General features: G+C 66.8%; 41 protein-coding genes and 1 tRNA gene. 7 read left to right on the plus strand and 35 right to left on the minus strand.

Going from position 1 to position 41,794, the window contains the following annotated elements; translation table 11 throughout:
* Positions 1-422: 422 nt before the first annotated feature.
* The 7 genes from NX782_RS24590 to NX782_RS24620 all read right to left on the minus strand — a co-directional run bounded on the left by NX782_RS24590 (position 423) and on the right by NX782_RS24620 (position 7,267).
* Positions 423-1,526: a site-specific integrase gene (locus NX782_RS24590; protein ID WP_258848134.1), complete on the minus strand. Its 1,104-nt coding sequence runs from the start codon at positions 1,524-1,526 to the stop codon at positions 423-425.
* A 177-nt stretch (positions 1,527-1,703) separates the two neighbouring features.
* Positions 1,704-1,777 (minus strand) — tRNA-Cys (locus NX782_RS24595).
* 45 nt (positions 1,778-1,822) lie between these two features.
* Positions 1,823-2,074 (minus strand): hypothetical protein, encoded by a 252-nt coding sequence (locus NX782_RS24600; protein WP_258848135.1) that lies wholly within the window; start codon positions 2,072-2,074, stop codon positions 1,823-1,825.
* Between the two features lie 93 nt (positions 2,075-2,167).
* Positions 2,168-3,724 (minus strand): hybrid sensor histidine kinase/response regulator, encoded by a 1,557-nt coding sequence (locus tag NX782_RS24605; protein WP_258848136.1) that lies wholly within the window; start codon positions 3,722-3,724, stop codon positions 2,168-2,170.
* Positions 3,725-3,730: 6 nt separating this feature from the next.
* Positions 3,731-4,480 carry an alpha/beta fold hydrolase gene (locus tag NX782_RS24610; RefSeq protein ID WP_258848137.1) on the minus strand — a complete coding sequence of 250 codons (750 nt, stop codon included), beginning with the start codon at positions 4,478-4,480 and terminating at the stop codon, positions 3,731-3,733.
* A 128-nt stretch (positions 4,481-4,608) separates the two neighbouring features.
* Positions 4,609-4,977 carry a response regulator gene (locus tag NX782_RS24615; RefSeq protein WP_258848138.1) on the minus strand — a complete coding sequence of 123 codons (369 nt, stop codon included), beginning with the start codon at positions 4,975-4,977 and terminating at the stop codon, positions 4,609-4,611.
* Between the two features lie 172 nt (positions 4,978-5,149).
* Complete coding sequence (locus NX782_RS24620) at positions 5,150-7,267, minus strand: putative bifunctional diguanylate cyclase/phosphodiesterase (RefSeq protein ID WP_258848139.1); 2,118 nt, start codon at positions 7,265-7,267, stop codon at positions 5,150-5,152.
* Positions 7,268-7,399: 132 nt separating this feature from the next.
* Between NX782_RS24620 and NX782_RS24625 the strand changes: the two genes are divergently transcribed.
* A complete protein-coding gene (locus tag NX782_RS24625; protein ID WP_258848140.1) occupies positions 7,400-7,819 on the plus strand; it encodes a type II secretion system protein in 420 nt (139 codons plus the stop codon).
* A 9-nt stretch (positions 7,820-7,828) separates the two neighbouring features.
* Here NX782_RS24625 and NX782_RS24630 read toward each other — a convergent pair whose 3' ends face one another.
* The 3 genes from NX782_RS24630 to NX782_RS24640 all read right to left on the minus strand — a co-directional run bounded on the left by NX782_RS24630 (position 7,829) and on the right by NX782_RS24640 (position 9,715).
* Complete coding sequence (locus NX782_RS24630; RefSeq protein ID WP_258848141.1) at positions 7,829-8,206, minus strand: response regulator; 378 nt, start codon at positions 8,204-8,206, stop codon at positions 7,829-7,831.
* Positions 8,207-8,330: 124 nt separating this feature from the next.
* Positions 8,331-8,777, minus strand: coding sequence for a DUF2798 domain-containing protein (locus NX782_RS24635; protein WP_258848142.1), 447 nt, complete (start codon positions 8,775-8,777; stop codon positions 8,331-8,333).
* A gap of 134 nt (positions 8,778-8,911) precedes the next feature.
* Positions 8,912-9,715 carry a TOBE domain-containing protein gene (locus tag NX782_RS24640; protein WP_258848143.1) on the minus strand — a complete coding sequence of 268 codons (804 nt, stop codon included), beginning with the start codon at positions 9,713-9,715 and terminating at the stop codon, positions 8,912-8,914.
* A 61-nt stretch (positions 9,716-9,776) separates the two neighbouring features.
* Here NX782_RS24640 and modA point away from each other — a divergent pair, with 61 nt between their 5' ends.
* Genes modA through modC form a run of 3 tightly spaced genes read left to right on the plus strand, consistent with a single transcriptional unit; the run spans position 9,777 to position 12,296 of the window.
* Positions 9,777-10,526, plus strand: coding sequence for a molybdate ABC transporter substrate-binding protein (gene modA / locus NX782_RS24645; RefSeq protein WP_258848144.1), 750 nt, complete (start codon positions 9,777-9,779; stop codon positions 10,524-10,526).
* A gap of 4 nt (positions 10,527-10,530) precedes the next feature.
* Positions 10,531-11,208, plus strand: coding sequence for a molybdate ABC transporter permease subunit (gene modB / locus NX782_RS24650; protein WP_258848145.1), 678 nt, complete (start codon positions 10,531-10,533; stop codon positions 11,206-11,208).
* On the plus strand, positions 11,208-12,296 hold the full coding sequence (modC, locus tag NX782_RS24655) for a molybdenum ABC transporter ATP-binding protein (RefSeq protein WP_258848146.1): 1,089 nt from the start codon (positions 11,208-11,210) through the stop codon (positions 12,294-12,296). Before modB ends, modC begins: the two co-directional genes overlap by 1 nt.
* Before the next feature lie 47 nt (positions 12,297-12,343).
* Here modC and NX782_RS24660 read toward each other — a convergent pair whose 3' ends face one another.
* Positions 12,344-12,976, minus strand: a complete 633-nt coding sequence (locus NX782_RS24660) for an SEN1982 family lipoprotein (protein ID WP_258848147.1) — start codon at positions 12,974-12,976, stop codon at positions 12,344-12,346.
* 180 nt (positions 12,977-13,156) lie between these two features.
* On the opposite strand from NX782_RS24660, the gene NX782_RS24665 reads away from it, so the two are divergent.
* Complete coding sequence (locus NX782_RS24665) at positions 13,157-14,143, plus strand: LysR family transcriptional regulator (protein ID WP_258848148.1); 987 nt, start codon at positions 13,157-13,159, stop codon at positions 14,141-14,143.
* Between the two features lie 12 nt (positions 14,144-14,155).
* Here the strand turns inward: NX782_RS24665 and NX782_RS24670 are convergent, their stop codons facing one another.
* The 6 genes from NX782_RS24670 to NX782_RS24695 are packed head-to-tail and all read right to left on the minus strand — an operon-like array spanning position 14,156 to position 19,617.
* Positions 14,156-15,154: a fumarylacetoacetate hydrolase family protein gene (locus NX782_RS24670; RefSeq protein ID WP_258848149.1), complete on the minus strand. Its 999-nt coding sequence runs from the start codon at positions 15,152-15,154 to the stop codon at positions 14,156-14,158.
* Between the two features lie 10 nt (positions 15,155-15,164).
* Positions 15,165-15,977: a cyclase family protein gene (locus tag NX782_RS24675; protein ID WP_308633116.1), complete on the minus strand. Its 813-nt coding sequence runs from the start codon at positions 15,975-15,977 to the stop codon at positions 15,165-15,167.
* A gap of 9 nt (positions 15,978-15,986) precedes the next feature.
* Positions 15,987-17,117, minus strand: coding sequence for an FAD-dependent oxidoreductase (locus NX782_RS24680; protein WP_258848150.1), 1,131 nt, complete (start codon positions 17,115-17,117; stop codon positions 15,987-15,989).
* Positions 17,101-17,508, minus strand: coding sequence for a Rieske (2Fe-2S) protein (locus NX782_RS24685; protein ID WP_370661837.1), 408 nt, complete (start codon positions 17,506-17,508; stop codon positions 17,101-17,103). Before NX782_RS24685 ends, NX782_RS24680 begins: the two co-directional genes overlap by 17 nt.
* On the minus strand, positions 17,495-18,451 hold the full coding sequence (locus NX782_RS24690) for a VOC family protein (RefSeq protein ID WP_258848151.1): 957 nt from the start codon (positions 18,449-18,451) through the stop codon (positions 17,495-17,497). The genes NX782_RS24685 and NX782_RS24690 overlap by 14 nt, the downstream gene beginning before the upstream one ends.
* Positions 18,452-18,483: 32 nt before the next feature.
* Entirely contained in the window at positions 18,484-19,617 is a 1,134-nt protein-coding gene (locus NX782_RS24695) for an amidohydrolase family protein (protein ID WP_258848152.1), read from the minus strand.
* Positions 19,618-19,854: 237 nt separating this feature from the next.
* Here NX782_RS24695 and NX782_RS24700 point away from each other — a divergent pair, with 237 nt between their 5' ends.
* Positions 19,855-20,892 (plus strand): fumarylacetoacetate hydrolase family protein, encoded by a 1,038-nt coding sequence (locus NX782_RS24700; RefSeq protein ID WP_258848153.1) that lies wholly within the window; start codon positions 19,855-19,857, stop codon positions 20,890-20,892.
* 69 nt (positions 20,893-20,961) lie between these two features.
* Here NX782_RS24700 and NX782_RS24705 read toward each other — a convergent pair whose 3' ends face one another.
* The 13 genes from NX782_RS24705 to NX782_RS24765 form a co-directional block, all read right to left on the minus strand.
* The gene (locus tag NX782_RS24705; protein WP_258848154.1) at positions 20,962-23,430 is read right to left on the minus strand and encodes an efflux RND transporter permease subunit; all 2,469 of its coding nucleotides are present in this window, start codon (positions 23,428-23,430) and stop codon (positions 20,962-20,964) included.
* Positions 23,430-24,545, minus strand: coding sequence for a WD40/YVTN/BNR-like repeat-containing protein (locus tag NX782_RS24710; protein ID WP_258848155.1), 1,116 nt, complete (start codon positions 24,543-24,545; stop codon positions 23,430-23,432). Before NX782_RS24710 ends, NX782_RS24705 begins: the two co-directional genes overlap by 1 nt.
* A 32-nt stretch (positions 24,546-24,577) precedes the next feature.
* Positions 24,578-25,927, minus strand: a complete 1,350-nt coding sequence (locus tag NX782_RS24715) for a DUF1329 domain-containing protein (RefSeq protein ID WP_258848156.1) — start codon at positions 25,925-25,927, stop codon at positions 24,578-24,580.
* A 19-nt stretch (positions 25,928-25,946) separates the two neighbouring features.
* Positions 25,947-27,659 (minus strand): DUF1302 domain-containing protein, encoded by a 1,713-nt coding sequence (locus tag NX782_RS24720; RefSeq protein ID WP_258848157.1) that lies wholly within the window; start codon positions 27,657-27,659, stop codon positions 25,947-25,949.
* A gap of 202 nt (positions 27,660-27,861) precedes the next feature.
* Positions 27,862-29,007: an MFS transporter gene (locus tag NX782_RS24725; RefSeq protein ID WP_258848158.1), complete on the minus strand. Its 1,146-nt coding sequence runs from the start codon at positions 29,005-29,007 to the stop codon at positions 27,862-27,864.
* Positions 29,008-29,160: 153 nt separating this feature from the next.
* Positions 29,161-30,387 carry a gallate dioxygenase gene (locus NX782_RS24730; RefSeq protein WP_258848159.1) on the minus strand — a complete coding sequence of 409 codons (1,227 nt, stop codon included), beginning with the start codon at positions 30,385-30,387 and terminating at the stop codon, positions 29,161-29,163.
* Positions 30,388-30,418: 31 nt separating this feature from the next.
* The gene (locus NX782_RS24735; protein ID WP_258848160.1) at positions 30,419-30,880 is read right to left on the minus strand and encodes a nuclear transport factor 2 family protein; all 462 of its coding nucleotides are present in this window, start codon (positions 30,878-30,880) and stop codon (positions 30,419-30,421) included.
* Positions 30,873-31,607 carry an alpha/beta fold hydrolase gene (locus NX782_RS24740; protein ID WP_258848161.1) on the minus strand — a complete coding sequence of 245 codons (735 nt, stop codon included), beginning with the start codon at positions 31,605-31,607 and terminating at the stop codon, positions 30,873-30,875. The genes NX782_RS24735 and NX782_RS24740 overlap by 8 nt, the downstream gene beginning before the upstream one ends.
* A gap of 19 nt (positions 31,608-31,626) precedes the next feature.
* Positions 31,627-32,325 carry a 4-carboxy-4-hydroxy-2-oxoadipate aldolase/oxaloacetate decarboxylase gene (locus NX782_RS24745; protein WP_258848162.1) on the minus strand — a complete coding sequence of 233 codons (699 nt, stop codon included), beginning with the start codon at positions 32,323-32,325 and terminating at the stop codon, positions 31,627-31,629.
* Position 32,326: 1 nt separating this feature from the next.
* The gene (locus NX782_RS24750; protein WP_258848174.1) at positions 32,327-33,352 is read right to left on the minus strand and encodes an amidohydrolase family protein; all 1,026 of its coding nucleotides are present in this window, start codon (positions 33,350-33,352) and stop codon (positions 32,327-32,329) included.
* 31 nt (positions 33,353-33,383) lie between these two features.
* On the minus strand, positions 33,384-34,502 hold the full coding sequence (locus NX782_RS24755) for a 4-oxalomesaconate tautomerase (RefSeq protein WP_258848163.1): 1,119 nt from the start codon (positions 34,500-34,502) through the stop codon (positions 33,384-33,386).
* A gap of 16 nt (positions 34,503-34,518) precedes the next feature.
* On the minus strand, positions 34,519-35,469 hold the full coding sequence (locus NX782_RS24760; protein WP_258848164.1) for a PDR/VanB family oxidoreductase: 951 nt from the start codon (positions 35,467-35,469) through the stop codon (positions 34,519-34,521).
* The gene (locus NX782_RS24765; protein ID WP_258848165.1) at positions 35,466-36,509 is read right to left on the minus strand and encodes a Rieske 2Fe-2S domain-containing protein; all 1,044 of its coding nucleotides are present in this window, start codon (positions 36,507-36,509) and stop codon (positions 35,466-35,468) included. Before NX782_RS24765 ends, NX782_RS24760 begins: the two co-directional genes overlap by 4 nt.
* 83 nt (positions 36,510-36,592) lie before the next feature.
* On the opposite strand from NX782_RS24765, the gene NX782_RS24770 reads away from it, so the two are divergent.
* Complete coding sequence (locus NX782_RS24770) at positions 36,593-37,072, plus strand: MarR family winged helix-turn-helix transcriptional regulator (protein ID WP_258848166.1); 480 nt, start codon at positions 36,593-36,595, stop codon at positions 37,070-37,072.
* 36 nt (positions 37,073-37,108) lie between these two features.
* On the opposite strand, the gene NX782_RS24775 is transcribed toward NX782_RS24770, so the two are convergent.
* The 5 genes from NX782_RS24775 to NX782_RS24795 all read right to left on the minus strand — a co-directional run bounded on the left by NX782_RS24775 (position 37,109) and on the right by NX782_RS24795 (position 41,581).
* Positions 37,109-37,285, minus strand: coding sequence for a hypothetical protein (locus NX782_RS24775; protein WP_258848167.1), 177 nt, complete (start codon positions 37,283-37,285; stop codon positions 37,109-37,111).
* Positions 37,286-37,496: 211 nt separating this feature from the next.
* The gene (locus NX782_RS24780; protein ID WP_258848168.1) at positions 37,497-38,312 is read right to left on the minus strand and encodes an NAD-dependent epimerase/dehydratase family protein; all 816 of its coding nucleotides are present in this window, start codon (positions 38,310-38,312) and stop codon (positions 37,497-37,499) included.
* Between the two features lie 3 nt (positions 38,313-38,315).
* Positions 38,316-38,678 (minus strand): MarR family winged helix-turn-helix transcriptional regulator, encoded by a 363-nt coding sequence (locus NX782_RS24785; RefSeq protein WP_258848169.1) that lies wholly within the window; start codon positions 38,676-38,678, stop codon positions 38,316-38,318.
* Positions 38,679-38,905: 227 nt separating this feature from the next.
* The gene (locus NX782_RS24790; RefSeq protein WP_258848170.1) at positions 38,906-40,357 is read right to left on the minus strand and encodes an efflux transporter outer membrane subunit; all 1,452 of its coding nucleotides are present in this window, start codon (positions 40,355-40,357) and stop codon (positions 38,906-38,908) included.
* Between the two features lie 9 nt (positions 40,358-40,366).
* Positions 40,367-41,581, minus strand: a complete 1,215-nt coding sequence (locus tag NX782_RS24795; protein ID WP_258848171.1) for an efflux RND transporter periplasmic adaptor subunit — start codon at positions 41,579-41,581, stop codon at positions 40,367-40,369.
* Positions 41,582-41,794 lie beyond the last annotated feature (213 nt).

Below are 41,794 nucleotides of genomic sequence, written 5' to 3' on the forward strand. Positions count from 1 at the left end.
GTTGAACTGTAAAGCGATAGATGACGGCTCACCTCTAGAATAACCGGCTAGCGGAAGATAGGGTCACAGCGTTTATAACATGTACGCCAGACTGCCGCGTCTAAGGCTTGCTGCCCTGCAGCTAAAGCGCATACCGTCGAGCGGAAGACCTGCACTCGGCACGGTTGCAGACCTTTTCCGGCGTCCGCGACCGACCTTTTTGTTGAAAAAGTCAGGAGCCGACATTTCGCGGCAATTTTGAGATGGGGGCGGCACATTAACTGACCGATTATTGCAGCGTGATGACCGCTCTAGAAAACTGAGTTACCGATCGATCCTTGCCGCTTCGCACACGAACGGCGTTCTTCAATACTGTAAGTCAACAGCGGACGCTTGAGTAGGGGTAATAGGCCTAGAAAACTACTTTTAACCGCTTTGATACCCTACCACAAGTGTGCCGCAAGATCGCTTCCACGAAGGCTGGCGTATCGTCGAAGCATGCGAATATCCTTGTGACCGGTGATTTTCGCGATCAAAACATCCGAAAGCTTTGTCCGCTCATATAAACGGCACGTAGCCTCATGGCGTAAGTCATGAAAATGGAGATCGAGGACCCCAGCGAGCCGGAAGATCCGGGCAAACCGTATTGAAAGGTTCCTGGTCGTAACGTCGAGGGCGTGCCCATCCCGATCGCCAGACCAATAAGGAAAAATCCGGTTTTCCCTATCGGTGATTGCCTTCCGGTTGTTCCGTATGTAAGTCGAAAGATGCTGAACAATCGGCGTCGGCAGAGGTACCTGTCGGGTCGACCCGTTCTTAGTACGATCAAGGAAGATAGTACGCTTGGGCAGGTCAACCTGGGAAACGTAAAGGGTATAGCATTCACGCATCCGCATCGCACTCTGCAGCGCCAGTTCGAAGAACAGTCGCTCATCGTCGCTCTCCTGCAGGAACGCGACGATACGCGCCTCTTCGTCATCACAGACCCTCCGATCCCTCTCCTCATCCACTCGCGGGGCCTTGCCCTGCGCGGCCAACAGATCGGCGTCCGCTTCTGTATAGGTAGCAAACCCGCGTTTTAACAGGCGCAGAGGGTTCTGAGCCATAATTTCCGGATGCTTCCTTGTCATCCAGTCAAAGCACCGCGCAAGCGCGCCCTGCCGCTTACGAATCGTGCCTGGAGCGAGGTGATTGATACGCTTCATGTCTCGCACCCAGGCCTCGGCCCAGTCGTAGTTCAGCGACCCGGTGCCGATCTTCGCGACACTGGGCATGACGGTATCGAGGAGCTTTTGATCGGACAGCGGCACCGAGTTATGCCGCAGATACTCGAGAATGCAGCGTTGTACCGTCCAGATCTCTTGCTTCGGCGTTTCACGCTCGAGCAAGGCCGCCGGAACGATACCTTGAGCCAGAAGCCCCTCAAGCTGCCTGGCGTACTGCTCGGCAGCTTCTTTGGTATCGAAAGTCGCCCAGAGGTCCTTGGGCAGGAGCCTGTGGGAGATACGAAGCTGATACCCGTACGGGCGTTTAACAATAGTGGCCATGGTCCGCGCATCGTAAGTGACTGATGAGCCGGGACGTTTGATCCCGGTCGACGTATGCAAGACCATTAGACAATGTAGACGGCGATTTAGCCGTCTACAGGTGTGGTGCACCACAAATTCCGTGTGGTGTCCAAACGGACTGAACCACAAATGAAACGCTGTCCTACTGGGAGAATTTGGAGGCGAGGACGGGAGTCGAACCCGTCTAGACGGCTTTGCAGGCCGCTGCATAACCTCTTTGCTACCTCGCCGAAGAAGATCGTAACGCCCCCGACGGCGGGGGGCACTGCGTCAGCTCAAATGAAGGGCCAGCTCAGCACGCGACGCACGTGCAGCAGCGCGCGCCCCGCCACATAGGCGAGCGCAAAGCCGAAGGCCAGCAGGCAGCGCACATCGCCCAGGACGGCCAGGAACACCCCGCCGACGGTGGCAAAGGCGACCAGCACCATCAGCCACAATTCGATGCTGAAGAAAAAGGCGGCGGCTTCGCGCCAGACGCGCAGCGCCAGCGCGCCGGCTTCCTTGACGGTCTTGATATCGTGACCCATGATCAGTTCGCTATTTTTAGTGGAGCCAGAAATGCAAAATCGCCGGCAAGGCGGCGATCGGATCGGGCATTCTACCACGCAAGGCCGGCGGGTTCAGGGCGCGGCCGCTTTGCGCAACAAGGGCTTGATCAGTTCGAAGTCGATCGGCTTGGTCAGGTGGTGGTCGAAGCCGGCGTCGAAGGCTCGTTCGCGGTCCTTCTGCTGGCCCCACCCGGTGGTGGCAATCAGGGTCCGCGAGGCGCCGCCAGGCAGGTGTCGCAGCCGGCGCGCCAGTTCGTAGCCGTTCATGTCGGGCAGGCCGATGTCGAGCAGGGCCAGGGCCGGATCGGCGACGCCGACCAGCTCCAGCGCCTGCGCGCCCGAATGCGCGACCACGACCTCGCAGGCGAACAGCTCGAGCGCCATCGCCAGCGTCTCGGCGGCGTCCTGGTTGTCGTCGACCACCATCACGCGCACCGCGCGCGGCGCGGCCTGCTCCGGCGCCGCTTCGGCCGGGCACACGGCGCCCGCCGCCAGCGGCAGCGTGACGATGAAGGTGCTGCCCCGCTGCGGTCCTTCGCTCTCGGCGCGGATGCTGCCGCCATGCAGCTCGACGATGCCGCGCACCAGCGCCAGGCCGATGCCGAGTCCGCCCTTGGCCCGTTCGAGCGCCGACTCGAGCTGCGAAAACATCTCGAAGACCGTGGCCAGCGCCGGCGCGGGAATCCCGATGCCGTTGTCGCGCACCCGTATCTCGGCCAGGTCCGGATGGCAGGCCAGATGCAGCTCGATCAATCCGCCGTCCGGCGTGTACTTGGCGGCGTTGGTCAGCAGGTTGACGACGACCTGCGCCAGCCGGGTCGCATCGCCGTCGACCATGACCGGCCCGTCCTCGACGAACAGGCGCAGGCTGTGGCGCGCCGCTTTCATGGTGTCGGCCATGTCCTGCGCGGCGCTGCGCACCAGCGCCGACAGTTCGACCGGCGCGCGGCGCAGCTGCATGCGGCCCTGGGTGATGCGCGACACTTCCATCAGGTCGTCGACCAGCCGCGTCATGTGGCGCAACTGGCGGTCGAACACCTGCAGCAGCCGGCCCTCGCCGCCCTGCCCGTCCCGGCCGGCGCGCAGCTTGAAGACATCGAGCGCGCTGCGCATCGGCGCCAGCGGATTGCGCAGCTCGTGCGACAGCGTCGCCAGGAACTCGTCCTTGCGCCGGTCCGCGGCCGACAGCTGCTCGTTCAGCTTTTTCAGTTCGGTTTCGGCCGCTTCCGCCGCCTTGCGCGCGGCCAGCAGCTCGCGCTCGTAGGCGCGGCGGTCGGAGGCCTTGAACAGGGCCCAGTGGTCGACGATACGGTCGTCCTCGCGGTGCCGCACGATGTTGATCAGCATGGGCAGGCGCTCCTGCAGCCGGTTGCGGATATCGACCTGGATCTCGGCGACCGAGCCCTGCACCTGCAGGATGGGCTGGCAATGCGTGTTGAAGAACAGGCGCGCGCCCACCGGCAGCAGGTCGCGCAGGCGGATCTTGCCGACCAGCTCATCGCGGCTGTAGCCGAGCCAGTTGCAGGCGGTGCCGTTGGCGCGCAGGACCAGGCCGTCGGCCGCGGTGGTCATGAGGGCGCAGGCCGCGTGCTCGAACATCGTATCCCCATCCGGGGTGGTGTCGGCCATGGCGGCTCAGCGCAGTGCGCTCGCGAGGAAGCTGTCGATGGCGCGCGAACTTTCGGTCGGTGCGCTCATGTGCGGGCAATGGCCGACATTGTCGATGATGTGGAGGGTGCTGACCGGCAGGTGCCGGTGCAGGAATTCGCCGACCGACAACGGCGCCACCATGTCGTCGCTGCATTGCAGGATCAGCGCCGGCACGGTCGACAGCGGCACGTCCTTGCGGTGGTCGGACAGGAAGGTCGTGCGCGCGAAATGCTTGGCGATCTTGGGGTCATTGCGGCAGAAGCTGTTGGTCAGCTCGCTGCGCAGTTCGGGGCGCTCGGGCACGCCCATGATCGCGGGTGCCAGGTTGCTCGACCAGCCGAGGTAATTCGCGTCCATGGTCTCGAGCAGCTCGTCGATGTCTTCGCGCGCGAAGCCGCCGATGTAGTCGCCGTCGTTGATGTAGCACGGCGAAGGCCCGACCATGATCTGGGCGCTGAACTTGTGCGGCGCCTTGATCGTGGCGAGCATGCCGATCATGGTGCTGACCGAGTGGCCGACGAAGACCACCGGGCCGGTGGCGAATTCGTCGACGATCTCCAGCAGGTCGTCGGCGTAGCCATGCAGGCTGTCGTATTTGTCGCGCCGGTAGGCGCTCAGATCGGAGCCGCCGCTGCCGACCAGGTCGAAGGCGATGGTGCGAAAGCGCGCTTCGTAGGCTGGCGCCAGGAAGCGCCACATGGTCTGGTCGCAACCGAAGCCGTGGGCAAACACCATGGTTGCGGAACCATTGCCGGAGAGTCGCACGTTATTACGAACCTGTACCGACGACATTGTCTATTTATCCCCTTAATAAATTAACAATTGGCATTATACCCAATTGGCGCGGATCGGCACGCCCGATGTCAGACCACATGTCCGGGCGCGAAATGCTGCTCGAGGATGGCGCTGATCTGTTCGAAGTTGGCCGGCTTGACCAGGTGGCGGTCGAAGCCGGCGGCGATCACGGCGGCACGCGTGGCCTGGTCGTTCCAGCCGGTCAGCGCCAGCAGGAAGACGTCGTCGCCCGCGGGCGTGCGGCGCAAGGCCGTCGCCACTTCATAACCGCTCATGATGGGCATGCCGAGATCGAGGAAGATGACGTGCGGGCGGAAGGATTGCGCCAGCGCCAGCCCTTCCCGCGCGCTGTAGGCCGCTTCGACCGTATAGCCGAAGGCGCTCAGCAAGGCTTGCATCATGGAGGCGGCATCGGCGTTGTCGTCGATGAGGAGCACGCGTTTTTGCGCGCCGGTGTCGGGGGAAATCATAGGATGGAGCAGCCCGGAAGGCGCAATGAGGGAGCGAAGCTCAATCCTGCAGAGGCTGGGCAGGCGGGAGGTAGGGACCGCTTTTATTTCAAGCAGAGGTCGAGACTACCACAGTTAATGCTTAACCCGTGGAAATATTTTAGGCATGTCCGATCCCGGCGGCACTGTACACATGCTCGAATTCGGCCATCGGCAGGGGCGCCCCGAGCAGGAAGCCCTGCATGGAAGAGCAGCCGCCGCGCACCAGGAAGTTGCGCTGGTCCTCGTTTTCCACGCCTTCGGCCACGATCTCCAGCTTGAGCTTGCGCCCGAGGGCGATGATGGCCTCGACGATCGGTGCCGAACCCGGCTGCGTGCCAACCTCGCGCACGAAGGAGCGGTCGATCTTCAACGCCGCCAGCGGAAAGCGGTTCAGGTAGGCCAGCGAGGAATAGCCGGTGCCGAAATCGTCGAGCGAGAAATAGATGCCCTGGGCGCGGATCTCGTGCATGCGCTGGGTGATCTCCTCCATGTTTTCGGCAAACACGCTCTCGGTCAGCTCGAGGCAGAGCCGCTCGGCGGGCGCGGCAGTATCGTCGAGGATGCCGGCGACCATCCCGGAAAAATCGGGATCGCGCATCTGGTGGATGCTGACGTTGACGGCCAGCTTGAGGCGCGCGAGGGTCGGATCGCGGTGCCAGCGTGCGAGCGCCCGGCAACTCTCCTTCAGCACATGCTCGCCGAGCGGCAGGATCAGGCCCGACTCTTCGGCAAACGCGATGAAATGGGCCGGGCTGACCAGCTCGCCGTCACGCTGCCAGCGCAGCAACACCTCGGCCCCGACCAGGCGGCCGCGGCAATCGAACTGGGGCTGGCAGAACAGCTGGAACTGGCCGAGCGCCAGGCCTTCGCGCATCGCGGCTTCCAGGCTGGCGCGGCGGCTGGCCGCATCCTGCATGCTGGGATCGAAGAAACGCGCCAGGTTACGGCCGTCGGCCTTGGCGCGGTACATCGCCAGATCCGCCTGTTTCAGCAGCGCTTCGACACTGGCGCCGCTGCCGTCGAACAAGGTGATGCCGACACTGGCCGAGCTCTTGAACAGCACCGAGCCCAGCTGAAAAGGCTGGCCCAGCGCGGCCAGGATCTTCGCCACCGTCCGGTCGGCCTCGGCCGCTGCGGCGCGCGGCGTCGCGCCCAGGTCTTCCAGCACCACGACGAACTCGTCGCCGCCCAGCCGGGCCAGCTGGTCGCTTTCGCGCACCGTCGCGCGCAGCCGCTGCGCCGCCTGTTGCAGCAGCATGTCGCCGAGGTCGTGCCCCATGGTGTCGTTGAGCAGCTTGAAGTTGTCGAGATCGAGGTAGGCCAGTGCACTGAAGTGTTTGGAGCGGCGGCCGCGCGCCAGCACATGCTCGAGCTCCTCGAGCAGGAAGCGGCGGTTGGGCAGGCCGGTCAGGTGGTCGAAGTAGGCCAGCTCGTAGATGCGGCGCTCGGTGCGCTTCTGCTCCGTCAGGTCGGTATTCACGCCCGAGATGCGCAGCGCCTTGCCGGCCTCGTCGCGCAGGACGTAGCCGCGCGACAGCACCGGTACGTAATGCCCGTCGCGGTGGCGCAGCCGGAACTCGAGGCTGTAGGCATCGCGCCGGCTGGCCCTCAGCTCCATCACATAGGCGGCGATCATCGGGTCGTCGTCCGGGTGCAGCAGGCGTCGCCAGGCGTCGCTGTCGGCCATGCCCTCCCCGCTCTGGTAGCCCAGCATGTTCCACCAGCGTTCCGAGTAATACACCTCGCCGCTGACCAGGTCCCAGTCCCAGGGGGCGTCGGTGGAGCCCTTGAGCACGAGCCGCAGCCGCTCGTCGGACTTTTCCAAGGACAGTTGGGTTTGCTTCAGGGCGGTGCAATCGGTAAAGCAGACCACCACCTGTTGCAGCTTGCCGGCCTCGTCGAACTCCGGGTAGGCATTGCACAGGACCCAGGACGTCGCGCCCTCGACGACGACACCGACCACCAGGCCGCACAGCTTTTGCCCGGTTCGCAGAACGATGGCCACAGGGTTTTCTTCGTGCGGCATGGCCGAGCCATCCGAACGCAGCAGCACCAGCGTGGCGTCGCTGGCCTGCTGGGCGCGCACCTGTTCTTCGCTCAGGCCCAGCAGCTCGAAGGCAAGACGGTTGGCCGAAACGATATGGCCGTCCGCCGCATGCACCACGACGCCCGCCGGCAGGTAGTCGAGCAACGCGTCAGGGTGGCGAAGCAGATCGGCAGGCGAAGTGGGCAGCATGGGTCAGTGGCCGGCACGGCCTCCAGTCGATGATGGGCGCATACTAACAGTATCACGTTCCGGCAAGCGCGCGCCCGTCTCTTCGACAATTGTCTAAAATGCATGTATTCACATTGCAGGGGGAGCGATGCCATGCGCATCTCGGCGCGCCAGGGTGGTCACACGCTGCTGGAACTCACTGCCGTGCTCACGATCATCGGCACGCTGTCGGCTTTTGCCTTGCCGCGCTATACCGACACGATGCGCAGTGCGCGCGTTGCCAAGATGGAAGCCGCGCGCCGCGCCGTGAACGAATCGGCGCAGATCTACCACATGAAATGGACGCTGGCCGGTTCGCCGGCCAGGGAAACGGTGCTCGACAAGGTGCGGATGAACGCCGCCGGCTATCCGACCAGTGCCGGCATCCTGGTCGCCGCCGGGCTGGCGGATCACTACGATACCCGGGTGGCCGGCGTCATCGCCGTCGATGCGCAGCACCCGGCATGCAGCCTGGTGTATGTGCCCGAGAGCGGCACCAGCGTGGTCAACTATATCGATGGCGCGGGCTGCTGAGCAGCAAGGCTAAGCCTGGCCGCCGTGCGCCGCCAGGATGTCCTGGATGTGTTCGATCGATGCCGGCTTGGTCAGATGCTTGTCGAAGCCGCACTCCACGACCCGGTTGCGCGTCTTAGCGTCGTTCCAGCCGGTCAGGGCCGCGATGAAGGTCCGCTCCAGCCCGGCAATCAGGCGCAGCTGCGGCGCGACCTCGAAGCCGCTCATGCCCGGCATACCGAGGTCGAGAAAGACGATTTCCGGATGAAAGGTTTCTGCCAGCTGCAGTCCGCTGGGGCCGTTGTTGGCGACCTGCGAGACATGGCCCAGGGCACTGACGAACATGGCGAGCAAATGCGCGGCGTCCTCATTGTCGTCGATGATGAGTACGCGAATTCCTGAAGCCATAGCCGTGAGCGTCCTGCCGGCAAAGGTAAACTAATTTAACGTTTACTTCACATTAGGCGCCGCCGGCGACCCGAAAGTCAACCGGACCTGCATTTACTTACAATTTGGTGTTGGCGCCCCTCAACTAGGCCGATGCTGCCAGCCTCTGCATGCGGGGCTGGACGATAAAGGTCATGGTAAAACCGATCACCAGGCCAAATGGCAACGCCTTGACGAAGGTGTTCGCCCACATCAGCGGCCAACCGGATGCCAGGCCGTACTGGGCCATCGTGACAGCGAATGCGATCAAGGCTTCCATCATGACGGCGACGCATACCGCGACCGCGCTGCGCTGCACGACGGCCGGGCAGTCGCCCACCACGCCACGGACGCCCTTCGCTACCAGAGGGATGAATCGCAGTGCGAGGAGAATGATCACGAAAGCCACGACGAAGGCTTTTGCCCAGTGCTGGACGAACGCGCCCTTGAAGCCGTAGTTAATTGCGGTCATGACCAGGCTGAGAATCAAAGCGATGCTCAGCTGTATGCTCAGTTTCGCCATCAGCAGTTTTCTACGGGTCTGTTTTTCCATTGCTCATCCTTTCGTCAAACCCGCCATTCTATCTACATGGTTGATAGTATCAACCAGATGCTTGGATGAATGAAGGGCTCGCGATTGCGGATGCGGCGAAGGCGCGCGGACAGCGCCCGGCGCGACTGCCAGGTCTAGCCGGTCACGCCGACGATCACGCTGGACGCCTTGAACATCGCCGTGGCGTCCCGGCCCTCGGCAAGTTCGAGCGCCTGCGCGCTCTCGTTGGTGATGATGGCGGCCACGGTGCCGCCGCCCGCCAGATCGAGCACCACCTCGGTGTTGACCGCGCCCGGCGTCAGGCGCGCGACCCTGCCCTGCAGGCGGTTGCGGGCCGAGAAGCGCGCGCCCTCGGCCTGCGTGACCAGGATGATCGAGGACGACTTGATCAGGGCGAAGGCTTGCCGGCCGACCTCCAGGCCCAGGCTCTCGGTGCTTTCGTGGGTCACGATGGCGACCAGCCGGTGGCCGCCGGCGATGTCGAGTTCGACCTCGTCGTTGACGGCGCCCGTCTTGACGCCGGCGACGGTGCCGAAGAACTGGTTGCGTGCGCTGGTCTTCATGTTCAGCCTGCCGATCAGGTGCAGGTCGTCGGCGATGCCGGCCGCCTGGCGGTTGAGTTGTTGGACGAAATCGTGGTGGATCCGGTCGAGCAGGCGGAAGTTCTTCACCAACTGCTCGCCGCGCGGGGTCAGACGCGTGCCGCCGCCGCCCTTGCCGCCCGCCTGGCGCTCGACCAGGGCTTCGCCGGCCAGGTTGTTCATGGCGTCGATCGCATCCCAGGCCGCTTTGTAGCTCATCTTGACGGCCTTGGCGGCCTGGGTGATCGAGCCGGTTGCGGCGATCCCGGCCAGCAGATCGATCCGGCCGGGCCCGCCGAATTTCTCGCCGCCCACCGTCATCCACACCATGCCCTGCAATTCGATCTGTTTTTCCATTTGTCCATGATAGCACTGGCGCTATATACTTGATGATATAACGACTTTGGGAGCAGCATCGATGCAGCGTATTTCCGGCCTGCTGGCCACGATGATCATGATGTCGGGCGGGAGTGCCCAGGCCGGCGAGGTGCAGGTTGCCGTCGCCGCCAACTTCACCGCGCCGATGCAGCAAATCGCCGAGGCCTTCGCCCAGGACACCGGGCACAAGGCGGTGCTGGCCTTTGGCGCCACCGGCAAGTTCTACGCGCAGATCGCCAACGGCGCCCCGTTCGAGGTGCTGCTCGCAGCCGACGACGACACCCCTGCCCGGCTGGAAGCGGAAAAGCAGGCCGTGCCGGGCACCCGCTTCACCTACGCAACCGGCAAGCTGGTGCTGTGGTCGGCCCGGGAAGGCTATGTCGACAGCCAGGGCAAGGTGCTGCGGAAGGGCGGCTTCGCGCGCCTCGCGATCGCCAATCCGAAGACCGCGCCGTATGGCGCCGCGGCCGTCGAAACCCTGACCAGGCTGCAATTGTACGGGCGCCTTCAGCCGAAGCTGGTCCAGGGCGAGAACATCGCGCAGGCGCACCAGTTCGTCAGCACCGGCAACGCCGAACTCGGCTTCGTCGCCCTGTCGCAGGTGTCGCGCGACGGCAAGTTCACCTCGGGTTCGGGCTGGATCGTGCCCGCCTCCCTGCACAGCCCGATCCGCCAGGATGCCGTCATCCTGGGCAAGGGCGCGGCCAATCCGGCAGCGAAAGCGCTGGCCGACTACCTGAAATCCACCAAGGCCAAGGGCATCATCCGCGCCTACGGCTACGACGTCTGAGCGGATGGACGCCGCCGATCTCGCCGCCGTCTGGCTGACGCTCAAGCTCGCCACCGTGGTCACGCTGCTGCTGCTGGCGCTCGGCACGCCGGTGGCCTGGTGGCTGGCACGCACCCGTTCGCGCCTGAAAAGCGCGGTGATGGCGGTGGTGGCGCTGCCGCTGGTGTTGCCGCCGACCGTCATCGGCTTCTACCTGCTGCTGGCGATGGGGCCGAACGGCTGGCTCGGCAAGCTCACCACGGCGCTCGGCATCGGCCTGCTGCCCTTCACTTTTGCCGGCCTGGTGATCGCCTCGGTGCTGTATTCGATGCCCTTCGTGGTGCAGCCGCTGCAGAACGCCTTCGCGGCGATCGGCGAGCGCCCGCTGGAGGCGGCGGCGACGCTGCGCGCCAGTCCCTGGGACACCTTCTGGTCGGTGGCGGTGCCGCTGGCGCGGCCCGGCTTCCTGAGCGCCGCGGTGCTGGGCTTCGCCCATACGGTGGGCGAATTCGGCGTCGTGCTGATGATCGGCGGGAACATCCCGGCGCAGACGCGCGTGGTCTCGGTGCAGATCTACGACCACGTCGAAGCGCTCGAATACGCGCAGGCGCACTGGCTGGCGGCCGCCATGCTGGCGTTCAGCTTCGTGGTCCTGCTGGTCATGTACACCCTCAATCCGCAAGCGCTGAAGGGAGGCCGCTGATGGAAGCGCACGACGCCGGCATCCGCGCCCGCCTGCGCCTGCAGCGCGACGGCTTCGCGCTCGAAGTCGACCTGGCCCTGCCCGGACACGGCATCAGTGCGCTGTTCGGTCCCTCGGGCTCGGGCAAGACCACCTGCCTGCGCGCCATCGCCGGCCTGGAGCGCGTGCCCGGGGCGTATGTCGCGGTCGGCGGCGAGGTCTGGCAGGACGATGCGGCCGGCATCTTCGTGCCGGTGCACCGGCGCGCGCTCGGCTACGTGTTCCAGGAAGCCAGCCTGTTCGCCCACCTGGACGTGCGCGCCAACCTGGCCTTCGGACGCCAACGCGTGCCGCCTGGCGAGCGCCGCTTCGAACTGGAAGCGGTGGCCGCGCTGCTCGGCATCGACCACCTGCTCGAACGGCGTCCGGACCGCCTGTCGGGCGGCGAGCGCCAGCGCGTGGCGATCGCGCGCGCCCTGCTCACCTCGCCGCGCCTTTTGCTGATGGACGAGCCGCTGGCCGCGCTCGACCACCGCCGCAAGCAGGAAATCCTGCCCTACCTGGAGCGCCTGCACGACGAACTGTCGATGCCCATCCTCTACGTCAGCCATTCGCCGGACGAAGTGGCGCGCCTGGCCGACCACCTGGTGCTGCTGGACGCCGGCCGCGTGGTCGCCAGCGGCCCGCTCGGCGAGACGCTGGCGCGCGCCGACCTGCCGCCCACCTTTGCCGACGATGCCGGCGTGGTGCTCGACACCGTCCTCGAAGGCCATGCGGAGGACGGCCTGTCGCGCCTGGCCTTCGCCGACGGCGTGCTGCATGTCGGCCGGCGCGAAGAGGCGATCGGCAGCCGCCTGCGCTGCCGCATCCACGCGCGCGACGTCAGCCTGGCGCTCTCGCGGCCGCTGGACAGCAGCATCGTCAACCTGCTGCCGGCCGTGGTGACGGCCACCGTCGGCACCGACCGGCCGGGCCACGTGCTGGTGCAGCTGCGCATGGGCGGGACGCCGCTGCTGGCGCGCATCACCGAGCGCTCGCGCCGCGAGCTGGACATCGCGCCCGGACGCGCGCTGTGGGTGCAGATCAAGGGAGTGGCGCTGCTGCGCTAGGCGCGCCTCAGTCGTTCAGCCGTTCAGTCGCTCAGTCATTCAGTCGCTCAGTCATTCAGGCCGAGCGCTTCCCAGCCCTGCGGCGTCAGTTTGACGTACAGCTTTTCCTGCTGGTTGTGCTCGCCGTCGACGGTGCGCCCGAGGATGGGGAAGGCTTCCTTGACCTCCGGCTTCCTGGCCCAGCCGGCCACGTTGGACAGCTTGTAGGTGTAGATCACGGAAGACTGTTCCTGGCCGTCCACCTTGGCCGGGTCCGCCCAGCGCACCACCTTCTCCAGGGATTTGCGGCCCCAGCAGAGTCGCGGCTGCCGTCCTGATTCGGTGCGCAGCCAGGGCTGCGCGGCGTCGCTCATGCTGTAGCGCCTGACCCTGGTGCCGCTATCGGGCAAGGTCATGTCCTCGCCCTTGGCCAGGCCGGCCGCTTCCAGCGCCGCCATCTGGCCGGCGACGCCGTCAGGGTAGAGCTTGCGCTGGCGCAGGTCGGTCTCGTACACGTCGACCGGCCATGTCAGCGGCTCCAGACACATCTCGCCCTTCTTGTCGAGATACTGGGTGACGGTCGCGCCGAAGTTCTTTTCGTTGGCGGAGGTCTTGCTGTTGCAGGCCGACAGCGCGGCGGCGAGGCTCACCCCGAGGGCGAGGCAGATGGCGGTTTTGGTCATCGGCATGGTCTTGGTCATGGTGATGTCATTGTACCAAGGCTCGGAGCGCTTGCGCGGCCGCGTGTGCCAGCCAAAGGACCCGCTACCAAGGAACCGAAGCGCAGCCGACAAAGGCGATGACGTCCCTGCGCCTGTGTGGCATCATCTTCGCACCAGAGCGCTGCGACACGATACGCACGCCAGAATAAAGGAGACAACATGCGTTTCAACCGCCTTGACCTCAACCTGCTCGTCGCGCTGGACGCGCTGCTGAGCGAGAAAAGCATCACCCGGGCATCGCGCCGCCTGAACCTGAGCCAGTCGGCCACCAGCGGCGTCCTGGCGCGCCTGCGCGATTATTTCAAGGACGATCTCCTGATGCCGGTGGGCCGCAACCTGATCCTCACGCCGCTGGCCGTCAGCCTGATCGAACCGGTACGCGACGTGCTGCTGCAGATCCAGCGCACCATCGAGATCAAGCCGGAGTTCGATCCGGCCACCGCGGTGCGCGAATTCCGCATCGTCGCTTCCGACTTCGTCTCGACCGTCCTGCTGGGTGAACTCGGCCGTCGCATCGCGATGGAAGCGCCCGGCATCTCGCTCGACATATCGCTGTCCTCCTCGACCTTCAGCGAACGGCTAGAGCGCGGCGAGGTGGAGTTGATTATCCTGCCCGGGAAGTACATGTCGGAGTCGAAGCCGACCGAAATGCTGTTCGAGGAAACCTATACCTGCATCGTCTGGACCGGCAACGAGCTGGTCGGCGACACGCTGACGCTGGAAAACTACATGGCACTCGGCCATGTGTCGTCGCGTTTCGGCACCGCCCAGACCAGCTTCGAGGAGCACTTCCTGAAGGATAACGGCTACGACCGCCGCATCGAGGTGTCGACGCCGAACTTCACCAGCCTGCCGCATTTCGTGATCGGCACCAACCGCATCGCCACCATGCACACGCGACTGGCGCGCATGCTGGCCTGCTACTACCCGATCCGCCTGATCGAACCGCCGATCGCCTTCCCCAAGATCGAGATGTGCATGCAGTGGAACCCCTTCCTGGAAAACGATCCGTCGCACCAGTGGCTGCGCAGGATGCTGGCCGAAGTCGCGCGCGCCGAGCCGGGCGGCCAGGACCTGGCGGCGGCGGGCGCGCCGGCGGGCGGCGCCCAGGTGCATGCCCTGGCGCCGGTACGCAAGTCGGCCTGAGGCCGGCCGGCGTCAGGCCTGCGCGCCGGCGGCGGCCGGCACCACGCGCTGCTCGATCGCGCCGAACGGCGCCGCCCCGTCCGCACTGCGGGCGCACATGCGGACCCGGTCGCCGAAGCGCATGAATTCGGTGACCGGTGCGCCCTTTTCCAGGATCTCGATCACGCGCCGCTCGGTGATGCAGGCCGAGCCGCGCTCGCCGCCGGCATTCGAGACCGTGCCGCTGCCGACGATGGTGCCGGCACTCAGCTTGCGCGTGCGCGCCGCATGCGCAATCAGTTCGCCGAAGCTGTAGTGCATCTCGCCGCCGTGCGGGCGGCCGAAGCGTTCTTCGTTCCAGGTCACTTCCAATGCGAGCTGCACGCGGCCGTCGCGCCAGTCCTCGCCCAGTTCGTCCGGGGTCAGCGCGACCGGCGCGAAGCTGGTCGAGGGCTTGGCCTGCAGGAAGCCGAAACCGCTGCGCGCCTCGCGTCCGGCCAGAGCCCGCAGGCTCCAGTCGTTCAGCTGGACCAGCAGGCGGATCGCGCGCCCGGCCAGTTCGGGCGTGGCGCCCATCGGCACCGGTCCGGTCACCACCCCGAATTCGCCCTCGAAGTCGATTCCGAGCGCCTCGTCCGGCATCGGCACCGGCTCGCAGGGACCGAGGAAATCGTCCGCGGCGCCCTGGTACATCACCGGGATGGTGTCGAAGTCCGGAATCGGCGGCGTATTGAAGGCGCGCGCCATCAGATGGCCGTGGTTGAGGAAGGCGGAGCCGTCGCACCACTGGAAGCTGCGCGGCAGCGGCGCCATGCAGCGCGCCGGGTCGAACGCCTCGGCGCCGGGGAGGTCCGCAGCGGCGTCAAGCGCCTCGGACAGCCGCTGCAGTCCCGGCAGCGCGTCGTCCCAGTGCTGAAGCGCATGCAGCAGGTTGGGCGCGACGTTGCCGGCGTCGACCGCGCGCGTGAGGTCGCGCGAGACGACCATCAGCCGGCCGTCGGGCTGGCCGTTGCGATAAGTGGCAAGCTTCATGACGCCCTCCTCATTTGCGCGGCAGCGCCAGCAGCGCATCGTCGACGATCGCCACCGCGCGGGTCCAGCCGGCCGAGCCGCGCCGCACCTTGTGCGGGAAGCAGCTGATGAAGAAGCCGTGGCCCGGCAGGGCTTCCAGGTTGTGCAGCTTTTCGAGGTGGCAGTAGCCGATGTCGCGTCCGGCCTTGTGGCCTTCCCAGATCAGGGATTTGTCGCCGGTCTCGGCGATCTTCTGGGCGGTGTACGAGAACGGCGCATCCCAGCTCCAGGCGTCAGTGCCGGTCAGGCGCACGCCGCGTTCGAGCAGGTACATGGTGGCTTCGTAGCCCATGCCGCAGCCGGCCGAGACATAGTCGTTGTTGCCGTAGCGGCTGCCGGCGCGGGTGTTGACGAGCACGATGTCGAGCGGCTGCAAGTCGTGGCCGATGCGCTTGAGCTCCGCCTCGACGTCCTGGGCGGTGGCGACGTAGCCGTCCGGGAAGTGGCGGAAGTCGAGCTTGACGCCCGGCTGGAAGCACCATTCGAGAGGTACCTCGTCGATCGTGATCGAGGCCTTTTTCTCGCCGGTTTTCGCGTCCATGGTCGAGTGGAAGTGCCAGGGCGCGTCGAGGTGGGTGCCGCTGTGGGTGGTCAGCGTCACCCATTCGGCGGCGGCGGCTTCGCCGTCCGGGTAGTCGGCGGCGGTGGTGCCGGGGATCATGTCGATGAAGCCCTGCAGCGTCTCGTCGTGCTTCTGGTAGGTGATCTTCGGCGCCAGCGGCGGCGGGTCGGACAGCACCTCGTTTTCGAGGAAGATCGAGAGGTCGATGAATTGGCGGGTCATGGGGATTCCTTAAATTGGGCCGGCGAGCGCCATCATGGTCTCGCGCATGATTTTTCCGTGTTCTTCCTTGTCGCCGCCGGCGATCTCGATCTCGCCCAGGCGGCCCGAGTTCTCGACCACCATGCGGCAGCGCTCCCAGCGCCGCGCCTGGTAGCGCGCCAGCGCCTCGGCGATGGCGCCGCCCTTGCCCACCTCTTCGGCCAGCACGATCGCATCCTCGATGCCGATGCAGGCGCCGGCCGCCATGTGGGGCGTGGTCGCATGGATGGTGTCGCCGATCAGCACCACCCGGCCCTGGTACCAGGGGCGCGGCATCAGCAGGCTTTCGAGCGGCCGGTAGACGATCTGCGAACCGGCGTCGAGCTGCTGCGCCACCTGCTGCATCAGCGGCGCCGGGAAGCGCGCCAGCAGGCCCTTGAGCATGGGCAGGAACTCGGCCGGCGGGATGTGGGTGTTGTGCGGACGGTCCTCGGTCACGAACAGGTACATCTGCTCGCGCGACACCGGGTTCAGGCCGGTCTTGACCTTGTCGCCCACCCACATCATGGCGCCCGTCACCTCCGGCGGACGTGGCAGCACCGCACGCCACACGCCCTGGCCCGTGTAGCGCGGCCTGGGCGCGTCCGGGAACAGGGTTTCGCGCACAGTCGAGTACAGCCCGTCGGCGCCAACCACCAGGCCATAGCGCCCGCGGCTGCCGTCGCTGAAGCTGACGTCGACGCCGTGCTCGTCCTGCTCGATGTGGGTGAAGGTGCAGCCCAGGCGCACCGTTGCGCCGGCGGCGCGGGTGGCCTCGGCCAGGATCGCGGCCAGCACCGGACGCATGATGCCGCCGTTGCCCGGCACGTCCGGCCCGGCCAGGCGCGGGGTCGGCAGCGTGGCGACCTTCATGCCGGTCGGGATGCAGATGTCGACGTCGTCGGTTGCCGCGCCGCGCTCGATGAAGGCCTCGAGCACGCCCAGGCGCCGCAGCGCGCGCAAGGTGGCGCCGCCGAGGCTGATGCCGGCGCCGTAGGAGCGCCAGCCGGGGTCGATCTCGACCAGGTCGACTTCGAGGCCCTGGCGGCGCAGCTCGATCGCCGCGGCCATGCCGGAGAACCCTCCGCCAATGATGAGTACTTTGTCAGCCATGCTTGTCATGTTCCCTGTCTCCTCCGCTTTCCCGCTGCATGAAAATTTCTTGTTCTGTCGTGATGGTGATGGCGACGCGCTGCAGCGACTGGCCCAGACAGGGCCCCAGCGTGCAGACGCCGCTTTCGATATCGAATTGGGCACCGTGGGCGGCGCACACGATGCGGCTGCGGTCGGCGTTCAGGTAGGCGTCCTTGCGCCAGGCCATCGGCGTGCCGCCGTGGTGCGGGCAGGCGTCGCGCCAGCCGTACACCGCGCCCCCGTGCCGCACCAGCAGCACCGTGTCGCGCCCCTCGCGCCAGGGGTCGAAGCCGCGCGACTGCCCCTCGGCCAGCTCGCCGGCGCGGCACAAGAAGGCCGCTTCCCCGGCGCTGTCCCGGTCCTTGTCAGTGGCGCTCACCGGCCCCTCCCGCGCCCGGCGGCGGTCCACCCGGAGCCCATTTGTCGCGCCGCTCGAACAGGAACAGTTGCGAGGCGTCGGCGTTCATCGGCACCGCGCGCGCGGTCCAGCTGGCGTCGTGGGTGTCCATGTCGGCGTCGTACTCGACGTGGCAACCGAGCGGGCTGTTGAAATACCAGAACCAGTTCGAGCCCATCTTGTGGCGGCCCGGGCCCCAGAACGACTGGTAGCCCTTGTTCGCGAAACGGGTCCCGGCCAGCATCACTTCGGTCGGGCCGCCCATGTGGAAGGCGAAGTGCTCGCAGCCTTTCATGAAGGGCGGGGTCTGGATCATGAACAGCGCGTGATGGTCGGCGCTGCCGGCCGGCCGCAGGAAGGGCCCGGCGCCGAGCAGGCGGTCGGTGACCGTAAAGCCCAGGCGCGCGTAGAAAGCCTCTGCCCTGGCGGTGTCGGGCACAAAGTAGACCACGTGCGACAGCGTGCGCGGGCGCGCCGGCGCGTCCTCGTCGACGCCGGCCACGTTGACCGGCCGTCCGCCCGAGGCGCCGGGTGCGTTGACCGCTTCGGCCGGCATGGCGAGCGGACGGCGTACGCTCACCTGGAAGCCCAGCACGAAGCCCATGTCGTCGATGGCTTCGATACCGCCGCCGTCCACCCACCTGACTTCGCGGTCGCGTCCCAGTTCTTCGGCGATCGCGCCCAGCGCGGCGGCGTCCGCCACCCCGTACACGGTCTTGCGCAGCATGCTGGAAGTGCCCATGGCCGGCGGCAGCGCCGGGTCGTCCTTGTGCGCGATCACGATGGCGGTGCCGTCCAGCGCCTCGAAGCGCCCGCCGCGCGCATCGGCGCCAAACGGCGTCAGGCCGTAGTCGATCAGGTATTGCGCGCAGGCGGCGACGTCGTCGACGCCGAACACGAGAGCGTCTGGTCCAATGATGTTCATGCGATGTCCTTGATGATTGAGATTGATACGCTTCAGGCCTGGCCGGCAGCGGGTGCCTGCCAGTCCTCGGGCCGCAGGCGCTGGCCCAGCAGGCGTTCGGCATTGCGCCAGGCGATGCCCTCGCGCTCTTCCTGCGACAGGCCGGGCGCCGCCTCGAGCAGTGCGGCCAGCGCGTACTGGCCCATGTCGAAGGGGTAGTCGGTACCGGTCACGACCTGCCCGACGCCGACTTCCGCGATCAGGTGGCGCAGGGCCTCCGGCTCGTACACCAGGTTGTCGAACCAGATCTGGCGCAGGTATTCGCCCGGCGCTCTGGCGCAGCCGCGGGTATCGGTGCGCGCCCGGTGAGCGTGATTCGAACGTCCGATGTAGGAAGGCAGGTAGCCGCCGCCGTGCGCCGCCAGGATCTTCACGCCCGGGTAGCGGTCCAGCACGCCGCCGAAGATCAGGTGCGACAGCGCGATCGTGGTCTCCAGCGGCTGGCCGATCACGTTCGACAGGTAGTAGCGGTCCAGGCGCGCGCCGAGGGTGGTGCCGAAGGGGTGGATGAACACGATGCAGCCCAGCTCTTCGACCTTGGCCCAGAAGGATTCGAACATCGGGTCCGCCAGCTCCTTCCCGGCGATCATGGTCGAGATCTCGACGCCGCGCAGGCCCAGCTTGCGCACCGCGTGCTCCAGCTGCTCGATGGCGAGCGCCGGATGCTGCAGGGCCAGCGTGCCGAGGCCCAGGAAGCGCGCCGGATGCGTGGCGCACAGTTCGGCCATGCCCTCGTTCTGGATGCGCACCACCTCGGCCGCCAGGTCCGGCTCGGCCCAGTAGTAGTGCTGGGTCGAGGTCGGGCTCACCAGCTGCATGTCGACGCCGATCGCGTCCATGTCGGCCAGGCGCTGCGCCAGATTGGTCAGTTTCGGGCCGGCCTGCGGCAGCATCACCTTGTTGTTGTAGTCCACGGTGGCCGCGCCCAGCGCGTGCAGCATCATCTCGGGCTCGGCAAGCTTTTGCGGCAGGCCCGCGACCAGCTTTTCGACTGCCGGGAACAGCGCGTGGCAGTGCAAATCGACGGTGAAGGTCCGGCTCCTGGCGCGCGCCGGGTCCGGTACCCGGGCCGGGGCGTCGGCGCCGCAATCGGGTGGGCATTGCGGCGTACATTGGTGAAACAGCATGGGGGTCTCCTGGTCTTGAATCCGGTCGATTCTACCGAGCGGATTGCGGCCGCTGGCATGGCTTTTTCGGATCGAAGCTATCGGCCGGACCGATGGATCGCGCCCCTTCCAGCTATCGGTTTTGCCGACGCATGGCGTCGGAATTCCGCATTCGTCAAGGGCCCGGCGCCTCCCTATACTGGCAGCGCCGCCGGCATGTCCGGGCGCCTCATCATCATCGACAAAGGAAGATTTTTCATGACAGACACCCCCATCCAGGCCGGCTTCAAGCTCGGCACTTTTTCGGCCGCCGGCTCCCGGCCCTTCGCGGGACTCGTGCGCGGCGAACGGGTCATCGCCCTGCATACCCTGCAGCGCCTGGCCGACGCGCGCGGCCTGGTCCTGAACGGCAGCGAATCGGTGTTCGCCCTGCTGCAGAACTGGGACGCGAATTTCGCCGCCCTGTCCGAGGTGCTGGCGCTGGCCGAGCAAGAGCAAGCGCTGCACTGGGCGCCGGTGTCGACCCTGAAGGTGCATGCGCCGGTCGACCTGCCGCGCCAGATCTTCTGCACCGGCGCCAACTACTTCAAGCACGTGGTCGACATGATCGTCAGCATGGGGCCCGGCGTCCATCCGGGCACCGAGACGATGACGACCGAAGAACTGCGCGCCCACGCCGAGGCGATGATGCACGAGCGCGCCAAGACCGGCGCGCCCTACATCTTCAGCAAGATCCCATCCGCCATCACCGGCCCCTACGATCCGGTGATCCTGCCGGCCATCGCCAGCCAGCCCGACTGGGAGCTGGAGCTGGCGGTGGTGATCGGCAAGGCCGCGCGCAATGTGCGCCGCGAGGACGCCGCGCGCTACATCGCCGGCTACACGATCGCCAACGACATCACCAGCCGCGACCTGATCTGGTGCAAGGAGCCGAAGGCCATGGGTACCGATTGGATCTCGAGCAAGAATTCGCCGACCTTCCTGCCGCTCGGCCCCTACCTGGTGCCGGCGGCTTTCGTGGCCGATCCGGCGCAGCTGCAGATCGTCCTCAAGCTCAACGGCGAGGTGATGCAGAACGAAAGCACCTCGGACATGATCTTCGACATCGCGCGCCAGATCGAATACATCTCCAGCCGCGTGCAACTGTGGCCGGGCGACGTGATCTGCACCGGCTCCCCGGCCGGCAACGGCATCCATTACAAGCGCTACCTGCGCGACGGCGACGTGATAGAAGCGTCGATCACCGGCCTGGGCGAACAGCGCAATCCCTGCATCGCCGAGAACCGCAGCCGCTGATTCCAGCACCGATACAACAACGCCCGGCCGGCGCGGATGCGCGGGCCGGGCGCCTCCGGAACGACTCCCCTACCCCTTCAGACCATCGTCGCCCACCGGCGCCAGGCTGGCCGACGGTTGATGGCTGCCGCCGCGCAGCGCCGCCGGCGCTGCTGGCACTGCCGGCCGCAGCAGGAAGTGGCCCAGCGCCGGCAGCAGCACCAGCGCGCCGATCATATTCAGCAGGAACATGAAGGCGAGCAGGATGCCCATGTCGGCCTGAAATTTAATCGGCGAAAAGACCCAGGTCGCCACACCGACGGCCAGCGTGACGCCGGTCAGCATCACCACCTTGCCGGTGAAGAGCAGCGCGCGGTAGTAGGCCTCGGACAGGCTCGCGCCCTCCTTCATGCGCCCCTGCACGACGCTCAGGATGTAGAGCGCATAGTCGACCCCGATGCCGACGCCGAGCGCGATCACCGGCAGGGTCGCGACCTTCACGCCGATGCCCAGGCCCACCATCAGCGCCTCGGCCAGGATCGAGGTCAGCATCAGCGGCAGCACCGCCACCACCACCGCGCGCCAGGAGCGGAAGGTGATGAAACAGAGCAGGGTCACGGCGCCGTACACCAGGAACAGCATCTCGTACCAGGCGCGCTTGACCACGATGTTGGTGGCGGCCTCGATGCCGGCGCTGCCGGCCGCCTGCAGGAACTGGATGTCGGCGGTGTCGTTGGCGGCGGCGAAGGCGTCGACGGTGGCGACCACGCGGTTCAGCGTATCGGCGCGGTGGTCCTGCAGGTAGACGTACATCGTGAGCAGCCCGCAGGATTCGTTGTACAGGCCGCGCGGCGCGCCGGCGGTGACCGAATTGAGCATGTCCTGGTTCTTCACCAGTTCATACCATTTCGGATTCGCCTCGTTCAGGCCGCTCAGCATGCGCCGGTTCAGCAGCGCCAGCGTGTTGACCGACTCGACGCCATCGAGCTGGCGCAGCTGCCAGTCGAGCGCGTCGACGCGTTTGAGCACCTCGTAGTTGGAGCAGCCGCCGTTGTCGGGCGTTTTGACCATCACGGCGAAGACGTCGCTGCTGGCGCCGTAGTGCTGGCTGATGAAGGCGACGTCGCGGTTGTAGCGCGAATCCGGCCGCAGTTCCGGCGCGCCGGGATCGAGGTCGCCGATCTTCAGGTGGTGGCCGATCGCCATGCCGCCGGCCGCCAGCAGGCAGGCGCAGGCCACGGCCGCGCCGGCCCAGGGCTTGCGGGTGAACAGGTCGAGGAAGCGCCACAGGCCTTCCTTGCAGCCGTCCGCGCTGGTGGCGTCTTCGGTGCGCAGGCTGCGCGCGGCCGCCTTGGCGCTGACCCCGGTGTAGGACAGCAGGATCGGCAGCAGGATCAGGTTGGTGAAGATCAGCGCCGCCACGCCGATGCTGGCGGCGATCGCCAGCTCCTTGATCGCCTGGATGTCGATCATCAGCAGCACCGCGAAGCCGACCGCATCGGCCAGCAGCGCCGTCAGGCCGGCCAGGAACAGGCGCCGGAAGGTGCAGCGCGCCGCCACCAGCTTGTGCGCGCCGCGTCCGATGTCCTGCATGATGCCGTTCATCTTCTGGGCGCCGTGGCTCATGCCGATCGCGAAGATCAGGAAGGGCACCAGCAGCGAGTAAGGGTCGAGCGCAAAGCCGAGGGTCGGCAGCAGGCCCAGTTGCCATACCACCGCGACCAGGGAACTGAGCACCACCAGCATGGTCGAGCGTACGCAGCGGGTGTACCAGAACACCATGGCGGCGGCGATCGCGATCGCGGCGGCGAAGAACAGCAGCACCTGCTGCAGGCCGTCGATCAGGTCGCCGACGATCTTGGCGAAGCCGGTGATGTGCAGGCGCACGCCCTGCGGTTCGTAGTCGGCGCGGATCTTCTCGAGCGCGGCGGACAGGGCTTCGTAATCGAGCGGCCGGCCCTGGGCATCGACCGACAGCAGCGGCACGTAGATGACGCTCGAGCGTGCATCGCGGGCCACGGTCTGGCCGATCTCGCCGGAGCGGGCGACGTTGGTCGCGAGCTTGCCCAGGCTGTCGGGCGAGCCGTCGTAGCCGTCCGGGATCACCGGTCCGCCCTCGAGCCCATCCTCGGTGACGCCGACCCAGCGCGTATTCGGCGTCCACAGCGACTTCATGAAGGGACGGTCGACGCCGGGCAGCAGGAACACCTCGTCGTTGATCTTCGCCAGCGTCGCCAGGTAGCGCGGATCGTAGATGCTGCCGGCCGGGTTCTCGACCGCGATGCGCACGGCGTTACCCAGGCCGCTCAACTCCTTCTGGTACTTCAGGTAATTTGCGATGTAGGGATGGCCGGTCGGAATCGCCTTCTCGAAGCTGGCGTTCAGGCGCAGCTTGCTGGCCTGGTAGCCGAGCAGGCAGGTCACCAGGGCGCACAGCAGCACCACCACGAGGCGGTGGTTGAACAGCAGGCGTTCGAGGAAGGAACCGGATCGTGGATCGAAGGGCGCGGAATCCGGCGCCGGGCCGGAAGCGCCTTGCTTGCTTGGAGGTGTGGACATCATTTTGCGGCGGAGGAAACGAGGATTGCGCCCGGCTGGGCGGGAAGACGTACGACGCCGGACATGCCGACCGCGACGATCGCGCCGTCGGCCTGGAGCAGGACGTCGCTCAGCGGCGGCAGCGCCGGGGTGTTCAGCACGGAAGCCGGTTGGCCGGCCGTGGCGCGCATCAGCATCCCGGCCTGGTTGGCCATCAGCAGCGTGGCGCCGTGGGCGCGCATGGCGGTGATCGAGACCGGCGCCGGCACGGCCAGCTTGTGCCAGCTCGCGCCCTGGTCGGCGGACTGGAAGGCATTGCCGCCCAGCCCGGCCACCGTCAGTTGGTCGCCGGCGATCGCCAGCGCGAACAGGCTGCCCTTGTAAGGCAGCTCGACCCGCTCGAAGCGTTCGCCGCCGTCGAGCGAGCGCAGCATCAGGCCCTGCTCGCCGGCGATATACACCGCGTTGCCGCGCGCCTGCACCGCGTACATGTGGTTGCCGCGCGGGTTGTCGAGCCGGTGCGAGATCGGGGTCCAGCTGGCGCCGCCGTCGCGCGTGCGGAAGGCCAGGTTGTAGGCGCCGACCACGATGCCGTTGCGCGCATCGCTGAAGTGCAGTGCCAGGAAGGGCTTGTCGGGCCCGTCCGCCACCATGCGCTGGGCTTCGGCCAGGTAGGCTGCGCTGCGTTCGGCGCCGCCGTCCGCTGCCGCGGCCTGGGCTTGCGCGTCGCGCAGCATCAGTTGCGCCGCCTGGGCGCCGTCCAGCTGCCGGGTCCAGGATTCGCCACCGTCGCGGCTGTGCAGGATGACGCCGTAATGGCCCACCGCCCAGCCTTCGGTCGGGGTTGGGAACTGGACCGCGGCCAGGGTCACGCTGGCCGGCACCCTGGCCTGGCGCCAGGTCGCGCCGCCGTCGTCGGACAGGATGACGATGCCGCGCTCGCCGACCGCGACGATGCGCTTGCCGGCCTGGGCGACGCCGGTCAGATAGGCCTTGGCCGGCTGGCGCACGGCCTGGGCGGCGCGCGCGATCGGATCGGCCAGCGGTGTAGCCGATGTGGCCGCGGCTGGCGCCGCGCCCGCCAGGGTACAGGCGCCGGCCGCAGCCAGCGCCAGGATGAAATGCGTGAGATGCATGCGTTGCTCCACGATGCGCTGGCCCGGCCGGGTCAGCGCGCACCGCTGCTGAGCGAATCCGGCGAGAAGGTCGCGTCCGGGTAGCGCGGCATCAGCTTGTACTGCGAGGCCTTTTCGTTCAGGACCTGGTTGGCGAACCATGTGTCGGACAGCAGGTCATAGAAGCCGAAGGTGACGCCGGTGGTCGCCGGCAGGTCCGGCATCGTCACCGGCAGCTGCCACATGGTCTTCCACAGCTGGCCCTTGGCATCCCAGCGGTCGCCGAGCACGGCCATCCAGGTATCTTCGTCCAGGTAGTACCTGCCCTTCGGCGCCACGTGGCGCACGCCCGGCTTGACGTTCGCTTCCACGACCCAGACCCGGTGCAGCTCCCAGCGCACCATGTCCGGATTCAGGTGCTTGGCGTTGATCAGGTCCATGTCCTTGCCGCCCAGCGAGCGGTTGGTGTTATAGGGGATGAGCATCTCCTTCTTGCCGACCAGCTTCCAGTCGAAGCGGTCGAGGCGCCCGGCGAACACGCTGACTTCGTCGAAGCTCATCACGCCGGCGGTGGCCGGGGTCGGCGTGTCGCAGCAGGCGTTCGGCAGCTTGCGGGTGCGGCGCTGGCCGGCCAGGTAGGCGTAGCCGAGGTCGCGCTCCGAGTCCAGGTTCAGGCGGCCCAGGATGGCCTCGCCGGCGCGGATCGGCGGTCCGGCGTTGACCAGACGCAGATTCCAGTAGTTGCCGTTGGCCGATTCCGGCGTGCCGTCCTTGAAGTAGTAAGGCATGCTCTGGTCGGCGATGCCGTCGACCGTCATCACCGGCTTGCCGGCGGCGGTGACCAGGTAGGCGCGGTTGTCGAACTGCCAGTTCTCGCCGCGCCAGGACAGCAGGTGGTTCCACATCGCCTCGGCGCCATCCTTCGGGATCGGGAACGGAATGCCGCCATACGCGCCGACCGGGATCTGGCGCTCGTTCAGCTTGGCCGCGCCGGCGTTCTTGCGCGTGTTCTCATAAACCCATTGCGGCGCCGCGGCGCTGCGGTGGGTCGGATAGACGTCGATGCGGTAGCTGGCGTGCTTCTTGAGCATGGCCTTGGCGCCGTCGCTCAGCTTGTCGGCGTATTGCTCCATGTTCCTGGCGGTGATCGAATACAGCGGCTTCTCGCCCGCGTACGGGTCCTGGTCGCGCCGTCCGCCAGCCTTGAAGCCGGCCGGCGCCTTGGTCAGGCCGCCGTCCCAGGCCGGAATGCTGCCGTCCTTGTTGCCGGCCTTTTCGGCGCCGAGCGGGGTCAGGGTCTTGCCGAGTTTGGCGGCTTCTTCGGCGCCGACGGCGGCGGCGGCCATGCCGTGGATGCCGGCCAGGCCGATGCCTGCCGCGACGATTGCTCGCTTGATGTTCATGTGTCTGTCTCCATGTTGATTAGAATGTGCGGCGCAGCGAGACCGAGGCGAAATCGCGGTCCTTCAGCGCCTGCTTGTAGGTGTAGACGGCGCCGCCGCCCGGGCCCGGGATCGCGGTCGGCGCGGCGGCCCCGTAGTAGTGGGTGACGCTCAGGCTGAAATGCCAGGTGTCTTCATAGCGCCCGCCGATGCCGAAGCTGATATCGCCGCCCTTGTCGGGGCCGAACACCGAGCCGAACACGCCCGACTTGCCCTTCGGCGTGTAGCCGATACCGAGCGGCAGGTCGATGTCCAGGCCCGGACGCAGCTGGCGGTAGGTCGGGGTGTAGACGAAGCGCATGCCCCAGGCGTCGCGGCTGGCGTTCGGATCGAGGTGGTCGGCGTGCGACGTGATGCTGGTGACGCGGTTCCAGGCGATTTCGCCGAGCAGCGTCGATTCCTGCGAAATGAAGTTCGGCGACAGCGAGGCCAGGGTCGAGATGTTCAGGTGGGCGGTGCGGCCCAGCGGGTAGACGGTGTTGTCGCGGTTGTCGGAAGGCGCCGCCGGGCCGCCGAAGGCTGCCGGCACGATGCCGTACAGGTCGACCGAGCCGGCGTGGCTGAGCGGCTGGTTGCGACGCACCGAGGCTTCCGCCGAGAGGTTGAATTCGCCGATCGTGCGCGATGCGCTGACGCCGAAGGTGCGGATGCCTTCGTGGTAGTAGTAGCGGAAAGTCGCCGGATAGGGTCCGGTGGGCGACTGCGCCATGCCCATCACGATGTCGGGCGATTTGCTGTTGTAGCGCGCCGCGTAGAAGCCGAGGTCGATGTCGCTGCCCTCGGGCGACCATTTCAGCTGGATGCCGCCCTGCCCCGAGTTCCTGGCGTTGACATCGCCGGTGTACAGGCTGCGCGGCGCCGGCGGCGCGCCGAGGATCAGGCTTTCGCGGCCCGGGCCGATGTTGTCGCCGGTGCTGAAGTAGCTGCCGGAGGCCGGCAGCCGGTTCGGCTCCCACTCGTACTGGTAGTAGCCGCCGAGCGTGAGGTTGGAGGACAGCTGGACCTGGCCCGACACCTGCCCGACCGGGCGGATCAGCTCCTTGAACGGGGTGTTCGGGACCGACTGGCCCTTCAGCACGTCGATCGGCTGCTGGGCCGCCGCGATGCCGTTCATGCCGTAGAACAGGGTCTCGCCATAGACCAGGGCGTGGCGCCCGACCCGCAGCGCCACCGGCATCGATCCGAGCTGGCCGTTGGCGAACACGAAGGCTTCGAGCAGCTCGCCCTTGCGGCCGTGCAGCGTGCGCGCCGCGTCGGTGAACTCCGTGTACGGCACCGACAACGCGTTATAGGTGAAGGGCGAATCGTTGTCGGTGTGGCGGTTGTACACCGAGTCGTACCAGGCTGCCCCGCTCACGCGCGCACCGACGTTCTTGTAGGTCAGGTCCATCTCCGACAGCAGGTCGACGCGGTTGGAGATCAAGCCCTTGCCGAAGTTGCGGTCGCCGTCGTCGCCGTTGGCGGCATCGGGACCGTCCGCCAGTACCGCGCTGCGCTCCTTCAGGCGGAATGCGGCGCTGTACTTGAGCGTGTTATCCCAGCGCAGCTTCAGGTCCGGATTGCCGGTAGCGATGTCGGCGGCGCCGGCGTCCTGCAGGGTCAGTAGTGCGCCGAATGCCAGCGCCAGCAGCAGTACCGGGCGGCTTGCTTGTCCGGGGTGCGAGCGGTCGTGAGGGCTTGCCAGATGGGTCATTGTGTCTCCAGTCGGGTTATTGTGTGCAGCTTGTGTGCGCTGCTTTGGTGGAAACGATCATATCGACGAACACGGCCTCGATAAAATTGATTCTTCCGATTCGAGCCAACGGAAACACCGATACCTTGGACGCCGGCCGCGCATGTGCATACGCCCCGCCCACCCCTTCGGGTGCGCAGGGCACAAAGCTGGCGTGGCCGGGTCAGGAGTGCGACAGCACGGCGTCGCCGCTGCGGCGCGGCAGGAAGCAGACGACCGCGCAGGCCGCGATGGCAACGGCGGCGAAGCCCAGGCTGGAATAGCCGGCCAGCTTGACCAGGGTGCCGCCGAGCAGCGGCCCCACCGCGGCCCCGATCATCACCATGGCCGGGGTGGCGCCCACCGCGCGGCCGCTCGGATCGAGCGCGGCCAGCAGGCCGAAGGCGAAGGTGTGCGTAAAGATCATCACCGCCGCAAAGAACAGGGCCCCTGTCGCATAGGGCGGGAAGGCCTCGCTTTGCGTGAGCAGCAGGGCCAGCACCGCCTGCAGGACCGGGCCGCAGACCAGCACCGTGCGCGGGTTCAGGCGGCGCTGCAGGAACGCGGCAAGCGGCGCCGGCAGCAGGTTGACGAAGCCGAGCGCGATCAGGACGCCACCCACTGCCGCCGCGCCGTAGCCGCGGTCGGCGCCGATGCGCTCGACGAAGGCGAACATCATTGCCTGCGTCAGCGCCATGCAGCTGATGCCGGCGGCCACCAGCCAGACCGCGCGCGGCAAGCCGCGCTGTGCGGCAGGCGCCGCGGCGGTACGTGGACGGGCGGTGGGAAAGCCCAGCGCGGCTGCGCAAGCGGCGCAGGCCATGACGCCGCCAAAAGTCCAGAACAGCGCCGGCGCGCCGACCGCAGCCACGATGTTCGGGACCGCGCCCATGAAGGCAACGGCGAATACGCCCAGGGCGAAACCGACGATCGCGAACAGGCGGTGCGGATTGCTGCTGCAGCCGATGGCGGCGTGGGTCAGGCTCAGGGCGGTGCCGGCGGCCAGGCCGGCCGCCAGGTGCAGCAGCGCCATCAGCGCGAAGGTCTTGACCAGCGCGACCGCAGCGAAGGCGCAGGCCGCGATGGCGAAGCTGACGGCAGCGACGGCACGCGCCGGCAGCCGGTCCGAACGCGGCGCCACCAGCGCGCTCGCCGACACCGCGCCGATCAGGAACAGGGTGGCCAGGCCGCCGGCCTGTTGCGGGTCGAGGCCGTAGCCGGCGATCAGGACCCCGACCCAGACCGGCAGCGCCACCAGGTCGACCATCCCGGCGCAGTGCGCCACCATCAGGGCGGCGCGTGCGCCCCAGCTTTCCGAACTCTTTACCATGCCTGTCTCCTCGGTGCGTGTGCGTGCTGGCTGCCGGGCCGGCAGCCGCCGCCACATTGTCGATTCCCTAATGTAGCGGCTGTCCGGCACCCCTTACAAATCGGACCTTTCGATTGCAGGTATCGAGACGACGAATAGCTGGCGCCCTCCCCCTCAGGCGGATGCCGGCACCCGCCGCGTCGCCAGGAAGGCTTCCAGGCTTTCGCCGCGCATGCTGGCGTAGACCTCCAGGTTCGACATGCGCTGCACCCGCGCGAATTTTTCGAGCACGAAGAAGGACACGCCATACCGGATCAGGCCCAGCCAGTCCCGGGCCCGCACCAGCGCCCTTTCCGGTTCGGTCAGCGCCGCCGCGTCGAAGGCGGCCTCGATGTCCTGCCTCACCAGTTCGCGGAAGTCCGGCTCGCGATGGCGCCAGAAGAAGCGGTTCAGGCCGAGCGCCTTGACGCTGTGTTCGATGTCGAAGGCGTAGGTGCCGGGAATGTCCTCGATGCCCAGCAGCTGCGCGTTGGCCTGGTCCAGCGCGGCCTGCGGCGGCGGCGCCGTGACCTGCTCGTACAGGGCCACCGCCATGTTGGTGGTGGTGGCCAGGTAGTGGTTCTGGTGCAGGCAGCGGATCTGGCCATCCATGGCGCCGCGCATGGCCAGCCACATGATGACTTCCGCGCTTTCCGCGCCGCCGCGGCGGATCAGCTCCGCATGCGTGAGCCCCTTCAGGTAGTCTGGTTCCTCGACGAACAGGCGCAGGAATTCCTCGTCCCAGTCGGTGTCGTTGAAGCCGGTGCGTTCGCCATGGATCTGGTGCGACAGCCCGCCGGTGCCGACCACCACCACCTTCAGGTCTTCCGGGAAGGATTCGATGGCGCGCCGCACCGCCTGCCCCAGCTTGTAGCAGCGCGCGGCGCTCGGCAAGGGATGCTGGAGCACGTTGATGGCGATCGGCAGGATCGCGCCGGGCCAGGCCGGCTCGTGCGGCCATAGCAGCGCCAGCGGCGAATTGCAGCCATGGTCGAGCGGCCGGTCCTGGAACACCGCCATGTCGAATTCCTCGTTCACCAGGCGGTTGGCGACGTGCTCGGCAAGCTTCGCATGGCCCTTGATCGCCGGCAGCGGCCGGCGTCCCGCGCCCTCGTCGGCCATGTCGAATTCCGGCGCCACCCCGATCGCGAAGGTGGGGTAGCAGTCGAAGAAGAAGCTGTTGCCATGGTCGTTGTAGAAGAAGACCAGGACGTCCGGCCGCTGTTCTTCCAGCCATTTCGCGACCGGCTTGTAGCCCTCGAACAGCGGCGCCCAGGCCGGGTCGTGCTGGCGCTTCCTGTCGTAGGCCAGGCCGATGGTGGGGACGTGGGAGGTCCCGATACCGCCAATGATGTGTGCCATGCTGGCTCCTGCGTTTGATGGATGTGGGTCTTCAGCCGGCTGCGGGTTGCGCTTGTTCGGCCTGGGTCGGAGCGGCGGGCATCCAGAAGCAGCCGCGCCGCTCGGCGAACTTCCAGCCGTCCGGCGTGCGCACGAAGCGGTCGGTGAACACGCCCGGCACCGGCATCGCCGATTGCGCGAGCGTGCCGTCGAGCGGCCGGGCGGCGGACAGCAGCAGGATGCGCGACCTGCCGCGCGCTTCGCTGTCGCTCAGGGCCTCGACCAGGATGTCGCTGCAGACGTGAAAGGTCATGGTGTCGGGCGGCCGCTTGCGGAAGGCCGCCAGGATCGCCTCACGGCCATGGATGCCCTGCGTCGGCGCGGACGGGCGGTACAGGATCGCGTCGTCGGTGAAGAGCGTGCTGAGCTCCTCGAAGCGGCGCTCGTCGTTCAGGTAGGCATAGCGCGACACCAGCTCGCTGCAGGCGCGCTGGATCGATGCTTGGTCATGCATGGACATGGGGTTCCTCGGAGTTCGAAGTGGGGGCCGGCAGGTCCAGCCATTCGCGCAGCGCGCCCAGCACTGCCTGCGGCTGCTCCATCATCGACATGTGGCCGCAGTCCTCGATCAGGCGCAGGACCGCATGCGGCGCCAGCTCGGCCATGCGGCGATGGCGCTCCGGCGGACTCCAGCCGTCCTGCTCGCCGCACAGGATGAGGGTCGGACAAGCGAGGTTCCGCAAGACCGGGGTCGCATCCGGTCGGCTCAGCAGGGCCCGGGTCTGGGCCTGGTAGATCGTGCCCGACATGCGCCCGACCATGTCGAGCATCGGCAGCACCAGGGCCGGATCGGTGCGGCGGCGCGGCGCCAGCATCGGCAGGCCCCAGGTCGCGGCGATCGCATCGATGCCCTCTTCCAGCGCCCGGTCCACCAGCACGGCGCGGCGTGCCGCCTCCCCTTCCGCCGCCGGCTCGAAGCCGGTATTCAACAGGGCCAGGCGCTCGACGCGCGGGCCCGCGCGGCGCACCACCTCGAGCGCGACCCGGCCGCCCATCGAGTGGCCGGCCAGCGCAAAGCGTTCAGGGGCGTGGCGCAGCACGTGCTCGGCCATCGCCTGCAGCGAGTCCTGCTCCACGAAGTGCAGGATCCGTACCTCGTAATCGCGGCGCAGGGCCTCGGCCTGGGCGCGCCACACCACCTCGTCGCACAGCAGGCCGCACAACAGCATCACAGTTGTCATCGACGTGTTTCTCCCCGGCTCAATCGATGTAGCGCAGGCCGGCCTGGGCCAGGGCGCCGCGCATGTCGTACATGTCCAGGCCCAGCACGCCGGCCGCCAGTTGCGCGCGCTTGGCGACCTCCAGCTCTTCGCGCCGCTGGGCCAGTGCCGCCACGCGCGGCGCATCGGCGGCCGGCACCACCGCCACGCCGTCCTCGTCGGCGACGATCACGTCGCCCGGGTTGACCAGCGCGCCGGCGCACAGCACCGGAATGTTGACCGAGCCGAGTGTCGCCTTGATCGTGCCTTTCGCGCTCACGCACTTGCTCCACACCGGAAAGCCCATCTCGCGCAATACCTTCACATCGCGCACGCCGGCGTCGATCACGAGCGCGCGGGCGCCGCGGGCCTGGAAGCTGGTGGCCAGCAGGTCGCCGAAGTAACCGTCGCTGCAGTCGGCCGTGATGGCGGCCACCACGATGTCGCCGGGCTGGATCTGCTCCGCGGCCACGTGCAGCATCCAGTTGTCGCCCGGGTGCAGCAGCACGGTGAGCGCGGTGCCGGCGGCCGCGGCCTGCGGCCAGATCGGACGCAGGTAGGGCTTCATCAGGCCGACCCGGCCCATCGCTTCGTGCACGGTGGCGCTGCCGAAGCGGCCGAGCGCCTCGACGGCGGCGCGGTCGGCGCGCTCGACCTGGCGGCGTACCACGCCCAATTGGTTGTTCAGGGGGATGCTCATCTCAGAGTCCTTTGGCTTGCAGTTGGGCGTCCAGGCGCGGGAACACGGCGCGCGCATTGCCTTCGAAGATGCGGAAGCGCTCCTCGTCGTTCAGCGCGGCGGCCTCGATGTAGCGCCGCGTGTCGTCGTAATGGTGGCCGGTGTCCGGATCGATGCCGCGCACCGCGCCGATCATCTCCGAGGCGAACAGCACGTTCTTCACCGGGATCACGCGGGTCAGCAGGTCGATGCCGGGCTGGTGATAGACGCAGGTATCGAAAAAGATGTTGTCCAGCAGGTGGTCCTGCAGCAGCGGCTTCTTCATCTCCTGGGCCAGGCCGCGGAAGCGCCCCCAGTGGTAGGGCACGGCGCCGCCTCCATGCGGGATCAGGAACTTCAGGGTCGGGAAGTCCTTGAACAGGTCGGCGCTCAGGCATTGCATGAAGGCCGTGGTGTCCGCGTTCAGGTAGTGGGCGCCGGTGGTGTGGAAACAGGGGTTGCAGCTGGTCGAGACGTGGATCATCGCCGGGATCTCGTATTCCACCATCTTCTCGTACAGCGGATACCAGTGGCGGTCCGGCAGCGGCGGCGAGGTCCAGTGCCCGCCCGAGGGATCGGGATTCAGGTTGATGCCGACGAAGCCGTAGTCGCGGATGCAGCGCTCCAGCTCGGGGATGCAGGTCTCCGGCGCCACGCCCGGCGACTGCGGCAGCATCGCCGCGCCCACGAAATGATCGGGGTAGAGCTGGGCCACGCGGGCGCACAGCTCGTTGCAGATCGCGGCCCAGGTGGCGCTGGTCTGGAAGTCGCCGATGTGATGGGCCATGAAGCTGGCGCGCGGCGAAAAGATGGTCAGGTCTGAGCCGCGCGTCTTCATCAGGTGCAGCTGGTTGCTTTCGATCGACTCGCGCAGCTCGTCGTCGGAAATGCGCAGGTCCGCTACCTTCGGTCCCAGCGCCGGTGTGTTCAGGTTGGCGATCTGCAGCTGGCGCCATTGCTCCAGCGCTTTCGGTGCGGTCGTGTAATGACCGTGGCAGTCGATGATCAGGGGTGGACGCATTGCGTGGTTTCCAGTGGCATCAAAGGGTTGCGGGAATCAGGACTTCGCCGCGCATGATCAGGCGCGCGGTGCGCAGCAGGGCCGCGCGGACTACCTGTTGCGGGTCGGAGGAATCGAGTGCGAGTTCGACGCTGAATTCGCCGCTCGGATGCTCGACCGAGACGCGCCGTTCCAGCCCCTCGCCGGCCATTGCCAGGCCGTCGGTCACCGCGCCTTCGAGCACGCAGGCGGTAGCGACCGTGACCGCGGCCAGCACGCCGATCGCGTCGTGGCAGACGTGCGGAATGAAGCAGCGGGTCGCGACCGTCCCGCCCTTGCGCGGCGGCGCGACCAGGCACATCTTCGGGTAGCTCTTGGCACTGACGTCGCCCAGGCCCATCAGGTGGCCGGCAGCCAGGCGCAGGACTTCGAGCGTCGCCTTGAGTTGGGTATCGGCGTTCAGGGCGGCCACGCTTTCGTCGCCGCTGCGCCCGAGGTCGGCGGCGTGCAGCAGCACCATCGGCATGCCGTTGTCGATGCAGGTCACGTCCAGCGCCGCAGGGGCGCCGTCGACGTCCAGCGCGATGCGGTCGCGTACCCGGCCGGTGGGCAGCAAGCCGGCGCAGACCGAACCGGCGGTGTCGAGGAAGTTGATGGCAACCGGTGCCGCCGTGCCGGGCACGCCGTCGATGTGCGCCTCGCCGCCGTAGCGCAGCCTGCGGCCGGGCGTCTGCACCGTGACCTCGCACTGCATGCCGGTGTTGAGCGTGAGGATGCGCGCGCTGGTGCTGCCGTCCTGCAGCGGCAGCAGGCCGCGCTCCAGGGCGAAGGGCAGGACCGCGGCCAGCATGTTGCCGCAGTTCGGCGTCAGGTCCACCTGGTCGGAGGCCGGCTGCAGCTGGGCGAACAGGAAGTCCAGGTCGACGCCCGGCGTGGTGCTGGGACGGACGATGCCGGCCTTGCTGGTGAGCGGATGGGCGCCGCCCAGGCCGTCGATCTGGCGCGGGTCGGGCGAACCGAGCGCCGCCAGCAGCACGCGGTCGCGCGCGGCCGGGTCGGCAGGCAGGTCGGACTCGAGGAAGAAGGGACCGCGCGAGGTGCCCCCGCGCAGCAGCATGCAGGGGATGGCGCGCTGGTCGCTGTCGATATGCGTTGTCATGAGCGTGTGCCTGCGTTTAAAGGTCGAGGACCAGCAGCTTGGTCCTGGCGCGCGAACAGCAGGGCATGAACTGGTCGTTGGCCGCGCGCTCCTCGTCGGTCAGGTAGAGGTCGCGGTGCTCGGGCACGCCGTCCAGCACGCGGGTCAGGCAGGTGCCGCAGACGCCCTCCTCGCAGGAATACGGCAGCTGGATGCCCTGCTCCGCCAGTACCCGGATCACCGAGCGCCCGGCCGGCACCGTGAACACCTGGCCGCTCGAGGCCAGCTTGACTTCGAAAGGCTGGTCGCCCGCGGTATCGATGGCGGCGCCGGCGAAGTACTCGACATGCAGTTGCGCGTCCGGCCAGCCGCGTTCGCGCGCCGCTGCCAGCACGTGCTCGATGAAGCCGGCCGGCCCGCAGACGTAGAGGTGGGTATCGGCCGGCGCCGCCAGCAAGGCCGGCAAGTCGAGCCGCTGCGCCGCGTCGCTGTCGTAATGGAAGTGCACCTGTTCCGCAAAGCTGGACGCCGCGATGCGTTCGCGGAAGGCGGCGCGCTCCGGCGAACGTGCGCAGTAGTGCATCTCGAACGCGGCGCCTTTCGCCGCCAGCGCTTCGGCCATGGCCAGCATGGGCGTGACGCCGATGCCGCCGGCCAGCAGCAGCGTGCGCGGCGCATCGACCAGCGGGAAGTGATTGCGCGGCACGCCAATCGTCAGTACCGAGCCGGCGTGCACCGCGTCGTGCATCGCCGCCGAGCCGCCGCGCGAGCCGGGATCGCGCAGCACGCCGATCAGATAGCGCCGGGTTTCATGCGGCGCATTGCACAGCGAGTACTGGCGCACCAGTCCATCGCCGAGATGGACCTCGATGTGGGCGCCAGCCTCGAACGGCGGCAGCGGCGCCCCATCCACGCGCACCAGTTCATAGCTGCAGATGCCCTCGGCCTCGCACACCTTGGCCGCGACGCGCACGTCGATCGTGCTCATGCGGCCTCCTGCGCCGCGCCTTCGCGCGCCAGCCAGGTATCGATGATCCGGCGCGACTGCACGCCGCCGGCATCGATGTTCAGCATCAGCAGGCGGCGCTCTGGATGGCGCAGGATGTTCTGCTGCTGGCGTTCGAGCATGTCGCGGTCTTCGCCGAAGATCTTGCCCTGCCCTTCGCGGATTTTGGCGGTCAACGCCGCGTCCTCCGGCTGGAAGTTGCGCGCCATGCCCCAGAAATACCAGTGCGAGGTCTCGGTTTCGGGCGTGATGAAGTCGACCACCACGCTCGACACCTTGTGCGCCGGGTCGGCGCGGTAGCCGCCTTTGCCGGCGTGCGCCACCCCGACTTCGATCATCACGTGGCTCGGGGCGCTGAAGCGGCAGATCTGCCAGCGGTCCACCGGCACATCGCCATCCAGGCCGTTCCAGGTCAGGGCCGCGCGCCAGAACGGCGGCGCGCCGACATTGTCCATGAAGCGGCTGGTCACCACCTGCTCGCCCTCGACCCTGGTCGTCACCGGCGCCTCGTCGATCTCCTTTTGGCCGATGCTCGAGGCATGCACATAGGTCTCGTGGGTCAGGTCCATCAGGTTGTCGATCATGAGGCGGTAGTCGCAGTGGATGTGATACAGCCCGCCGCCGTAGGCCCAGCCGGGATTGTCGGCCCACTCGAGGTGGTGGATGGCGGCGGGATCGGCCTTGTCTTTCGCGCCGGGCCAGACCCAGATGAAGCCGTAACGCTCTTCCACCGGATAACTGCGAATGCACGGAAAGCCGCGCACGCGCTGGCCCGGCATGGCGATGGTCTTGCCTTCGCAACCCATCTCGAGGCCGTGATAGCCGCACACCAGCTTGCCGTCGCGGACGAAGCCGAGCGAGAGCGGCGCGCCGCGGTGCGGGCAGAAATCCTCCACCGCGGCGACCTTGCCGCCCTCGCCCCGGTAGAACACGATTTTCTCGCCGCAGATCTGGCGGCCCAGCGGCCCCTCCGCGATCTCGTCCGGGGTGCAGGCCACGTACCATGCGTTTTTCGGGAACATGCTTGTCTCCTTCATTGTTTCCACTTCAGGTGCCGCCGAATATTCAGTACACTGAATGTTTATAAAAATATCGCCCCGCATACATGACCACCGACCACGACCGCCACCTGCTCGACCCCCATGGCCAACCGGGCCACCTGCTGCGCCGCGCCCAGCAAATCTCGGTCTCGCTGTTCTACGACGAACTGGGCGACGCGCTGACGCCGGTCCAATACGCGATCCTCGGCCTGCTGGCGCTGCATCCCGGCATCGACCAGGTCTCGCTGGCGGGCCTGGCGGCGGTCGACACCTCGACCGGCGCCACCGTCTGCGCCCGCCTCGAAGAGAAAGGCCTGCTCGAGCGCAAGATCCTCCCGCACAACCGACGCCAGCGCGCGCTCACCATCACGCCCGAAGGCGCGCGGCTGCTGGCCAGCCTGGAAGCCGGCGCCCTGCGCCTGCGCGAACGCCTGCTTGCGCCGCTCACGCCGGCCGAACAGCACAGCTTCATGAACTTGCTGTCCAAGCTGGTGCGTGAAAATAACGAGCAGAGCCGGGCTCCCCTGTCCATGCCAGGGACTTGAGCGCCGCAGCCTCGGATCCGGACCGGCGCCTTGCCCTCATTCGTCCGGCGCTGCCGGCTCGGCACCGCGCCCGCAGCGGTCCGTCCATTCGAACCAGGTGCAGAGCGGATTGCCGCCGTACAGCACGACGGGACAGAAGGTGGCGAGACCGCAGCCCAGGATCAGAAGCTGCAGTTCCAGGACCGATTCGAACGCGGAAATCAGATTCGGCATGATGGGCCTTTCTCGTGTTGCCACTGCACACCACGGCGATGAGCCGTCTGTTTTTATTGTTCGCTAAGTCCCATCATAAGAACATCGGCGCCGTACTAGAAATCATATTTTTCGTTGCGAGGCATCGATAAAACCGATTGCTGCGATTTCGCGCAGCTTGACCTGGCACGGCCTGCGAGTCCGGGTTTCCCGTGCCGGATTGAATCGCCGATTACATCAGTTTTTCTTCAGCGGCCTGATAAACGGTTTTTACCCTTGGCTGAAAACCGAGGCTGCGTGCAAGCGATCCATCGACGTGGAGATGCCACGGATTTTCCAGTGGTGCGGACGATGGCGGCAGCGATTCGCCAACCAGGGCTGCCAGCTCGTAAATCGAGGTCGGCGCCTCATCGGCAATATTGACGATGCGGCGGTCGAACCTGCCGCTCAAAGCAAGTTGCACCGCTGTGGCGATGTCGCGGTGGTGGATGGTGCTGATTTTTTTGGCCGGATGCCATTGGCCGGCGAGCGCATGCTTGGGCAAGGCGTCGAGATGACCGTCCCCGTCGCCATAGACGAATGGAAAGCGCAGGATGGCCCAATCGAGCCCGCTTTCCCTTAACGCTTTTTCGGCCGCCACCTTGCTGGCCGGATAGGCATGCAGCGGATCGACGGGATCGTCCTCGCGCCCGGGGTGGCTGTTGTTGGCGTCGTAGACGTTGCTGGTACTCGCGAGCACGAAACGGGCCTGTGGCGCATGGGCTTGCGCCGCGGCGATCAGGTTGCGCGTGCCATCGACATTGGTCTTCCAGATCAGATCGGTGTCCTGCGAGCGGAAGACGGCGGCAAGATGAACGATGTCCGAGACGCCTTCCACCGCCCGGGCGAGCGTCGGCGGGTCGAAAAGCTCGCCTGCCACCGGCGTGACGCCGGCAGGCAGCGCTTTGTCGCCGCGCACCAGAGCACGGCAATCGATCCCTGCCGCGACCAGGCGGGGAAGCAGTCGGGCCCCTACCAATCCGGTCACGCCTGTCAGCAAGACTGTCATTTGTCAGCTCCTGTCGATGATGTTTTCGAGTCGTTCGGTCGCGCTCTGGAGAACCTGAATCGCGCCGGCGATGGCGGCTTCATCCATGTCTTCGAACGCGGTATCGTGGATGGCCGTCAGATCGGGCAAGGCCTGCCAGAGCTCCTCACCCGCGTCTGTCAGGCGCAGCAGCTTCTGCCTCTGATCGACGCGGTCCGGCACCTGTTCGACCAGCCCTTTGCGGACCAGTACGGCAACGATCGCGCTGAGCGTTGCGCGCTCGACCTGGAGCGCCTTCACCAGGTCGCGTTGCATGGTCGGGCCGACGTTTTTAAGGCGGTGCAAGATGTACCACTGCGTCGTTCCCAGGTCGTAGGGGCGCAGCATTGCCTCCATCGCGGCGCGACCCGCGAGGTAGCATCGTTTTGTCCAGAAAGCTAGAGCACTGGAATCTGCTTGGGTATATTTGTCAGCCACCTAACAATGATGTTAGGCGCCATACAAAATGTCAAGCGTTTGAACCTGACACCGCCTCAGGCGTTCGCTTGGGGCATCGATATCAGGCGTCTGGCGTAGCGGTATAAAAAAGCGCGATGGTTCGAGAAAACGATCGCTCAAGTTTTCGCAGAACCGGCCGCGCCCTGACTCTGCTCGTCATGCCAACCACCGCCAAGCGCCTTATACAAGGACACTGTCGCCTGCAGACGCTTGAGTTTCAATATCCCGATATCGTTCTGCACGTCCGACAAGGCGCGCTGCGTATCGAGGACCGTCATCAAGTCTTCGGCCCCGGCCTTATATCGGATTTCCGCCAGATCGTAGGCCTGGCGCGCCTCCTCCAGTTCGGTCGTTTTCAGGCGCCGTTGTTCATCCAGGCTGCGGATCTGGCCCAGGGCCGTATCCACTTCGGACAAAGCGGCAATCACCGTCGCCCGATACATCTGGATCAATTCCTGTTTTCGGGCGACGGCCAAGTCCTGCTCCCGCTTCAGACGGCCGCCATCGAAAATCGGCGCCATCAGCGAGGCACTGACATTGGCGAGCAGGTTAGGCGCGTTGAGCAGCGACAGCAAGGCGCTGCTTTGCGCACCCATCGCGCCGGTAAGGTTGATGCTGGGGAAGAGGTTGGCCCGAGCCACGGCGACATTCGCATCGGCGGCCGCCAGACTCGCCTCGGCGCGGCGGATATCGGGCCGGCGCGACAGGAGCTCGGACGGCACGCCCGGGGACACTTCGGGCAAGGTGATCGTGTCCAGCCCCTGCTCGCCGACGGAGAAGGTCTGCGGCGTTTTGCCGAGCAGGATGGCCAAGGCCGCCTGCGCTTCGCGCTCCTGCTGCATCAGCTCGGGGATCGCCGATTTCTGCTGCGCCACGGCGGAGCGCTGGCGTGCCAGGTCGAGCGATGAGGCGGCGCCTGCGCGCTTTTGCGCCTCCACCAGGGTCAGGACATGCTCGGCATTCGCAACGTGCCCGCGCGCGACAGCAATGCGGTCGCGCAGCGACAATATTTGCAGATAGGTCGAGACGATGCCGCTGGTGACCGTCAATGCCACGGTTTGGCGATCGAAGCGGTTGGCCTCCAGCGACGCTTCCGCGGACGCCACCCCCGCCTTGTTCTTGCCCCAGAAATCGACTTCGTAAGAAACCAGCAAGCCGCTGTCGGCGGAGGTACTCGCACCGCCCCGCCTGATCGGTACCGAGCGGCTTGCGTCGCTGTAAAAGCTCGCAGTGGGCAGCAGCGACACGCCGGCAATGCGCGCCTCGGCTTCGGCCTGCCGCACGCGCGCGAGTGCGCCCGCGAGCTCCAGATTATTGGACTGGCCTTCATCGACCAGATGCGTCAGTTCGGGGCTGCCAAATCGCTGCCACCAATGCTTGTCGGGCCACTCCTGGTGGTTCGCCGTTTCGCCGAGAGTCCAGGCGGCAGGCACATCGACCTTGGGCGGCGGCTCCACGATGGGCGCACGGCTGGCGCAGCCGCTCAGGATGGCGCACGCCAGGCCGAGCAGAAGCGCCGATGCTGCCGGCCTGCGGCGAAATGCCGGCTTCGGAAGGGAATGTGTCATCTGCATGCCTCAGGAGCCCGATGCCACAGCCGGCGTCGTTCCTGCATCGGCGGCGGCCGGCATCGCAAGCACATCGGGCACGGGACCGACCAGCACCTTGTCGCCTTCGGCCAAGCCCGAAAGGATCTGGACCTGTTGCGCATTGCGCAGTCCAAGCTTTACCTTGCGGGCACTCACGCGCTGGGCGGCGTCGACGACCTTAAGCTTGTACAGGCCGTCTTCGTCCGGCGTCCCCAGGCAATTTGCCGGCAGCAGCAGCGCATCGCGCGCCTGTGCGACAACGAACTGCACCTGCGCACTCATGCCGCTCATCAGTTCGTGATCCGGATTCTTGACCTCGAACAGGACAATATAAAAGGCTTGCTTGCCCTGCTCGCCCGTGCCGTCGGCCGGGATGGGAATGACCTGGCGCAGCTTGCCCGACCAGCGTTTGCCGGGATAGCCGGGGGTTGTGAAGCTCGCTGCCATACCGGTCCGCAAGCGCGTCACATCGTCTTCCGCAACGCGCGCAGCCACCGTCATTTCCGACAGGTCGGCAATCCGGAGCAAGGGCGCGGCTGCTTGCGCGGTGCTCAGCATTTGTCCCGGGCGCGCGGCCAGCGACACCACGGTTCCGGCAATCGACGACCTGACCATCGTTTTCTGGCGCGCTTCCTCATCGATTTTCAGGGTCGCCTCGAGTTCGTGGATCTGCGCGGTGATCGAATCGACGCGCGCGCTTGCCGAGGACGCGTTCATGCGCGCCGATTCGAAGGCTTCCTCGCGGGTGGCGTTCTGCGCTTTCAGTTGCGTCTGCCGCTTGAACTGGAGCTGGGCGAACTCGAGTTGTGCGCGCTGGTCGGTGAGTTCGGCCTGCAGCCGGGCCATCTGGGCGCGATTGCTTTCGACTTTGGCCGGCTGTTGGGTCGGGGTGATTTCGAGCAGAGCCTGGTCGGCCTTGACCGTGTCGCCGATGGATACCAGGACGTCTTTCACCTGTCCGCCGATCTGGGGATAGATGTCGGCCCATTTACGGAGTTGAAGCTTGCCGCTTGCCTCGACGGTTTGCTGGATGTCGCCGCGATGCGCGGTGACGGTGTCCAGCTTGAGCTGTGCGGCTGGAGCGGCGGGCGCCGCCGACTTGTTCGCTTGTGCGAACGCCGGATTGGCGCCCAGCACGGCGGCCAGCGACAGGAGCGCCGCAGCCACGGCACGGGAGGATGCACGGTACGTGCGATCGGCCACTGGGGAAGTGAGGTCTTGTCGATCCGCAGCCATAGAACTAGATCACAAAAATTCCCAGTATACACACATACCGGCAAGCGGCTGAGCGCATTGGAGAACTTCAGCAGGAAGTCGAGGCTGACGCTGCCTTCAGGCCAAGGGAACAAGACGATCTGCCGAGCGAGCTTGTAGAGCAGTTTTTTGCCACCAAAAGCAAAAAGCCCGCCGAGTATC

Origin of the sequence: Massilia norwichensis (assembly GCF_024753245.1) — a bacterium.
Lineage (GTDB): Bacteria > Pseudomonadota > Gammaproteobacteria > Burkholderiales > Burkholderiaceae_D > Telluria > Telluria norwichensis.

What these genes read in the sequence shown, in the direction of transcription:
- NX782_RS24590 (WP_258848134.1), bottom strand. Translation starts at nt 1,526, where the DNA reads ATGGCCACTATTGTTAAACGCCCGTACGGGTATCAGCTTCGTATCTCC.
- NX782_RS24600 (WP_258848135.1), bottom strand. Translation starts at nt 2,074, where the DNA reads ATGGGTCACGATATCAAGACCGTCAAGGAAGCCGGCGCGCTGGCGCTG.
- NX782_RS24605 (WP_258848136.1), bottom strand. Translation starts at nt 3,724, where the DNA reads ATGGCCGACACCACCCCGGATGGGGATACGATGTTCGAGCACGCGGCC.
- NX782_RS24610 (WP_258848137.1), bottom strand. Translation starts at nt 4,480, where the DNA reads ATGGTGTTTGCCCACGGCTTCGGTTGCGACCAGACCATGTGGCGCTTC.
- NX782_RS24620 (WP_258848139.1), bottom strand. Translation starts at nt 7,267, where the DNA reads ATGCTGCCCACTTCGCCTGCCGATCTGCTTCGCCACCCTGACGCGTTG.
- NX782_RS24625 (WP_258848140.1), top strand. Translation starts at nt 7,400, where the DNA reads ATGCGCATCTCGGCGCGCCAGGGTGGTCACACGCTGCTGGAACTCACT.
- NX782_RS24630 (WP_258848141.1), bottom strand. Translation starts at nt 8,206, where the DNA reads ATGGCTTCAGGAATTCGCGTACTCATCATCGACGACAATGAGGACGCC.
- NX782_RS24635 (WP_258848142.1), bottom strand. Translation starts at nt 8,777, where the DNA reads ATGGAAAAACAGACCCGTAGAAAACTGCTGATGGCGAAACTGAGCATA.
- NX782_RS24640 (WP_258848143.1), bottom strand. Translation starts at nt 9,715, where the DNA reads ATGGAAAAACAGATCGAATTGCAGGGCATGGTGTGGATGACGGTGGGC.
- modA (WP_258848144.1), top strand. Translation starts at nt 9,777, where the DNA reads ATGCAGCGTATTTCCGGCCTGCTGGCCACGATGATCATGATGTCGGGC.
- modB (WP_258848145.1), top strand. Translation starts at nt 10,531, where the DNA reads ATGGACGCCGCCGATCTCGCCGCCGTCTGGCTGACGCTCAAGCTCGCC.
- modC (WP_258848146.1), top strand. Translation starts at nt 11,208, where the DNA reads ATGGAAGCGCACGACGCCGGCATCCGCGCCCGCCTGCGCCTGCAGCGC.
- NX782_RS24660 (WP_258848147.1), bottom strand. Translation starts at nt 12,976, where the DNA reads ATGACCAAGACCATGCCGATGACCAAAACCGCCATCTGCCTCGCCCTC.
- NX782_RS24665 (WP_258848148.1), top strand. Translation starts at nt 13,157, where the DNA reads ATGCGTTTCAACCGCCTTGACCTCAACCTGCTCGTCGCGCTGGACGCG.
- NX782_RS24670 (WP_258848149.1), bottom strand. Translation starts at nt 15,154, where the DNA reads ATGAAGCTTGCCACTTATCGCAACGGCCAGCCCGACGGCCGGCTGATG.
- NX782_RS24675 (WP_308633116.1), bottom strand. Translation starts at nt 15,977, where the DNA reads ATGACCCGCCAATTCATCGACCTCTCGATCTTCCTCGAAAACGAGGTG.
- NX782_RS24680 (WP_258848150.1), bottom strand. Translation starts at nt 17,117, where the DNA reads ATGACAAGCATGGCTGACAAAGTACTCATCATTGGCGGAGGGTTCTCC.
- NX782_RS24690 (WP_258848151.1), bottom strand. Translation starts at nt 18,451, where the DNA reads ATGAACATCATTGGACCAGACGCTCTCGTGTTCGGCGTCGACGACGTC.
- NX782_RS24695 (WP_258848152.1), bottom strand. Translation starts at nt 19,617, where the DNA reads ATGCTGTTTCACCAATGTACGCCGCAATGCCCACCCGATTGCGGCGCC.
- NX782_RS24700 (WP_258848153.1), top strand. Translation starts at nt 19,855, where the DNA reads ATGACAGACACCCCCATCCAGGCCGGCTTCAAGCTCGGCACTTTTTCG.
- NX782_RS24705 (WP_258848154.1), bottom strand. Translation starts at nt 23,430, where the DNA reads ATGTCCACACCTCCAAGCAAGCAAGGCGCTTCCGGCCCGGCGCCGGAT.
- NX782_RS24710 (WP_258848155.1), bottom strand. Translation starts at nt 24,545, where the DNA reads ATGCATCTCACGCATTTCATCCTGGCGCTGGCTGCGGCCGGCGCCTGT.
- NX782_RS24715 (WP_258848156.1), bottom strand. Translation starts at nt 25,927, where the DNA reads ATGAACATCAAGCGAGCAATCGTCGCGGCAGGCATCGGCCTGGCCGGC.
- NX782_RS24720 (WP_258848157.1), bottom strand. Translation starts at nt 27,659, where the DNA reads ATGACCCATCTGGCAAGCCCTCACGACCGCTCGCACCCCGGACAAGCA.
- NX782_RS24725 (WP_258848158.1), bottom strand. Translation starts at nt 29,007, where the DNA reads ATGGTAAAGAGTTCGGAAAGCTGGGGCGCACGCGCCGCCCTGATGGTG.
- NX782_RS24730 (WP_258848159.1), bottom strand. Translation starts at nt 30,387, where the DNA reads ATGGCACACATCATTGGCGGTATCGGGACCTCCCACGTCCCCACCATC.
- NX782_RS24735 (WP_258848160.1), bottom strand. Translation starts at nt 30,880, where the DNA reads ATGCATGACCAAGCATCGATCCAGCGCGCCTGCAGCGAGCTGGTGTCG.
- NX782_RS24740 (WP_258848161.1), bottom strand. Translation starts at nt 31,607, where the DNA reads ATGACAACTGTGATGCTGTTGTGCGGCCTGCTGTGCGACGAGGTGGTG.
- NX782_RS24745 (WP_258848162.1), bottom strand. Translation starts at nt 32,325, where the DNA reads ATGAGCATCCCCCTGAACAACCAATTGGGCGTGGTACGCCGCCAGGTC.
- NX782_RS24755 (WP_258848163.1), bottom strand. Translation starts at nt 34,502, where the DNA reads ATGACAACGCATATCGACAGCGACCAGCGCGCCATCCCCTGCATGCTG.
- NX782_RS24760 (WP_258848164.1), bottom strand. Translation starts at nt 35,469, where the DNA reads ATGAGCACGATCGACGTGCGCGTCGCGGCCAAGGTGTGCGAGGCCGAG.
- NX782_RS24765 (WP_258848165.1), bottom strand. Translation starts at nt 36,509, where the DNA reads ATGTTCCCGAAAAACGCATGGTACGTGGCCTGCACCCCGGACGAGATC.
- NX782_RS24770 (WP_258848166.1), top strand. Translation starts at nt 36,593, where the DNA reads ATGACCACCGACCACGACCGCCACCTGCTCGACCCCCATGGCCAACCG.
- NX782_RS24775 (WP_258848167.1), bottom strand. Translation starts at nt 37,285, where the DNA reads ATGCCGAATCTGATTTCCGCGTTCGAATCGGTCCTGGAACTGCAGCTT.
- NX782_RS24780 (WP_258848168.1), bottom strand. Translation starts at nt 38,312, where the DNA reads ATGACAGTCTTGCTGACAGGCGTGACCGGATTGGTAGGGGCCCGACTG.
- NX782_RS24785 (WP_258848169.1), bottom strand. Translation starts at nt 38,678, where the DNA reads ATGCTGCGCCCCTACGACCTGGGAACGACGCAGTGGTACATCTTGCAC.
- NX782_RS24790 (WP_258848170.1), bottom strand. Translation starts at nt 40,357, where the DNA reads ATGACACATTCCCTTCCGAAGCCGGCATTTCGCCGCAGGCCGGCAGCA.